The organism is Streptomyces sp. NPDC002574, assembly GCF_042889545.1.
Taxonomy (GTDB): domain Bacteria; phylum Actinomycetota; class Actinomycetes; order Streptomycetales; family Streptomycetaceae; genus Actinacidiphila.
Genome location: NZ_JBIARB010000023.1, coordinates 1 through 57,671, shown reverse-complemented (window position 1 = coordinate 57,671; position 57,671 = coordinate 1). Strand labels below are relative to the sequence as shown.

Annotated in this window: 42 protein-coding genes and 1 pseudogene; 25 read left to right on the top strand and 18 right to left on the bottom strand. The window is 66.3% G+C overall.

Features of this window, described 5'->3' with window-relative positions:
* Window positions 1-496 precede the first annotated feature (496 nt).
* The gene (locus tag ACFYXS_RS37580; protein ID WP_389256281.1) at window positions 497-1,210 is read left to right on the top strand and encodes an SDR family NAD(P)-dependent oxidoreductase; all 714 of its coding nucleotides are present in this window, start codon (window positions 497-499) and stop codon (window positions 1,208-1,210) included.
* Window positions 1,211-1,998: 788 nt separating this feature from the next.
* On the opposite strand, the gene ACFYXS_RS37575 is transcribed toward ACFYXS_RS37580, so the two are convergent.
* On the bottom strand, window positions 1,999-2,397 hold the full coding sequence (locus tag ACFYXS_RS37575; RefSeq protein WP_389256280.1) for a DUF3099 domain-containing protein: 399 nt from the start codon (window positions 2,395-2,397) through the stop codon (window positions 1,999-2,001).
* A gap of 148 nt (window positions 2,398-2,545) precedes the next feature.
* Between ACFYXS_RS37575 and ACFYXS_RS37570 the strand changes: the two genes are divergently transcribed.
* The 5 genes from ACFYXS_RS37570 (at window position 2,546) to ACFYXS_RS37550 (ending at window position 7,739) form a co-directional block, all read left to right on the top strand.
* Window positions 2,546-3,106 (top strand): Uma2 family endonuclease, encoded by a 561-nt coding sequence (locus ACFYXS_RS37570; protein ID WP_389256279.1) that lies wholly within the window; start codon window positions 2,546-2,548, stop codon window positions 3,104-3,106.
* A 69-nt stretch (window positions 3,107-3,175) separates the two neighbouring features.
* Window positions 3,176-3,742, top strand: a complete 567-nt coding sequence (locus tag ACFYXS_RS37565; protein ID WP_389256278.1) for a Uma2 family endonuclease — start codon at window positions 3,176-3,178, stop codon at window positions 3,740-3,742.
* Window positions 3,743-4,453: 711 nt separating this feature from the next.
* A complete protein-coding gene (locus ACFYXS_RS37560; protein WP_389256277.1) occupies window positions 4,454-5,314 on the top strand; it encodes an aminoglycoside phosphotransferase family protein in 861 nt (286 codons plus the stop codon).
* A 426-nt stretch (window positions 5,315-5,740) separates the two neighbouring features.
* On the top strand, window positions 5,741-6,844 hold the full coding sequence (locus tag ACFYXS_RS37555; RefSeq protein ID WP_389256327.1) for an integrase core domain-containing protein: 1,104 nt from the start codon (window positions 5,741-5,743) through the stop codon (window positions 6,842-6,844).
* 313 nt (window positions 6,845-7,157) lie between these two features.
* Window positions 7,158-7,739, top strand: a complete 582-nt coding sequence (locus ACFYXS_RS37550) for a hypothetical protein (protein ID WP_389256276.1) — start codon at window positions 7,158-7,160, stop codon at window positions 7,737-7,739.
* A 117-nt stretch (window positions 7,740-7,856) separates the two neighbouring features.
* Here ACFYXS_RS37550 and ACFYXS_RS37545 read toward each other — a convergent pair whose 3' ends face one another.
* A complete protein-coding gene (locus tag ACFYXS_RS37545) occupies window positions 7,857-10,160 on the bottom strand; it encodes a Helicase associated domain protein (RefSeq protein ID WP_389256275.1) in 2,304 nt (767 codons plus the stop codon).
* On the opposite strand from ACFYXS_RS37545, the gene ACFYXS_RS37540 reads away from it, so the two are divergent.
* Window positions 10,153-11,406, top strand: coding sequence for a polymorphic toxin-type HINT domain-containing protein (locus tag ACFYXS_RS37540; protein WP_389256274.1), 1,254 nt, complete (start codon window positions 10,153-10,155; stop codon window positions 11,404-11,406). The two genes, ACFYXS_RS37545 and ACFYXS_RS37540, sit on opposite strands and share 8 nt — an antisense overlap.
* Before the next feature lie 93 nt (window positions 11,407-11,499).
* On the top strand, window positions 11,500-11,907 hold the full coding sequence (locus ACFYXS_RS37535; RefSeq protein WP_389256273.1) for a hypothetical protein: 408 nt from the start codon (window positions 11,500-11,502) through the stop codon (window positions 11,905-11,907).
* Window positions 11,908-12,267: 360 nt separating this feature from the next.
* Here the strand turns inward: ACFYXS_RS37535 and ACFYXS_RS37530 are convergent, their stop codons facing one another.
* Window positions 12,268-13,236: a PIN domain-containing protein gene (locus ACFYXS_RS37530; protein WP_389256272.1), complete on the bottom strand. Its 969-nt coding sequence runs from the start codon at window positions 13,234-13,236 to the stop codon at window positions 12,268-12,270.
* A 220-nt stretch (window positions 13,237-13,456) separates the two neighbouring features.
* On the opposite strand from ACFYXS_RS37530, the gene ACFYXS_RS37525 reads away from it, so the two are divergent.
* The 4 genes from ACFYXS_RS37525 to ACFYXS_RS37510 all read left to right on the top strand — a co-directional run bounded on the left by ACFYXS_RS37525 (window position 13,457) and on the right by ACFYXS_RS37510 (window position 17,852).
* A complete protein-coding gene (locus tag ACFYXS_RS37525) occupies window positions 13,457-14,056 on the top strand; it encodes a hypothetical protein (protein WP_389256271.1) in 600 nt (199 codons plus the stop codon).
* A 103-nt stretch (window positions 14,057-14,159) separates the two neighbouring features.
* Window positions 14,160-14,405: a hypothetical protein gene (locus tag ACFYXS_RS37520; protein WP_389256270.1), complete on the top strand. Its 246-nt coding sequence runs from the start codon at window positions 14,160-14,162 to the stop codon at window positions 14,403-14,405.
* 776 nt (window positions 14,406-15,181) lie between these two features.
* Complete coding sequence (locus ACFYXS_RS37515; protein ID WP_389256269.1) at window positions 15,182-17,230, top strand: NACHT domain-containing protein; 2,049 nt, start codon at window positions 15,182-15,184, stop codon at window positions 17,228-17,230.
* Between the two features lie 106 nt (window positions 17,231-17,336).
* A complete protein-coding gene (locus ACFYXS_RS37510) occupies window positions 17,337-17,852 on the top strand; it encodes a hypothetical protein (RefSeq protein WP_389256268.1) in 516 nt (171 codons plus the stop codon).
* A 412-nt stretch (window positions 17,853-18,264) separates the two neighbouring features.
* Here the strand turns inward: ACFYXS_RS37510 and ACFYXS_RS37505 are convergent, their stop codons facing one another.
* The 8 genes from ACFYXS_RS37505 to ACFYXS_RS37470 form a co-directional block, all read right to left on the bottom strand.
* Window positions 18,265-18,981 (bottom strand): hypothetical protein, encoded by a 717-nt coding sequence (locus tag ACFYXS_RS37505; RefSeq protein ID WP_389256267.1) that lies wholly within the window; start codon window positions 18,979-18,981, stop codon window positions 18,265-18,267.
* 142 nt (window positions 18,982-19,123) lie between these two features.
* Entirely contained in the window at window positions 19,124-19,588 is a 465-nt protein-coding gene (locus ACFYXS_RS37500) for a hypothetical protein (protein ID WP_389256266.1), read from the bottom strand.
* Between the two features lie 197 nt (window positions 19,589-19,785).
* Window positions 19,786-20,169 (bottom strand): hypothetical protein, encoded by a 384-nt coding sequence (locus ACFYXS_RS37495; protein ID WP_389256265.1) that lies wholly within the window; start codon window positions 20,167-20,169, stop codon window positions 19,786-19,788.
* A 47-nt stretch (window positions 20,170-20,216) separates the two neighbouring features.
* Entirely contained in the window at window positions 20,217-21,242 is a 1,026-nt protein-coding gene (locus ACFYXS_RS37490) for a hypothetical protein (protein ID WP_389256264.1), read from the bottom strand.
* A 264-nt stretch (window positions 21,243-21,506) separates the two neighbouring features.
* Entirely contained in the window at window positions 21,507-22,544 is a 1,038-nt protein-coding gene (locus ACFYXS_RS37485) for an ImmA/IrrE family metallo-endopeptidase (protein WP_389256263.1), read from the bottom strand.
* Window positions 22,544-23,491 carry a hypothetical protein gene (locus ACFYXS_RS37480; protein ID WP_389256262.1) on the bottom strand — a complete coding sequence of 316 codons (948 nt, stop codon included), beginning with the start codon at window positions 23,489-23,491 and terminating at the stop codon, window positions 22,544-22,546. The genes ACFYXS_RS37485 and ACFYXS_RS37480 overlap by 1 nt, the downstream gene beginning before the upstream one ends.
* 81 nt (window positions 23,492-23,572) lie before the next feature.
* The gene (locus ACFYXS_RS37475) at window positions 23,573-24,475 is read right to left on the bottom strand and encodes a hypothetical protein (protein ID WP_389256261.1); all 903 of its coding nucleotides are present in this window, start codon (window positions 24,473-24,475) and stop codon (window positions 23,573-23,575) included.
* A 340-nt stretch (window positions 24,476-24,815) separates the two neighbouring features.
* Window positions 24,816-26,053 (bottom strand): IS3 family transposase gene (locus ACFYXS_RS37470; RefSeq protein ID WP_389256260.1). Its coding sequence is split into 2 segments (ribosomal slippage): window positions 24,816-25,759 and window positions 25,759-26,053, totalling 1,239 coding nucleotides; the frame shifts between segments, so codons are not numbered across the junction.
* Between the two features lie 266 nt (window positions 26,054-26,319).
* Between ACFYXS_RS37470 and ACFYXS_RS37465 the strand changes: the two genes are divergently transcribed.
* Genes ACFYXS_RS37465 through ACFYXS_RS37455 form a run of 3 tightly spaced genes read left to right on the top strand, consistent with a single transcriptional unit; the run spans window position 26,320 to window position 29,759 of the window.
* Window positions 26,320-26,925 (top strand): DNA-binding protein, encoded by a 606-nt coding sequence (locus ACFYXS_RS37465; RefSeq protein ID WP_389256259.1) that lies wholly within the window; start codon window positions 26,320-26,322, stop codon window positions 26,923-26,925.
* A 9-nt stretch (window positions 26,926-26,934) separates the two neighbouring features.
* The gene (locus ACFYXS_RS37460) at window positions 26,935-29,046 is read left to right on the top strand and encodes a hypothetical protein (RefSeq protein WP_389256258.1); all 2,112 of its coding nucleotides are present in this window, start codon (window positions 26,935-26,937) and stop codon (window positions 29,044-29,046) included.
* Complete coding sequence (locus ACFYXS_RS37455) at window positions 29,046-29,759, top strand: helix-turn-helix domain containing protein (RefSeq protein WP_389256257.1); 714 nt, start codon at window positions 29,046-29,048, stop codon at window positions 29,757-29,759. Before ACFYXS_RS37460 ends, ACFYXS_RS37455 begins: the two co-directional genes overlap by 1 nt.
* Window positions 29,760-29,902: 143 nt before the next feature.
* Here ACFYXS_RS37455 and ACFYXS_RS37450 read toward each other — a convergent pair whose 3' ends face one another.
* Window positions 29,903-30,508: a DUF6461 domain-containing protein gene (locus ACFYXS_RS37450; RefSeq protein WP_389256256.1), complete on the bottom strand. Its 606-nt coding sequence runs from the start codon at window positions 30,506-30,508 to the stop codon at window positions 29,903-29,905.
* A gap of 258 nt (window positions 30,509-30,766) precedes the next feature.
* Between ACFYXS_RS37450 and ACFYXS_RS37445 the strand changes: the two genes are divergently transcribed.
* A complete protein-coding gene (locus ACFYXS_RS37445) occupies window positions 30,767-32,272 on the top strand; it encodes an ISL3 family transposase (RefSeq protein ID WP_389256326.1) in 1,506 nt (501 codons plus the stop codon).
* Window positions 32,273-32,400: 128 nt separating this feature from the next.
* Here ACFYXS_RS37445 and ACFYXS_RS37440 read toward each other — a convergent pair whose 3' ends face one another.
* Complete coding sequence (locus ACFYXS_RS37440; protein WP_389256255.1) at window positions 32,401-34,158, bottom strand: glycosyl hydrolase family 28-related protein; 1,758 nt, start codon at window positions 34,156-34,158, stop codon at window positions 32,401-32,403.
* Between the two features lie 665 nt (window positions 34,159-34,823).
* On the opposite strand from ACFYXS_RS37440, the gene ACFYXS_RS37435 reads away from it, so the two are divergent.
* The 4 genes from ACFYXS_RS37435 to ACFYXS_RS37420 all read left to right on the top strand — a co-directional run bounded on the left by ACFYXS_RS37435 (window position 34,824) and on the right by ACFYXS_RS37420 (window position 48,039).
* Window positions 34,824-39,068: a LamG domain-containing protein gene (locus ACFYXS_RS37435; protein ID WP_389256254.1), complete on the top strand. Its 4,245-nt coding sequence runs from the start codon at window positions 34,824-34,826 to the stop codon at window positions 39,066-39,068.
* A gap of 202 nt (window positions 39,069-39,270) precedes the next feature.
* A complete protein-coding gene (locus tag ACFYXS_RS37430) occupies window positions 39,271-46,341 on the top strand; it encodes a polymorphic toxin-type HINT domain-containing protein (protein ID WP_389256325.1) in 7,071 nt (2,356 codons plus the stop codon).
* Window positions 46,272-46,910 carry a suppressor of fused domain protein gene (locus ACFYXS_RS37425; RefSeq protein WP_389256324.1) on the top strand — a complete coding sequence of 213 codons (639 nt, stop codon included), beginning with the start codon at window positions 46,272-46,274 and terminating at the stop codon, window positions 46,908-46,910. The genes ACFYXS_RS37430 and ACFYXS_RS37425 overlap by 70 nt, the downstream gene beginning before the upstream one ends.
* 841 nt (window positions 46,911-47,751) lie before the next feature.
* A complete protein-coding gene (locus ACFYXS_RS37420) occupies window positions 47,752-48,039 on the top strand; it encodes a helix-turn-helix transcriptional regulator (protein ID WP_389256253.1) in 288 nt (95 codons plus the stop codon).
* A 396-nt stretch (window positions 48,040-48,435) separates the two neighbouring features.
* Here the strand turns inward: ACFYXS_RS37420 and ACFYXS_RS37415 are convergent, their stop codons facing one another.
* The gene (locus ACFYXS_RS37415; protein ID WP_389256252.1) at window positions 48,436-48,600 is read right to left on the bottom strand and encodes a hypothetical protein; all 165 of its coding nucleotides are present in this window, start codon (window positions 48,598-48,600) and stop codon (window positions 48,436-48,438) included.
* A 963-nt stretch (window positions 48,601-49,563) separates the two neighbouring features.
* Window positions 49,564-49,971, bottom strand: a complete 408-nt coding sequence (locus tag ACFYXS_RS37410) for a hypothetical protein (RefSeq protein ID WP_389256251.1) — start codon at window positions 49,969-49,971, stop codon at window positions 49,564-49,566.
* 476 nt (window positions 49,972-50,447) lie between these two features.
* On the opposite strand from ACFYXS_RS37410, the gene ACFYXS_RS37405 reads away from it, so the two are divergent.
* Entirely contained in the window at window positions 50,448-50,747 is a 300-nt protein-coding gene (locus tag ACFYXS_RS37405) for a hypothetical protein (protein ID WP_389256250.1), read from the top strand.
* Window positions 50,748-50,786: 39 nt separating this feature from the next.
* Here ACFYXS_RS37405 and ACFYXS_RS37400 read toward each other — a convergent pair whose 3' ends face one another.
* On the bottom strand, window positions 50,787-51,464 hold the full coding sequence (locus tag ACFYXS_RS37400; RefSeq protein WP_389256249.1) for a hypothetical protein: 678 nt from the start codon (window positions 51,462-51,464) through the stop codon (window positions 50,787-50,789).
* 478 nt (window positions 51,465-51,942) lie between these two features.
* Here ACFYXS_RS37400 and ACFYXS_RS37395 point away from each other — a divergent pair, with 478 nt between their 5' ends.
* From ACFYXS_RS37395 to ACFYXS_RS37385, 3 genes are all read left to right on the top strand, one after another.
* Window positions 51,943-52,350, top strand: a complete 408-nt coding sequence (locus ACFYXS_RS37395) for a hypothetical protein (RefSeq protein ID WP_389256248.1) — start codon at window positions 51,943-51,945, stop codon at window positions 52,348-52,350.
* Window positions 52,351-52,849: 499 nt separating this feature from the next.
* Window positions 52,850-52,972 (top strand): hypothetical protein, encoded by a 123-nt coding sequence (locus ACFYXS_RS37390; RefSeq protein WP_389256247.1) that lies wholly within the window; start codon window positions 52,850-52,852, stop codon window positions 52,970-52,972.
* Between the two features lie 235 nt (window positions 52,973-53,207).
* Entirely contained in the window at window positions 53,208-53,441 is a 234-nt protein-coding gene (locus ACFYXS_RS37385) for a hypothetical protein (RefSeq protein ID WP_389256246.1), read from the top strand.
* Between the two features lie 247 nt (window positions 53,442-53,688).
* Here ACFYXS_RS37385 and ACFYXS_RS37380 read toward each other — a convergent pair whose 3' ends face one another.
* Window positions 53,689-56,142 carry a tetratricopeptide repeat protein gene (locus tag ACFYXS_RS37380; RefSeq protein ID WP_389256245.1) on the bottom strand — a complete coding sequence of 818 codons (2,454 nt, stop codon included), beginning with the start codon at window positions 56,140-56,142 and terminating at the stop codon, window positions 53,689-53,691.
* A gap of 170 nt (window positions 56,143-56,312) precedes the next feature.
* Window positions 56,313-56,684 (bottom strand): hypothetical protein, encoded by a 372-nt coding sequence (locus ACFYXS_RS37375; RefSeq protein ID WP_389256244.1) that lies wholly within the window; start codon window positions 56,682-56,684, stop codon window positions 56,313-56,315.
* Between the two features lie 391 nt (window positions 56,685-57,075).
* Here ACFYXS_RS37375 and ACFYXS_RS37370 point away from each other — a divergent pair.
* A pseudogene (locus ACFYXS_RS37370) lies at window positions 57,076-57,576 on the top strand (transposase); the annotation flags it as partial.
* Between the last annotated feature and the right edge of the window lie 95 nt (window positions 57,577-57,671).

Sequence of the window (57,671 nt, the reverse complement as noted above, 5' to 3'; positions counted from 1 at the left end):
AGGGGCGGAGGCCGGACACGGGCCTTTGGCACATGCCAGATGCATAGCACTCCGGCGGACACAAACCGTGACTTTATATGACACTCGGTGATAGCGCCTGCCGGGAACGGGGGCCGGTCGGGGCAGTGCGGCTGCCGTACCGGGGCGGCGGCGCCCAAGGCCTCGCGGCGCGTTCCGCACGTCTCGGCGACCGGCTGCCGCGGGCCCCGTCCCGGCGCCGGTCGGATCACGCCCGAACGGCGCGGGGAGGGCGGGCGAGGGCGTGCGCGGGCGGCATGCGTCTCCCGCCCGCCGGGGCCGCCGTCACCGCGAAGTCGCCGGCCGGGTGCGGTGCGCCGGTTCCGGCGTCCCGCACCCCCGGCCCGGGGTCGCCGATCGGGCGGGGTCCTTCCGGTGCAGGACTTTGACGTTACTCGACCGGTCGTCTACTTTGATAGTCGACCGACCGGCTATCGGTTGGTGGGGTAGTACATTTCCTCGGAAGAAGGTCAACAACATGGGCACTCAGGGTCAGAAGGTTGCGGTCATCACCGGCGCGTCTCAGGGCATGGGCGCCGGGCTGGTCGAGGGCTATCGCAAGCTCGGTTACGCGGTCGTCGCGACCTCGCGCACCATCCCCGCGTCGCACGACGAGGGGGTCCTCACCGTCCAGGGCGACATCTCCGACCCGGCCACCGCCGAGCGGGTCATCGCCGAGGGCGTGGAGCGCTTCGGCCGGATCGACACCCTGATCAACAACGCCGGCATCTTCATCGCCAACGCCTTCACCGACTACACGCAGGACGACTTCGCCGCGGCGATCGGCGTCAACGTGGCCGGCTTCTTCCGCATCACCCAGCTCGCCGTCCCGTACATGCTCGCCCAGGGCGGCGGCCACATCGTGAACATCACCACCAGCCTGGTCGAGGCCGCCAACTCCAACGTGCCCTCGGTGCTCGCCTCGCTGACCAAGGGCGGCCTGCAGTCCGCCACCAAGTCCCTGGCCATCGAGTACGCCACCCGCGGCATCCGCTCCAACGCCGTCGCCCCGGGCATCATCAAGACCCCCATGCACGCCGTGGAGTACCACGAGACCTACGCCGGCCTGCACCCGGTCGGCCGCATGGGCGAGATCAGCGACATCGTCGACGCGGTGCTCTACCTGGAGAACGCCTCGTTCGTCACCGGCGAGATCCTGTACGTCGACGGCGGTCAGAGCGCCGGCCACTGACGCGCGGACACACCTGCAGCCGCCGGCCGCCAGGAGAAACCGGCTCCTGCTCGGGCATCCCCGCTCGCGCAGGTCCGGGATGCGCCGGCGCCGCGGCTGGGGGCGGTAGTGCCGGACGGCGTGCTCGTGGGGTGCGGTCGAGGGCCGGGCCGGGGCGCCGGCCACGGCACCCGGCCCGCCTCCCGGCTGCGCCCCGGTCGAGGCCGACCGTGCCCGCCCCGGCACCGCCGAGCACATCGCGGCCCTGCCCGGAATCACCGTCGCCGGTCTCGACCTGTCGGCAGCCGTCGCCCGCGAGGCCGCCTGGGCCGGCGGCGCGCACACCCGCCACACCGTCCTGCCCGCCCCCGAACAGCGGCCCGGACCGGTGGGCCGGGCAGCCCGTCGGGTTCCCCGGCCTCGCCCGGGATCTCGCCGCCTGCGCGGAGTACGGGTCACCCGGCGGTGGGAGCCCGGCGGGGGCGCATACTGGGCAGCAATGAAGAACACTCCCGCGGCTCGGCGCCATCCGGCGCCGTCAGACCCGTCCAAGACTCCCGTCGTGCCCCTGTTCTCCGCGCCGGAACCGGTGATGCCCCACCCGACCGTGCAGCGCCTGCCGCGCCCCGCGACGACAGGTCTCTTCCAGGCCCCGGAGGGTGCCGAGCACCGTCCGGAGGAAGACGAACAGGACACGCACGAGCCCTCCGTCCAGGCACGGCGGCCCCGACGAGGCCGCATCTGACACAGCGTGCAACACGGTGCGCGCGAGACGTTCAGCAGGTGAGTCCGGGCAGTCCGCGCCGGGCTCAGCTGCGGCCGGAAGGCCGGCTTTCGTCCTGTTCCGGGTTCCGCTGCGACGGCAGTGGTGTCGTGCCGGGGCCGAGGGCCGGCGGTACCGGCGGTGCGATGTGGGTCGTGGGCAGCCCACGGGCGTTCTCCCGCCCGGCGTTGGCGACGACGACCTCGACATAGGGCAGTACCAGCCCCAGGACCAGCGTGATCCAGGCCAGGGGAGTGGAGACCTGCCACAGTACGACGGCGAGGACGAACGACACCGTCCGGACCGACATCGAGATGATGTAACGCCGCTGCCTGGCCCGGACGTCGTCCGAGAGCCCGGCCGCGGCCCCGGTGATCCGGAAGACCTGGTTGTCGCTGTGCTTCCGCGTCACGTTCCACCACTCGCTCCACACGCCGGAAGCCACCCGATTCCGGCACCGTCCACGGCACGCCGTGGATCTGCCACAACCAAGACCGGACAAGCCACCGCGGTGTGACAGCGCCCGCCGCACGGCCCGGGTGCCGTGCGGCGGCGGCCGGCGGGCCGGGATCCTTTGCGCAGGGGCCTGCCGGATGGCGTCGGGGCGCCGCCGCGGCACGGGCTGCCGGCGCGAAGGTGGAGGTGCTGGAGGCGAGGTCATCAATGTGGTCCTTCCCTCGGGGCTGGTCGTCCCGGACATCGTGGTCGCCGACGCCGCGGCGACGGCCACCGACGAGGCCGGCATCGACGCGGAGGCTGTCCTGCTGGTCGTTGAGCTCGTCCCGCCGGGAACCAGGACCATGGACCGCCGCCTGAAGCCTCTGCTCTACGCCGAGGCGGGCATCGCGTCGTACTGGCGGGTGGAGCCCGACCCGGCACCCCGGCTGGTGATCACCGAGCTCGGGGGCGGCCGGTACGACAGCGCTTCCTGGCGCCACCACCCGTACGCAGAGCCCGTTGCCCTTCGAGGTCGACCCCGCCGGGCTGGCCCGGCAGGCTGCCACCGAGGCGTGAGCCCCGCCCGTGGCACGGGCCGCCGCCGCGTGGACAGTTCCCACATCCCGGGTCGGTCTTGCCGTTTCCTGGCCCGGTGGCCGCGCTCATCGGGGTCTGTGCGCCAGAGGCCTCGGTGGTGGGAGCGTGGTGTCGGCTGACGGACAGGCACACGGCCTGTTCCCATGGACCGAGCCTGCAGGCGCTGCTTTTTCCAGGGGAGGTACGTCGTGACCGCCGACATGATCGTCCCGGAGTGGATGCACACGCCGATCACCACGGCACAGTACGACTCGTGGCCCGCGGAGCAGTGCAGGGGCGTCGAGATCGTCGACGGGATGGTCGTGGTGAGTCCGAGCGCGTCCAAACGCCACAGCCGGCTGGCGCGACTGCTGGCCAATGCTCTGGATGCTACCGCCTCACGTGGATGGAACGCCGATACGGACTTCGATGTCCGTCTCCAGGACGTTCCGCTGACGAATCGTCGCCCCGACGTCGTGGTCTACCGGGCGGACACGATCGACATCACGCCCACGAGGCCGGAGCACGTACTCCTGGTCGTGGAGGTGGTCTCGCCCGGCTCGGAGACCACCGACCGGATCGTGAAGACGGAGCAGTACGCCAAGGCGGGGATCGCCTTCTACTGGCGTGTGGAGCACACGGCCAACGGGGTCCCCCTGGTGTACACCTACCTGCTCGACCCGGCAGCCGGGGTCTACCGGGACGGGGAGGTGTTCACCGACGTCGTGAAAACCTCGGTGCCGTTCCCCCTCGAGATCAGCCTCAGCCCGATCTGACGCATAGTCACCCCTGCAGGCCGACTGGCCCCGCTCTACGGCAGGATCGGCGGTAGTGCAACGCAGGACGGCAGAGCCGATGCGGCTGCAGTATTCGTCGCTCGTCCTCCCCGTGCAAGGGGGCGGGCTGCACGACCGGCGACGGGAGCAAGGCGGCGTTCTCCCGGCGCCGGCGGGGATGGACCAGTCTCATTCCCGCTGTGCCGTCCTCGGGACCGCCGGTGGTGCCGGGAAGGGCCGGCTACCTCATCGACCTCGGCCGCGTCGAGGACGCCCTGGCCGTCCTCCGGCCGCGGCCCGTCCACTGAAGGACACCCAGGGCGTCCGTGGTGCCGGACGGCCGGGCACGGTGTAGCAGGTGCCGTCGCCGAGCGCCTTTGGCGGACCGGACACCTGAAGGCCCCCCCGGAACCACGGGGGAGGAGTTCCGGGGGCCCGGTTGTGCACCAACGGCCAAGTCCTGCGGCCGTCACGCCCACAGGCTCTGTTCGGCACGTGTGGTGCCTCGTGCCGGTCGCCGGGCGGGCATGTCGCCCAGTGATCCCTTTCCGACTTCCCGAGTGCGGCGCACGGACGGGTTCGGCTGTGAGTGTGGATCAGCAGGGCACGTGGCCATGGGGCGGCGATGCACCAGCATCGGGCACGAGGTGACGTGCCCTCCGCCATGGTTCGGTCGGCTGATCGGCAGGGCTGCCCCGGTAGGCTGCCGTGATGCTGGGTCAGGTGCCCGAGGAACTGCTCGCTGTCGCCGCGGCCGTGCTGCCCGGAGAGGATCTTCGCGGTGCGGCTTTCGCGAGTGGTGGCTCTCACCAGGTGGTGCTGCTTGCCGGCGTCGCCGTCGTGCGCATCGCCGAGAACTCCACCGCGGCCGCTGCGCTGCCCCGGCGTACCGAACTTCTGCGCCGTCTGACGGAGGCGGACCTGCCGTTCGCGGTGCCGGTCCCCTTGTCCGAGGTGGTCCAGGCAGAGGGGCACACCGCCGTCGCACTGTCGTGGCTGGAGGGCAGCGCTTGCCGGCGGGGCGAGGGCGGAGAGCCGAAGGAACTCGCCCGGCTGCTGGACGCGCTGCGGCAGGTGGACTGCCGTGACCTGGACGGTCTGCTGGGGGTACCGCACGAGTACGCGGGAGGTGAGCGGTGGGCCGAGATCATGGAGCAGGACGTGATGCCTCGGCTGCCGCGCGCGTGGCGGTCCGAAGCGCGTCGCCGCGTCCAGGCCGCATTGGATCTGCCCGCCGTCACGCCGTCGCTCGTCCACGGCGACCTGGCCGGCGACAACATGCGCTGGAGCGGGGACGGCCGCCTGCTGGGTGTGCTGGACTGGGATCTGGCTCAGCCCTTCGACCCTGCTGTCGACGCCGCCTGTCTGGCCTGGCACGGCTGGGACAAGGTCGCGGCCGCCGTCGACAGGCGCACCCTGCATCGCGCGTGGACCTGGTATCTCACCTTCGGCCTGGAGCAGATCCCCTTCGCCCTGCTCAATGGCGAGCCCGACGACGTCGTCGCCCAGCGCAGCGCCGCCGCCGCGGCATGGCTGGAGCGCACGGCACAACTGACCTCACCCCTGGCCTGACTGCGATCTCGGGCTTGTGCCCTCACGCCCACCGTGATCTGCACCCGCAGCACGTCGTGGACCACCGGACGGTCCGCCATCCGCCTCGGGGCGGTCTGCCTGCTGATCCTGCTCGCTCTGGTAGAGCACCACACCCGCCGGCGGGTCCGACCCCCGCGACGCCCCGGGAACCCGAGCCGTCACCCGGGCTCCGCCGCCCCGGTACCGCCCGCCGGCCAGTGGAGCCGCTGCGGCCTCAGTCCGTTGCGGACCGGGGAACCTTCGTCGGGCCGTGAGCGCTCCGATGCTGCCTCCGGCTCGGCCCAGGCCTGCGGGTGCCGATAAATCATCCGTCCAGGTCCGGCGCTTGATCGCCGATCTCCGGCCGCGCCTCCCTTCACCCTGTTGTCTCCGTCTGCGCAGGGCATCGACGGCATCATGATCTTCGTGCTGCTGCGCCTTGCGTATCTCGCCGTGACCCACGCCTTCGCGTTCCTGCGCCTGTTGTCGATGAGCGACAGAGAGAAGGACGTGGAGATCCTGGCGCTGCGGCACCAGCTGCTGGTCCTGCAGCGCCAGGTCGGCAAGCCCACGTTCACCGATTCCGACCGCGCTGTCCTCGCCGGCCTGCTCCATCACCTCCCCATGGACAAGCTGCGGCACCTTCTGCTGCTGGTCCGCCCGGACACGCTCCTGCGCTGGCATCGCGACCTGCTCAAGCGGCGCCACGCTGCGATCTGCGTGCCGAAGCGCCGCGGACGTCCGCCGACCATCCGGTCGATCCGGGCCCTGGTCGTGCGTCTGGCGCGGGAGAATGCCTCGTGGGGCTACCGGCGGATCCACGGAGAGCTCGCGGCGCTCGGCATCAAGGTCGCCGCCTCCACCGTCTGGGAGATCCTCAAGGAACACGGCATTCCACCCGCGCCCGAACGGCAGAGCACCACCTGGGCCGACTTCCTGCGCAGCCAGGCAGAAGCGCTGCTGGCCTGCGATCTGTTCGAGGTCCGCACCCTGACCGGGGCGCGCCTGTACGTCTTCGCGGCGATCGAGCACGCCACTCGGCGCGTGCGGATCCTGGGTGCCACCGCTCACCCGACGGCGCAGTGGATCGTGCAGCTCGGGCGCAATCTCCTCATGGACCTCGAGGACGCGGGCAGCAGGGCCACGTTCATGATCCGCGACCGCGACTCGAAGTTCACGGCCGCTTTCGACGACCTGCTGACCGACGCCGGGCTGACGGTCGTCATCACCGGCATCCGGATACCGCGGATGAACTCCCTCATGGAGCGCTGGATACAGACGTGCCGACGCGAGCTGCTGGACCGCACCTTGATCTGGAACCAGAGCCACCTGCTGCACGCGCTCCGCGAGTTCGAGGCTTTCTACAACTGCCATCGACCGCACCGAGCCCTGGGCCAAGCCGCGCCGCTGCGCCCCGTCCCCCAACCGATCAACGTGCCAGAGCCGATCCGGCACCTTGAGGTCCGCCGACGAGACCGGCTCGGCGGAACCCTGCACGAGTATCACACGCCGCCTGAGCAGGCCGGATGATTTATCGGCACCCGCACCCCTCGCGGGCGTGGAGCTGCCGGGCGGCGCGAAGGTTCACCGCCCACTTGCCGGCCTGCGTACGCGGCGCTGGCGGCCTCTCCAAGGGCTCCGCCGGGGTGAGGTGGAGCATGTTCTCCAACATCCAGGCCCCTGCGCGATGCTGTCCGCAAGCCGCCCGGTGGTCCGCTGATTCTTCCGGATCGCCGTGGCGGACTGTCCGCCATCGGTGCGCGGCGATGTCGGCGGGTCCTGCGAGCATCATCTACGGGACACGCTACATCCCAGGATCGGACTGCACGTTGAAAGGATTCGCATGATCAAATCTTTTGAGACCGTAAGTTCCGGCGATGAACGAAACCGCTTCATCCACGTCCCCAAATTTCCCGTGAACTACGCCCAATTCTACCTGGTGAGTAACAGCTCCCAGTCTTGGGATCCGGGATTTCACGCGTCAAAGCCCGGCATCCGCAGATCCCGAGAGCCCGGACCTCACTCGCCAGGGCCGGGCATCCTGCGAGTCGATCCCGGACAGGCATTTCTCGTGACAGGACTCGCCACAGGCGTTATTGATCTGACAGTTTCATTCCACCACGACGCACCAGCACCATTGCTGGCGCACTACGAGGATGTGGTCGAGGCCAGCCTCGAGATCGACGGCGACAGATTGCAAGTCGCCGCATGGGGAGGCGCGGCACACATCGACCTGGAATCCGTAGTACCTGTGCCGAACTGGCTGCGCCTGCGCTACCACGCGCGCGACATGGACCGCGCATACGACGCGACCTCTGACGTCCCCCTCGATTCCTTTCACCTGCAGATCTGGGTTGCTCCCCGGCAAGACTCGGAAGTCCTGGCAGCGACGTCGGCGACGGCCAAGCGGTGGTTGAGCAAGTAGCGCCCAGTTCCGTCCGTACGTGCACACCGCTGCCTCGGCAGCACCGACCTGGTATCGCGGCGGGCCGGGGTTCCCCGTGCGGAGCCCCGGCCCGGCCCTGCCCCCGTGCTGCGGCTGCTACCAGCGGATGCCGAGCGTGTTGAGTTCTGCTCGTCGTTCCTGGGTGAGCTTGTCGGCTCTGCGGCGGGTGTTGTCGAGGAACTGGCCCAGCTTGACGTCTGTGACCGACCCGTCGGGTTCGGTGAGCTGTTCGAGGTGCTTGCGGGGCACCTGGAGGCTTCCCTCGCGGGCGTGGAACTGGCGGGCGGCTCGAAGGTTGATCGCCCACTTGTCTGCCTGTGTACGCGGCGTCTGCGGCCTCTCCGAGGGCTCCGCCGGGGTGAGGTGGAGCATGTTCTGAAGCATCCAGGCCTGCGCGGGCAGCAGATGCTCCCACCCGAGGCGCTGCGCTTGGACCCACGCCCCGAGGTCCTCGCCCTGCACCGTGGTCTCGCCCGGCGCCATCGGCAGGGGCTGGCCGTCCTCGATGAGCCTGCGGCACAGCCGGTAGCTGCGCTGCCAGGCCACGGGCCAGGTGGGGCACCAGGACGGGTCGATGGCCTCCAGGGCGTCCCGGTGTTCCCCCGAGAGGGCGCCGGCGGTGGAGCCGACCGGCAGCCCGGCCTCGCGCCGCTGCTCGATGGTGTTCGCGAGCCGTCCGGCGGTCCGCTGGTTCTTCAGCCAGACGCCTACCGGGTAGTCGTTCCAGACCGCCGTGGCGGGCGGCAGCAGATGACCATGCTCCGCCGCCCACTGTGTCGCCGCTGACAATCCCTCGGCGAAGGCGACGTCCCAGTGCGACCACACCATGCCCAGATCATCCAATTCAGCGGCCCGCTTCGGCTTCATACCACCCGAATTGAAAAACCTCCGCTGATCCGCGATCCACGTTCCCAGAGGAAAACCAGCGGGGTCCCAGTCCTCCGGCGTGACGAAAACGTACGGAACTTTCAGATCCCCGTTCTCTTTCACGTAGCGGGTGGCGGCCTGGATTCCGGCACGCCAATAGGTGTTTTCCGGCCGGAGCACCCGCAGGCTCATGAACCGGGCCAGAATCGCTGGGTCACGCTGCCTCGAAAACGACAACAGGCCCTGCGCCGGAGCCGACAGACCTCCCTCACCGCCCGAGCCGCCTTCCCCGCCCGGGCCGCCACTTGAGGCGACCTCGGCGGCTGTCGACTTGCCGGCGCGACTGTGGGCTTGCTGCTCGGCCAACTGCTCGATGGTCTCGGTGTCGTGCGAGCGCAGCGCGGCCATGACCTTGGCCAAGCTGTTGTAGCCCTTGGAGGTGAGCATGGCGTCGGGGTCCTCACCGGGGGCGAGGAACACCGGTACGACCAGGCTGGCGACCTTGCCTTCCCCGGGCTGCATGCGCAGCGCCCGGCCGACGATCTGCAGGATGTCCACGGCGGAGCCGCGCACGTCGCCGAAGAACATGCTGTCGCAGCCTTTGGTGTCGACGCCTTCCCCGAGGACGCGAACGCTGCTCAGCAGCCGTAGCCGCATCGGCACCAGCTCCCCGGCATCGCCTTCCCCGACGGGGTCGGCGAACGTGGCCAGGGTTTCGCGGCGGTGGTTGGGGGAGTGCTCGCCGCACAGCCACGATGCCCACACCCGATCCGGCTCCGCGTAGGTCTCGGGGTCGTCCTCCCACAGCCGTCGGGCGACTGCCGGCACCCCGGCCGCCAGGGCTTCTGCCTCACTCGTGCGGTAGTGGAAGGTCAGCATCCTGCGCAGGCCATGAACGGCGGCGGTCTTCACCGCAGCGGTCTGCAGAGCTGCCAGCCGTGACCCGCGTACGGTGTCGGAACGGGATTCCATCCCCAGCAGCACCGCGGCCTGGAGTTCGGGGTCGGTGACGTCGACACACACGACCTGGTAGGCGGCGACCAGGCCCCGGTCCCGGGCCTGTGAGAGCGTCAACTTGTAAGCGACCGCGCCGAACAGCCCGTCCGGATCGTCCTCCATCGAGGCGACCAGCACCGGCCCCGACCCTCCGTCCTCGGGCGCCTCCCACACCCGCGGCGTGGCGGTCATGTACAACCGCCGATCCGCCGGGATCCGCTCGTTGTCATGGACCGCAGCCCACGGCTTCGACCCCCGACCACTCGTACGATGCGCCTCGTCAACCACCACCAGCGACCAGGGCGAAAGACCTGCCGCATGCGCCCGCTGGAGCGTGCCCATGCCCACCGACGCGTACGTGGCGAACACCGTGACCGTCTCCAACCCCCGCGTCCAGGCCACCAGCTCGTCCACGTCCGTCGTGCACGCAAATGGCGCCTCATCAGCCCGCAGCGAACAGATCCCGTAGAACGCCCCGCTACGCCCGCCGGCACGCCACGCGGCCGCCATCTGCGTCAGCAAATCCAGCGTGGGCACCAGCACCAAAACCCGGCCCGCCCGCAGCTTCCGCGCAGTCAGAACACCGAGGGACTGCACCGCCAACGGCGGCGATCGTGACGACCGCACCGGAAGATCGGACGGGAAGTCGACGGGAGGCACCGCCGACACCGACAACACAGGCGACACCAGGAACAGCGGCGGCAATGACGGCGGTAATGACGGAGGTGCTTCGGGCTGGTTCCGCGACATGGGTGGCGCCTTTCTCGGCGAGGTAAAGCAGGCTGGGACATCACTGGTCAACACCCCCGTGCAGGCGTTTACCTCCGGCTGGGAATGCGTGTTCGCTAACGAGCGCTGCGGAGAATCCCTCATGTATGGGATCGCAGCCAGCCCAAGCGGACAGTCGATGGCGATGGCGCAGGAATCGATCACCATCTATGGCGACTATCGCGATGGTAGAAGTGCCGAGGCGACCGGAAAGATAGTCTTCAACCTCGCAGCGCTTGCTACCACAAGGGGAGAAGGGGCAGGGCTGGCATCCGCTGGAAAGGAAGCAAGCCTTTGGGGTCGGCTCACCTCCGCAGTGAAGGAGGTTGGCGCAAAGTGCAGCTTTTCTGCGGAAACGCCAGTCCTCATGGACGGTGGCAAGACAAAGCCCATCGGAAAGATCAAAATAGGCGACAAGGTCGAAGCAGCTAACCAGAAAACGGGTAAGCACGTAGGCGCCCGCGCCGTCACTGCCACCCTCATCAACCACGACAAGGACCTTGTCGACCTCACGGTGCGCGCAGCCGACGGACAGAAATCCGTCCTCCACACCACCTCCAAGCACCCTTTCTGGGATGACACAACTAAGGCCTGGGTCCCCGCCGCCAGCCTCACCCCCGGCCACGCCCTCAACACCGCCCAGGATCAGCACGCCTTTGTCGCGGGCATCCGAACGGTGCCCGGCGAGGCCGACATGTACAACCTCACCGTCGCTGACCTTCACACGTACTTTGTGCTTGCGGGGACCACACCGGTACTCGTTCACAACGCATGCCCAACGGGTATCACCTTTGTTGCAGATGCGAGCGGGACTGTTGTGCCGACAAGTGCAGCACGATTGGAAGCGGGCCTGAGAGCGGCAGTTGACGTCGAAGGGTCAGGTTTCAGCTCCTATCCCACGCGCTCGGCGGGCGTGGGCTACCAGCTTCCCGATGGTAGTAAAATTCGCATCATGCAGCCGACGGCTAATGGGGCCAGACTCCGAGCCTCGTTCACGGCCCCGACGGGCCGATAAGTCCGTTCACGGGTAAGCCGGTGCAGCCACCGAGGGTATCGCCAATCCCAAGCTCTATGTCCGAGAGCGAACGCACGTCAACTTGGAGCCCTAATGTCGCTGATCGTGGAAGAGATCCAGGCTTTTCTGCCACTCAAAATTGCTATTGCTGAGACAGACGAAGACGGTATCTGTCTCAGTGGAGACGGGTGGCGTCTGCGCGTCAACACGAATTGGCGTATCTCCGTGAATGATGCGGCAACTATGTCGCCATCTTTTTCTGGAGATGACATGAAAGCCTATGGCCTCGATGGGTTGGCAGGCGATGAGCTGGTCGAGGTGCAAGTTCAGTCCCGCCTTGTTGGACTCGATCTATGCTTTCGGACCCGGGCGGGACGTATCTTTGAAATCTTCAGCGACTTTCCCTACGGGGAATGGATATTCTCGGTATGGTCTCCCCAGGATGAGCGCCAGCTGCCAATCTTCGATCTCGAAGGACCTATTGGGCCAGGCGTGGAGTGATTTGACGATCGCCCTTTGTCGGTGACGGGTTTTACGCGAGCTGACGCCAACGTCGGCAGATGACTAGTGCAGGGGCTGCGACTCCTCGGAGTTGCGGCCCTGGCCAAGTGCCCTCGGGAGCAGCCGGACGTCCAGGACGCTGAGCCGCACATCGTTCACGGCACGATTGTCCAGGGCGACGAACCGCGGCGGCCGGCTCCGGAGCTTCCTGGTATTCAACGGACTCTGGGTATATAGGATCGGTTCGGAATGTAGTGATTGGGGCGGGATTCGGTATTGCGCGCTCGTACAACGGGGCGTGACCGGGTAGCAGGCGTGTCGCCATCTCGTAGTCCAGCCCGTCGGCACGGTCCTGCCTGTTCACGTTCTGCTCGCCGTCTGCTGCGCCACAGGGCCGGGGGAGGATTCGGCGGAGTCCTTCGGCTCGGAGTGCTGCGGTACGCCCCCGCCCGGTACGAGCTCGGCCGCTGCCTGCTCCAGTGCCTGCCGGTGAAGTTCGCCGCCCTCGATCAGGTACCTGTCGGGCAGTGGCTCTGCCGGGAGCCCCCAGGTGGCGGCGCGGGTCCGTACGCCGATGTCGCGGCTGACGACGACCACCTCCACGGGAGCGACGGCCTGTCGCAGACGCAGTGCCGAGGCCACCAGCTCGTCGTCCGGCACGGGAAGGCGCGCGTGCCCAGGCTCATCGGCTGCGATGAGCAGGGGCGTTCCGTCGTCTGCGACCCCTCCCTCAGATCCTGCTTCCAGCACCGACTCCAGCAGCCGGAATACCCCCCGCGCCCGCCGGGAGATCTTCTTGTCTCCCGTCTGGTAGCTCTTGGTGTCGATCTCGTCGACCACGACGTGCGGCACCACGACCGCGGTGCCGTTCCCGAACACCTTCCGCCAGGGGACCTTGTCGAACCGCATGAAGTGCAGCGTGGTGTTCGTGTCCAGCACCGCGTACCGGACAGCACCGGCGCGCCCGTACCGCGCCTGCATGGCGCGCACACGGTTGGCCACGGTTCTGAAGTAGTCCCGCAGCTCGTCGAGTTCCGTGTACATCATCAGCCGGGCCTCGTCCAACGGCGCAGTCAGGATCGCCCGATAGCGGCCCGCACGGAGCTGGGCCGCGATCTCCCGGTCGATGAACCGCCGGTTGATCTCCTCGGAGGCATCCCAGGTCCACTCGTCGTACCGCTTGCGCACGACCCGCATCTGGGCCTCGGCGTCCGCGCCCGTCGCCATCATGTGAGGGATCCGGTTGGAGACGTCGTTGAGGGTCCCGGCCACGAGATCGTCATCCAGGAACCTGATCGCCTCGATGCAGGTCGTTCCGGCTCTTAGCATGCCCTTGTTCCTCCCTCTCGGGGCTCAGTGCGCCCCGCCTGGCACATCCTGCCAGTGCTGATGACGCCTGCTGCGAGTTCCGCTTCCTGCCCCCGGGCCGGGGCTACGCGTTCGGAGTCCCGGCCCGCGATTCCCTCTTGTGGGTGACACTGCGGGACGTTGCGGTGCGAAAGGCTGTTGGCAGCGTCTGAAGGCGGGAGTACCGGTGGTCACGGTTCAGATGAGCTCCGAGGTCCGGCGTGTGCTGGGTTCGGAGGGGATGTCACAGGCCCGCCAGGAGGCGCAACGCGCGGAGTGCGCGTCATGTACGGGGAAGATCACGGACCGGGCGAATGTGGTGGTGACCGGCGCCGCCGGCCTGCGAGTGCAGGTCTGGTTCGCCCACCCCGGTTGCATGCCGTCGGCCGTGACAGAACTGCTGCGCGAGACCCTACGTGAACCGGGCGAGGACATGCGGATGACGAGTCTGCCGCCGCTCCCCGGCGGGCACGGGCGCGCTGTGCTGGTCGCCGAACTCCAAGCCCCGCAGTTCTTCGCTGACACTCCCCAGACCGAGCTCACCGATGTCCTCGCGCCCTACCTCCTACGCCACGGCTTCGAGCCCGTCAGCGACACGGCGACCGCCCCACCACTGCTGGAGCGCTGGCTCGCGGTGCTCACCAAAGTGGCGGGCATCGAGACGGGCGGCAGCCTGCTGACGATCGTCGACGACCACGCGGAAGTGTTCTTCACCGGCCCCGTCTTCACGCCGACCCGATGGCGCCAAGCTGGTCTGGTGTGGATCAAGGGGGTGGTAGTTGGTGTGGTGGGTCGGGTGTGAGCTGGGGTTTCGATGATTGATTGAGAATGAGTTTTTGGTGGGGTGGAGTGGGGCTGGCCTGGGGTTTTCTGGGTTGTGCTGAGTTTTTTGGCTGGTGTTGTGTGTGGTTTCCGTAGCTAAGGAGGCGCTCACCAATCTGACAACCCGTCTCGCGACCGAGGAGGGCCCCGGGGGCACGATTCTGCAGGTCCATCGCTACTTCAGCCGGCATGACAAGCAGCCCTCCGACTCGCCGGACGACACGAACCTCTTCGGCTGGCGCCTGGACCGCGCGGTGGTGGACTTCCTCGCCGCAACCGGCGCAGATCTGGATGTCGGCGAATACGACATGACGCCCAGCGACGACTGACACCGCCCCCTTCAAAGCGGGGCTACTCCGGGCCGGAACACAAGGGCCCATCGCAGCAAGCCGGGGCCAGTTCAGACCGGAAAAGTGGGGCCATACCAATGCGTTAACGCCAACCCGTCGACTGGTGATGAAAGTAGCCGGGCAGAGGCTGTGAACGTTGAGCGTTGATTGAGTTTGCGACAGGGCACGATCCCGTGCACCATGCCGCGGGGTATTGCGTGCACGATTCCGTGCACCATGCCGCGCACCGGTCTGACGGGGTGTTGTTCGTTTTGGCTGGTCAAGTGGCCTTTCTCGTTGGCTGGTTGGTCTGACTTCTCCTGTGTGGGCCTGCTTGTTGGTGGGTGTGGGTGGTGGCCGGCCCGAGTTCAGGGTTGTGTCGGATCAGTCAGATTGCGGTACTGACGTAAATGATCAAATGCCTGACCTGTAGTGCTGCAGATTTTGAGAATTCGACATTTAGGGCAATATGTGTTTCGTGTGGCCTTGGCCTGAGGTGCTGCAAAGTTTGAGAAGGCTGCAATCCCATTGAAGCGACCCTGTGGGGGTCCTTCCTGTGAGGTATTAATGATCTTTGTCCGGCCCGCGAAGTAGGCCCGCCCGTAGGACGCAGGCCGTGCGACGCGGACTGCGCCCCGCGCGCCCGCCAGGGGCGCCCGCCCCGCGATGGGTGGTGAGAAACACCCCGGAACTCCCGGCGAACTGGCAGAGCACGCCCCAAATTGAGGTCGGGAAGGGGCTGCGCGGCGCTGCGGGGCCGGGCCATCATCGGGGGCATGGCGATCGGGGGCCGTCGGGATCGGCGGGTGTGGCAGGCAGTGGGCTGGGCGGGCGGGGCCGCGGTCGTGGTGCTCGTGGTTATTACCGTGCGGCAGCTGACTCGTGGGGATTTTCAACCGCAGGACGCTGCCAGCCTCTGGGGGCTCCCCATCGGTCTTGCCGGCCTCCTGGTCGCTGTCCTGGCTCTGCGCAAGCCACCGGAGGACAACACTGCGGTTCTCGTCCGCACATGGGCCGCCACCCTCGCCACCCTGGTTGCCGCGGGCGAAGGCCGCGTCTACGCCCAACTGCTTGGCGACGATACGGTGCCGATCGACCTCTCCTACACGCTTCAGCCGGCCCCCGGCCGCACGGCCACCGCACCTCCGCACGGCCGTCTCCTGTCCACCCCAGTCCCCCCGTTTCTGCTCCCGCGCTCACACCCGGTGGGTGGAGCGCCGGATGTGGCCGCCTACTGGCGTCAGGTCCGGCCTCAACGAATGGTGGTCACGGGACCTGCCGGGTCCGGCAAGACCGTCTTCGCCCTTGCCTTGATCCTCGCGCTGCTCAAGGACCGCGCCGACGTCGACCCGGTCCCGGTCCGGCTCCCCGTCTCGCTCTGGGACACCACCACCCCCCTGGATCTCATCGTGACCCAGCGCCTGATCGAGGCCTACGGCTGGCCGAAGGCAGAGGCGGCGACTCTGGTGGAGCACGGCATGGTCTTGCCGGTCCTGGACGGCCTGGACGAGATGGACCCGACCCTTCCCGACGGCACACCCGACCCAGACGCACCTCGCGCGCGGGCGGTACTGCAGCACCTCGACGCCCACCGAGTGCGGGGTGAGCCGGGGCCGGTGGTACTGACCTGCCGCACCGCCCACCTAGAGGCCCTAGCTGGGCTTGGGACCCTGCGCGACTCCGCCCGGATCGCACTGGCACCCGTCACGCCCACCCACGCCATCACCTATCTCACCACCCGGGCCCAGGATCGGACCCGCTGGCAACCCCTCATCGACCATCTGACCATGGACCCCAGCGGCCCGCTGGGGACGCTGCTCTCCACGCCCTGGCGGTTGTGCCTGACCGCCACCGTCTACCACCACGACGGCAACCCCCACGAACTCACCTCGCACGCCACCGCACAGGCCCTCGACGATCACCTGCTGGCCCGCTTCATCCCCGCGGCCACCCGCCTCTACCCCCACCCCCACAGCAGTTCCGGCCGTAACCGGGCCTACCGTTCAGACCAAGTCCACCGATGGCTGCACCACCTCACCCACGGCCTCACACCCGCCACCGGCGCGCCCACCCCAGCCGGTGCAGGAAGTGACCTGGTGCTGCACGAACTGTGGCCGCTGGCCGGTCGCACCCGCGTTCGCATTATCGACGCCATACTCACCACCACCAGCGTCGTTCTTCTCACTATTCCTTTGGCCTGGAGTATTCCCGACCGCTCGCTCGCAGTGTTTGCCATGGGTCTCTTCGCTGTTGTGTTTGCGTTGATGGGTGCGACAGCTCATCCCGCACCGCCAAGTCGGCTGGGGCTCTCCAGACCCGCCGTCCCAGGCCGCACTGTGATGGGCGCACTGGCATTCGGGTTCACGTTGAGTCTGGTGGCCCAACTGATGGGCTGGTTGGTGTCCGCACTGTTGGGCGTACTGGTGGTGGGACTATGGGCCGGGATGGAAGTGCCCCCCGCCAGGGAAGCGCGCCCCTGGGGGCTCCTCCGAGACGACCTTGCGCTGAAGCTGACGCTTGGACTGGTTGTCGCACTGGTGGGCGGGCTGGCCGTGACGCTGACGTTCCGACCGGTCACTGGGCTGGCGTTCGGGCTAGTAACCCTGCTGGCGTTCGCGCTGACGTCCGCCGTGGTGCGCCGCTACGCAGTTTTCCTGCTGTGTACCAGGGGCCGCATGCCGTTCCGGCTGGTGGTGTTCCTGGACTGGGCCTGCGGGGCCGGACTGCTGCGCTACGCCGGCCCCGCGTATCAGTTCCGGCACCGGGAGCTCCAGCAGTGGCTGGCCAACCATCGCGAACCCGCAACCCTGCGTCCGGGAACGTGACTTGGGTGCGGCTCGTTTCGAGTGAAGATCGTGATCAAGGGGTGGCGGGCGCCGATTCTCATGGGTCACCCGATGAATCCGCGTGACCTGCGGATACTGTGCTGCTGTGACTCTGACTGACGCTGAGATAGGCGACGTACTGGCACCTGCTGGGCTCCGACTCGTCGAACGGGTTCAGCAGGACGTCTTGCTGCCTCCGCTGCCGAAGTACGTGTCGCCTGCGAGCGCCGGGCCCGAGCACGGGCGCTTCGACTCACACCCGGACGAGGTTGCCGACCTGGATGCCTCGGACTTTGTCGACAAGGTCAACGCGGGCTGGCACTGCATGGCCACGGAGTACGGGCTCCTCGACGGCAATCGTGAGTTTCTCCTCGCAGTCGGCCGGGCACGCCTCGGGGAAGATCCAGACGATGAGCCCTACGAGGTGTGGCTCCGGGTCCAACTGCTCGATGACTGGGACTTGGCGGGGAGCGAGGTCGACCTGCTGCGGAGCGGCTTCGCGACCCTCTTCACTCAACGTTTCGTTCCGGAGTTCACGATGGCTTCCCTGGACAGCCGGATGATGCTGCAGACCACGGTCTGGGGTGACGGCACGCTCAGCACCATCGTCATCCGCCCGTAGGCGCCGCCCAATGACACACTCACTCCCACCCTGCGGTGTTGGTCTCTACCGTGGTAGCGGGAGAGGAGCGGTGGATGGGCTCACTGTTTGAGGAGCTGGAGGCCCGCGAGGCGGTCGCCCGAGTTCGGGTTGAAGAACTGGAAGCCGCGATCGCCGAGCTTCTGGGAAGCTGGCGCTGGCCAGGGACGGGCTTGAGCGTCTGCGGATCACGCGGGAGACGGTCGCTGAAGTGCTCGCGGAGATCACGCCGGAGACGGTAGGTACATGCCTCGGCCGTGGGAGACGTGTACCTAATTCACCGTGTCCGGACCGGCCAATGGCATGGAGGAGAGGGGGTCACAGGCCGCGGATAGGGTTGCGGCGTGAACAGCGGAGTTCAGCGCACTTGGCTGTGGGACGGCCTTCGCGTCGATCACTCCTGCAAGTCGGCGATTGTACGCAGGAGAAGGTTGGTTTGCTGCTCCATCAAACCGGCTCGCTCCCGGCTGAGCGTGTCGAACTCTCCGTGCGCCGCCTGATTGCGGAGACCGGCCACCTGGTCGAAGTCCTTGGCTTCCTGCTTGCTGATGAGCTCGTGCTTGCGCAATAGACGCGTGTAGGCGCTCAGTGAGGGTTTCTCGGTCAAATCGAGTTGCCTGGCCGATATCACCGCCCGCATAGCTGTCTCGAGCGCTGCCCCGCACAGGACCATGGGCGCCGCGGGTGTGGTGTCCCTGTCCTCCAGTAGTCGACGCACCTGGCCCATGATGTCAGTGGCGGCTACCTCGACCTCGGCCCACGCCTGGGCCCCGGCGATCTGCGTAACGCCGGCCTCAACCTGATCGGCCCAGGCAGCGAGCATGTCGCCTACTGCGACTACTCCAGACTCGAGCGACTCGTGGTTGCCGTTGCTGTCGTAGACAGCGATGGCTCGCAGTGTCCAAAAGCTGTCCGCTCCTGCGTACTGGCGCAGGAACTCCAGCGCTGCAGTTGCTCGTGCCAGGATCCGCGGCAGCAGGGAGCGGTTGGATGCTTCCCACCACCCGCGGCCGCGCTCACCGGGATTCCACCGGAGGTCCTGCCGCAAGTCTTCTGAGAGAGACCGGGCATACGTCAGGATTTCAGTCTGCTTGGGCACTTTACTGTCCATTCGCCGATACGTACGATCTGATCATCCGGCATGCGGGGGTGGCGTGGCGGTGCTTTGGCTGATCGGCCTGTTGAGAAGGCCAGTGCGGCGTGCACCACCTGAAGCTCGAGAGAAGCGGCATTGACAGGTCCGAGAACGCCACCTACCTGTTCCACCATGGCGTGAGGGAGCGAAGGTGCCTGCGGACGGCATCGATGTATGCCGTCTCCAGAGGCTGCAGTGTGCTCAGGTCGATTATGGTCGGCGGGATGTTCATGGCCGCGTCACTGTTGATGGGCCCTGTCTCCCATGCCTCACGCATCGCAATGCCTGCCGTCATGCGAACTTCATGGACGAGGTCGGCATACGCCGTGCCTACAGTTTCTGACTCGATCTTCGTCCAGGCCAGGTGGTAGGCGAGTTTGGATTGAATGTCGCGCAAAACTTCTGAAAGCCGGACCCGCTCTTCTGCGGGTGTGTCGGCACGACGGCGCCGGACGGCGTACGGCATCTCTTTGTACGCACTGTAGGCAGCAAAGGCTTCCGCGAACGCCCCCCGCAACCTGTTGACTTCTTCCTCACGGCCCTTGCGTCGCGCCAGCCAGATATTGATCACCGCCGTGAGCATGGCGGCAAGGAACGCTCCGGACAGGACCGCCGGTACCAAAACACCAATGTCAACCGAAGAAGCCGGCACAGCCGATGGGGGCTGCGACGGAGGACGAGACGCCACCGCGGTCGCCGAATGCGAGGGTGCGGCAGGCGTCGGTATTGACGTTGGCGCGGGCGTCATGCGGCCTCCAGATCGGTGTCGTGCCGTTGCCGCTAAGCGCCGTGCGGCGCCTCCTCACCGGGCCACTCGCCCGTACGACGCCACCATTCTTCGCGCAGCAGGTGAGCGACGATGTGCCCGAGGAGCACCACTGGCCCATCACTGCGAGTCCAGCGCTGTTCAGCAGGATCGTACGGATACCACATGCACAAAGATCCGTCGGGATACCGGTGCGGGGACTCAGACGGCCCGTCGGTGTACACGCGTGGCACCTCCGGCAGGGACAGGCCGAACACGATCGAGACGTTCTGCTCAGGAAGGTCGGGCACGCGCAATCGGACGGCCAGGGCGAAGCCGCCACGGTGCCGGCGCGGCGGGCGGATTACCCGCACGGTCTGGCCGCACGCCGCGAGCAGGTGCTGGAAGGCGATGCGCATCGCCGGCCTGGCGTACCAGGCCGGCGACCGCCACACCGTGCGGCGAGTCACGCGATGGTTCCCGAAGCGCCATAGGCGCGCGTGGGCCGCACCATCGCAGCCGCGCCACCCAGCCCCAGAGCCGCTGTCGTCACGGGAGAGGACCTGCGCATCGCCGCGACTGTTGCGGCCAGGCCCCCGGATCCCGGAGCGTCGATGTACCGGTAGTACACACTGGACAGGGCTGCCAGAACGGCCTTGAGATCGCCGTCGTGCTCCAGCGCCTGGGCGAGGCCATTAGCGGCGGTACGCAGTCGGCGCGCCGCGGTGGTGCGGTCCACCAACAGCTTCACGTTCGGGGATACTCCGGCCGGGTCCCGGGTGGCTCCGCCTGCTTCCACGCGGCGGGCGGCCTCGGACAGCACCGTGTGCAGCGCTACCGCCATGCCCATCCCGGGCTTGATGAACTCCCATGCCCACACGGTGAGGTTGTGGGAAGAGAACCCGGGCTGGTTGTACTGCTTGTTCCACGCCTTGAGAAGGCGGACGACACGGCGTCGCGTGCGCTTCAGGGACTCGCCTCCGCTGGTGAACAGCACCACGTGGCCTTCCGGATCGGATGCCTCCCACCGGTTGGTCTCCAGATTCGGGATCCACAGGCCCGAGCCTTCCTTCCGCGTCAGCGCGACAACCAGGTCCACCGTCGGGTCCTGGTTGTCCACCGGCTGCCCGAAAGTGATCTTCGGGCCGCGCTTGGAGGTACCGCAGCGCGCGTTCGCGTAGATCTTGCGCACCGCCGGACCGAGCAGCGCGCACAACTCCTTGGCCACGCCAGCCGGGGTCTCGCCGCCTCCGTCCGGTCCGAGCCGCGGGTAGAACCGGCGGTCCAGGACGAGCCCCCCGTCGCCATCGCCGACCGGGTGGATGAAGGTGTGCTGGGGCAGCGAACCACTGGCATAGGTCCGGTTCGCACCGGGGAAAGCCATGGCACTGGAGCGGACCAAGTCCAGCCGGGCCCGGGCTGCCGCCAGCGGGGCGGGGCGAGCGTCGATCTGGCTGCGGATGTCATTGAGGGTGTCTTCGGTGTGTCCCACGTACGTTCTCGTTCAGGTGATGGGCGCCAAGCGCCCGGCCGTCGCCCGGAGACCGGGCGGAGCCGTTATCTGGCGGCTCACCCCCCTCTGACGTCACATCGAGGAGACCGTCCGGGGGACTCTCCGGTTCCTGATGTGAGGGCCGATCAGGGCCCGCAAGGCGCCCGGGGAGTTCCCGCCCTCAAGGCTGGCCCCGAGCACTTGGAGGTCGTGGAGACCATGCCAGAGACCATGATCAGCCTGATAAGGATCGGTGGCGAACGATCAAGAACAGTCCCGGCACGTGGCACTTGCTCCCTCGAACCGGGACGGCGCCAGAACGAGGAAGCAACTGTCACAGGGGCGGTCCTTTCGGGCCGCGGAGGCGGTGCAGCCACAATGCCCGTCCCCGCAGCGGGGCTCGCCGCACTGTGCGCAAGGCGTTTCAGTGACCTTGAAGGAGTCCCCGCAGGTCTCGCACTCCCACCAGGAACCGAAGCGGGAACTGCCTGAATCGGGCCGTGGCGCGGTGAAAGCCCGCCACGCCACGTTGTCCACGGCGAGCACCGCGACCAGATAATCCGTATCGCACCAGGATGCCTGCCCGTACGCCAGGTCGCTGCGCCCGCCAGAGCGGTACACCACGTACGTTTGATCTCGCTCGACGGTCGAGGCTGTTCGCATTGCTGCCGCGATGAGCGGCGTGCCCGATTGATCCGAGCCTCGGGCAGGCGGGATCACTCCGCGCGGTGCAGCAAAGAGAACCTCGCCAGCACGGTTCAGCAGGACGACGACACCCCCGCCGGCCAGGTACTGCGCCGCCCGTACGCAGCACGCTTCGCGGGATGCGTGCGACGTGCGGAACATCTCGACAACGTCGCTTGCGGTCGGTCCGCGGTAGCGGACTTCTTCCGGGATCTGGTCATCGGGTAGGAGGATGCGGGCAGCAAACGCGTCACAGGCCGCCTCCTCGAAGGCTTCCGAGTCCTGCCACGCGAACAGGTTCTGCCCCAGCGCCGGTTCAGTCTGCTGAAGATGATGGCCAAGTTCGTGCAGACCGGTGAAGCCACGGCGGCGATATGAGCGGGATTCCCCGATGACCAGCGTCGGTGGATTGCTGTCATGCCGGTAGCTGCCGGCGATGGAACATCGTCCGCCGCCGTTTGCTTCAGCAACTAGGGATACCTGAATGTCCCTCCAGCGGCTCAGTTCCGCCAGAGGGTCCTCTCGCAAGGCGCCCAGCGTTCCGGGATGCAGTCGGTCCAGAGCACTGATCATGGCCATGGCCTGTCGGGGAGCCTCGTCGAAGAACCGGCCGCGCATCAGATGTCTCCCTCGTTGCGGAGAAACTCTTGCAGCCGTGCGTCCCAGCCAGCTTGTCCACCGCCGGTCTGCCGGGCAGCGAGCCCGAAAGCACCATAGCTGCCGGAAAGCCGCGCCTCAGCTTCACTGACCTGCAGTCGCCGTGCTCGCCGCACCCATGAGGACCTCCAGCGCGGATGCTCCATCGCACATACGAGGTCGATAGGCAACGGCCGAACGGTGCCGGCGATCTGTTCTGCTGGCAGTCCTACAGCAGAGGCGACCACCTGGATCTGGTGGGAGGACAGTGGCGATTTGCCCCGCAGAATTCTCATGACCTCAGGCTGCGGTAGTTCCAGTGCGGCACAGAGCCTCGCCAAGTTCAGCCGATCCCCAAGCAGTCCAGCCAGATCGCCTGCTTGTGCTCCCGACTCCTGAACGGGCATGGCGGGTGCCCGACCCAGATGGTGCAGGTCATCCGTGAGCTCGGCCCGCAGCTCCGCGGCCGGCTCCAAGTACGACCGGATCGCACGCCCCTCACGGGCTCCTGGCGGAGAGGGTTCCTGCCGTTTGCGAGCCCGCCCTTCCGCCCACCGCACGAACTCATCACCCCAGGCATCCACGACGCGTTCGAGCACACGCAGCGGGACTGAGCAGGTAAGGCCAGCCCACACGGTGGCATCGACGCCGAAAGCCGTGTGAGCTCCGTTTACCACCACGCAGTTTTCGTCCTCGCCGGACGGATCGATCGTCACTGGAGCCGCTGTGACCTCGCGCGTATCCACTGTCAGAACCAGCACAAGGACACTCACGTCATCCCAACGCGCCCGCCACACCTGGCCGGGGTTGATGCTTACCTGAGCAGGATCTCCGAACCGCTCCCGCAGACCAGCATCCGTCAGACCATGCGGCTTCCGCGCCTTCCTGGTCAGCTCCAGATACCGCTGCACCACACCGGCGTCACCCATGGCGTCCTCCCGCATCCCTCGACTGGGCAGGCCACCACAGACTGACGTCATCGCAGCCGTAATGTCCGGCCCGCACTCCGCTCACCCCGCCTCCACTGGCCCGCCGCACAGTCGGATCACCTCCAACCCCACGGAACGTACATCGTCGGCGTCCCCGACGAGCTGGTCGAGCTTCGCCCCGAGCCGCGCCACATGGTGGTAGGCCTGGGTCCGACCACAACCGATCAGATCTCGGACAGCCGCAAGGTTGTCCAGGTGAGGAACCAACTGGCGTTCCTGGGGGCTAAGCATGTCCACTATTTTTCCGGCGGCCGATAGAGCGTCGACCTCACTCTCAGCCGCTACGACGACATCCTCCGCAGACGGGCTGACATAGCTCGGGTTCTCGGAGTGACCGTCTGGCGCCAGCGAGAGAACAACGGGGTCCAAGACGATCGGGAAGCGAGCCGCGAAGACCTCAACCAGTTGCGCCACTTCCAAAGAGCCCTTGGCGGCGGACAGCACCGCGTATGTCACCGCCACGATCGATTCCCGGGCCGCGACTGGCGCTCGGCGTGTCTCACTCGACCACTTGGGGACCGTTACGTTCTCTACGGCACGTGCTGCTTCGACAAGGTCCTCCACGGATCCAGACCACTGAGTTGTGGGTACCCCCGCCAGCCGCCACCTGCCGGCGCCGTCCTCACTCGGTGGGACGGCCTCGAAGGCATCGTCGGACGTCAGCACCTTCTCAAGTTGACGCCTCAAGGACCCGAGCGCAGTCTGGCGGGCCTTGTCGATCAACCAGTGCCGGATGGACTTGCGGAGAAGCTTTGCTACGGAGTCGTCACTCGAAGCCAACGCCAAGAGATTGGCAGTCACCTTCTCGAGCCGATCCGTAAGGAAGTCACCCAGAAGATCGTCCAAGGTGTCTGACTGCCAGCCCCCCGGGGGCGTCAGCACCGGGAACCGCCGTACCTCTTCACGGATCAGCTTGTTGATCAACTGCAGACAACCAGGGCCAAGGTGCCCCAAGTCGTGCAGCTCGTCGTATACGGAAATGGCCCGTCCCTCCCACCGATGGACAAACCGTATGCCTAGGATGAGCCGACAGTCAGCCGGATCGCATCAAAGCATCAATCCAAGTCGATGAGCAGCGGGTCCTGGTCTGCCTGCCTGGGACGAGTGCGAGGCCGTTATCACCGGTGTCCCGATCCTTCCTGATTTCTGGAGACAGACAGCCGCGCAGCTTGTCAGGCCGTGTAGTCGGTGTTGTCGCGGCCGATGTTGATGTCGTCCAGGAGCTGCTGGGTGAACCGTTCCGGGTTTGGTGTCGAGCGGGATGTCACGCGCTGACGGGTTCGTCGGCGTGGGTGTGTTGGTGATGGTAGGCGTCTTCGTACTCGTCTGGGGTGGTGTGGCCGAGGGCTCCGTGCAGGCGCTGGTGGTTGTACCAGTCGATCCATTCGGCGGTGGCGAACTCGACGTCGGTGAAGGTCTTCCAGGGTTTGTTTCGGTTGATCAGTTCGGTCTTGAACAAGCCGATCGCGGACTCGGCCAGGGCATTGTCGTAGGCGTCGGCGACGGTTCCTATCGAGGGTGCGATGCCGGCTTCGGCCAAGCGCTCGGTGAAGGCGATCGAGGTGTATTGACTGCCTGCGTCGGAGTGGTGGATCAAGCCGTTGACCTGCTCGTTCGGCCGGTAGCCCCGCTGCCACAGGGCCTGCTCGACCACGTCCAGGACCAGGGACGTCTGCTTGCTCCGCGATGCTTTCCAGCCCAGGATCCGGCGTGAGAAGGCATCCACGCAGAAGGCGACATAGACGGTCCCGGCCCAGGTGGGCACGTAGGTGAAGTCCGCGACCCACAACCGGTTCGGCCGCTCGGCGTCGAAGTCACGGTTGACCAGGTCACCCGCCCGGCGGCCATCCTTGCCCGGGGTGGTGGTCCGTATCCGTCGTCCGCGGACGGCACCGGTCAGGCCTGCCTGGCGCATCAGACGTTCAACGGTGCACCGCGCGACCTCGGTGCCCTCTCTCCGTAATTGATGCCAGACCTTCCGCGCCCCGTAGACGCCATAGTTGACCTGGTGGATCCGCCGGATCTCCTGGGTCAACTCGGCGTCGCGCACCGACCGCGCGGAGGGAGGCCGGCGCTTGGCCGCGTAGTAGGTGGAGGCCGAGGCGGGGGTGCCGGCCCAGGTCAGGGTGCGGCAGATCGCCTCGACGCCGAAGCGTTCGCGGTGGGCATCGATGAAACGGATCAGCGCGGCGGCTTCGGGTCGAGTTCGGAGGCGAAAAAAACGGCCGCGGCCTTGAGGATCTCATTCGCCCGCCGCAGCTCGGTGACCTCTTTCTCCAGTTCCCTGATCCGCTCACGCTCCTGCTGGGCGGAAACCGCCTGCGGGTCGGCCTGGGCTTCGGCCTTCTTCACCCAGTGCCGCAGGGCCTCGGGATGTATCCCGAGAAGATCCCCAACCTCCCGGATGATCCCCGAGCGCCCCGGGGACTGCCTCTGCTTCTCGGCGACCATCCGCACGGCCCGCTCGATCAGTTCCGCTGGGTACTTCCTCTGCGCCGGCATGAGCGCATCCTTCCAAGGTTCAGCGCTCTGCACCGAACCCGGAGCGATTCACTCATGGAATCCAGTCTGACGGCGTGAGCCCGTGGCTGACAGGGCGCACTCAGCCCTGTCCTGGCGCTATCCGTGCAGGCCACGACGGTTCGTGCACGGCGTGTGGGGCGTGGCGGAGCTCAAGAGCCGCGTGAGGCCGCCGGGTTGGTTTGACGGGGTGTGGGGTTCGTCACTAGCGTGTATCCGTCATCAGATATCGGAGTTGGGTTGTAAGGGTGTTGTTGACGACGGGGCAGGCGGCGGCGGAGCTGGGTTGTGCGGTGACGACGTTCCGCCGGCTGGTGCGCGCCGAGCTGCTGCCCGGGTTGTCGCGGCGGGGGGTGCGGGTGATGCTGCCGCTGGCGACCGTTCAGGCTCTGCGTGACCGCGCCGAAGCCCCCCTGGGACAGCTGGACGTGGCGGAGATAGCGGTGTTGCGGGTGGATGTCGCCCGACATGCTTCGGAGGACGACCGTGAGTGGATCGGGTTTTCGGCATCTTTGCCGCCGCAGGTCCTGCTGAAAGCTTTGCGCGGCTGGTGGCGGTGCGATGCGGCGAGTGTTGCGGCCGGGGGCGTGCTGCCGGTGACCTTGTCCGGCTATGTGGTGGCGGTCCTGACCGGCCTCGGGGCATCCGAGAGGGACAGCCGTGGGCTGCGCAGCTTCCCCGAGGCGGTGCTGGCCGGGTACCTGACCGACCTGGCTACTCCGGTCAAACAGCTCACCGCCGCCTGCCCGCAGGACCGTGAGGTCGCGGACCTGCTGCTCGGTACCCGATTGGTCTCCGATTCAGGCGGGGCGATCGCCTACGTCCGCACCCGGCCAACTGATCTGTCTGCGTGAGGGAATGTGATGGACTCCAAGACCTATACCGCTGCTCTGGGTGAGCTGCGGGCTCTGCGTGACGAGATCAAGAAAGCGCAGGCTGCCCTGGCCAGGCTCACCGCGGCACGGGACAAGCAGATCACGGCCCTGGCCGGCCACGACAAGGCCAAGGCGGAGCGGATCGCCCCTGCGGCCGGGCTGAGCGTCGCTGACGTCGTGGCCATCGCCCCCACTCTCGCCCCGGACGGCCTCGCCACCCCGGACGCCGCACCCGGGCCCACCGCCCCGGCACCCGCCCCCGGGCCGCAGACGGACACCGGTGCCGGTGCCGGGACCGGGCCCAGCGTCTCCGGGGCTGTCGCCCTGCCCCGCCCCGCCACCCCCGTGGAGCCGGATCCGCAGCCCGCAGCCGCGGCGCCGGCCGCCCCCGGGATGGTTCCGGCCGGGCCGCGGGTGCTGCCGTCGATCCCCGCCGGCCCGGACGGGGACCGCTGGTTCACCCACACCGCGAACCTGGCCTCCACGCACCCGAACTTCACGCAGCAGACGCGTTCCACGGTCTTTCTCGACGCGGCCACCGGCGTCCTGGTCCACCGCGACCAGACGGTGCGCCTGGAGCTGAAGACGGCTACGGCGGCAGAGATCCTCCACCAGGTCTTCCACGTGGTGCCGGAGGGCGTGGAGCGGATCTACATCACCGGCGGCGACCCGTGGCACCGCGACGCGGAGCGCTACCCCTACCTGAAGGACGCTGTCGCCGCCTGGCTGAACGCTCCCGCCGAGGGATGGCGGACTGACACCGGCCGCGGCCGTGACCGGATGGCCGGGCACTTCGTGCACGCCCGCAACCCCGTCGGCCGCTACCAGCGCGAGAACAGCGAACAGCACGTCGAGATCCGCTCGGTGGGGGAGTGGTTCGACGCCGACAGCGCTGATCCGGCCGTCATCCGCGACGCGTTCGTCCTGCTGTGGAAGGCGCTTCGCTCGCACTGGCCCGACGCCGTCGTCATGGGCTCCCCGTCGCAGACCGGCCGGGACCTGTGGACCCGCACCATCCCCACCCGTGGCCAGTTCGCCGACGGCTTCCCCGTACTGTCCGAGGAACTGCGCGGCCTGCTCCACGCCACCGCAGGCCAGGGCCGCACCGAACTCCTGACCCCGCCCGCGGTCCCCGAACAACTGCCAGGCCTGGTGGAGTACGACCGCACCTTCGCCTACGCCAAGCACACCTGGAAGTCCCCGGTCGGCATTCCCCGCCGCATCACCGCCGCGACCTTCGCCTCCTGGTCGGAAAAGGAGCAGAGCAAGGCCCTGTTCGGCTGCGGCCACTGGCGGATCCGGGCCACCGTCCCCGACGGTTGGAACCACGTCGGCCTGCTGTCCGCCCCCGCACCCGGCGAACGCGCCTGGCACTACCCGCGCACCCCCGGCCAGACTTTTACCACCTGGGCCGGCGGCCCCGAGGTCTACGCCGCCCTCACCAATCCCGTCGCGCCGTGGAGGATCGAAATCCTCGACGGCCTGCTGTGGGACGACGGCAAACCGCTCGACGACTGGTCGAAGAAACTCAAGGACTGCTGGTCCCGCCTGGCCGCCACCGCCGACCTCCACGCCGACCCCCAGCAACGCCAAGCCGCCGCCCTCGCCTCCCGCGCCGTGCGCGCGATCCTCCTGTACGGCATCGGCTCCTTCGCCCAACGCCCCCGCATCGTCACCGGCACCACCCCCCGCACCGCCGAACGCGACGTCCCCACAGACGCCGAAATCATCGGCTTCGACGACCACACCATCACCTGGCAACGCCCCACCGACTTCGCCCGCGACCCCTACGCCCACCCCGAATGGGCCGCAGCGATCTGGTCCGGCGCCCGCGCCTCCCTGCTCACCATGCGCATGCGCGAAGACGACACCTACGTCGGCGCCCTCCACACACCCCCCGGCACCGTCGTCGCCTTCCGCACCGACGCCATCTACCTCACCCAGCCCCAGAACTGGCCCTACCACGGCCAGCCCGGCGACTACCTCCTCAAAGGCCACCTCACCGGCCTCCTCGCCGCCCCCACCACCGAAGAACAACTCCTCACCCTGCGCGACGCCGGCCGCGCCGCCCTCACCCGCGCCACCGCCGGGGGTGCCTGATGCCGCCCAGCCGACGCCGCCCCCCGGCCCCGCAGCTCAACGACGCCGCCCGCCTAGCCGACCAACTCCAGGCTGCAGGGTTCACCAAACGTGACATCGCCCGCGTCATCGCCCGCGACCCCTCCCTGGTCTCCCAGTTCTACACACGCGGCAAAGGCGCCGCCTTCGTCCCCGCCCTCACCCGCGCCCTCCAAGCCGTCCAGACCGGCGGCATCACCGACATCGACGAACTCACCCGCATCGCAGCCCCCCTCATCACCCGCCGCACCACCCACACCGGCGCCCGCGCCCGTGTCCGCAGCAAAGCCGTCCTGATCACCCCCACCGGCACCGGAACCGGCCGCGTCGCCGCCCAAGCCATCGCCTCCGGCTCCGCCCGCCTGCGCCCCCTGATCGCCGAAGCCGCCCGCCAAGGCCTGCGCTTGGCCTTCACCGTCCGCATGGCCAAGACCGGCTACCTGCTCCCCTCGGGTAGCCGCACCGACTCTGCCGGCATCCGCCGCGACGTTATCCAGCGCACCGACCACACCGAAGAACGCTCCTACGGCTCCGCATCCACCGGCGGCTTCGACGCCGCAGACTTCGCCCGCCGCGTTGACGCCGCCGCAGGCGACGTCACCGCCGCCGTCCACCAATGGCTCGTCGAAACCAGCCGCATCCAGGCCGACGCGCACATCACCCACCTGGAAATCCGCACCTGGCGTCCGCGCTGAGCGCGAGCACAGCATCCCTGAATTGTCTTGACTGTGGTTCCGTCGAGACCCGCTGCCGGAACTCGTAGTCGTGACTGGTGCTCGTTACCGCCCACCATCCACGTGGCTATCCGGGGTCGACCCGGTGCTGCGAGAGAGGGGCGTCACCGAACTTGGACCGTGGAGCAGTTGAACGTGGTCTCTTGGAGTAGCGTCGGGGTGATAGCGACGCCAGTCACGTACTCTGCCAAAGCAAATGCTGCCGGTGTGGAAAGATCCGTCTCAGCTGCTTCCTCGTCGAAGTGGAAGCCAATCCGCCCCATGACTTCGACGAGTTCGTCGGGTGCGTTGCCCCACCGGTCCTCCGGGAATATGAGGTCGAAGCACAGCTGCAGCTCCTGGTCCTCAGCCCAGAAAAACGTACCGACGCCGTTGACGTTGACGAAGTGAGAAACCCATGTCGCGCCTGCGGAGGCCGGTAGCGCCCGGTTTTCTGTGACCCCCAGATAGCCGTTGTGCTCGATCAGCAGCGTCCAGGCACCCAAAGTTGTCATGGCCACCAGCTGGCGGTGCGTCTCCACCAGGTCGGAACGGGTAATGGCTGCGTCGATGAATGCTGGTATACCGCGTGCGGGCGCCTCTGGGTGTCCTTCGAGCCGAGACATCACCTCAGCTGGCGACAGCCCATGTACCAGGGTGAAGCAGTAGGCTTCAGCGATGTCTGGGAAGTCCTTCTCGAACCACGCATAGTCTTGTGCAGTCTTCATCATGCCTCTCATTCTCGCTCCCGTGCCTAACGATGGGGACACGTGGCTACCTGTGAGATGAGAACGATCTCCGTCAGTGGGAAGCGATCTTCATCCGCCTAGGGAGTCCTCTGGCCAGAGATGCGGGTGAATGGCTCAAGACCGAGATCAGCGTGATGAGGGTCTGTACGGTCTTCGGCTCTGGCCCGTAGTCGGTGGTGACGCCGAGTAGCCGACCTTGATCATGATCTTGTGATGGGTATCGACTCCCTTATAGGGACGGTGTTTTCAGGGCTTTCGGCGCTGGTCATCGAGGACGTGGCGGACGCCGGTGACGCGGTGATGATCACGGCCCGCACTCCAGATGTGGCGGTGCCGTGTCCGGTGTGCGGGACGCCGACGGCGAAGGTGCACGGGTACCACCGCCGAACGGTGAGGGACGTGCCGGTCGACGGTCGCCAGGTCGTCGTCCACCTTCGCGTACGACGGCTGGTCTGTCCGGCCCTGGGCTGCCGACGGCAGACCTTCCGCGAGCAGATTCCCGGTCTGCTGGAGCGCCATCAACGCCGCACGGTACGGCTTGCCGGCCAGATATCCCAGGTGGCGCGGGAGTTATGCGGCCGGGCGGCCGCCCGCCTGGCCGGCCTGCTGGCGGTGCCCGTTTCCCGGAATACCGCGCTGCGCCATCTGCGGCGTCTGCCGCTGCCGCAGCAGGCGGTCCCGCGGGTGATCGGCGTGGACGATTTCGCTCTGCGTCGCCGCCACCGCTACGCCACCATCATCACGGATGCCGAGACCGGCCGACGCGTCGCGGTCCTGCCCGACCGCGAGATGGTCACCCTGGAGTCCTGGCTGCGCGAACATCCTGGCGTCGAGGTCGTGTGCCGGGACGGCTCGGCCACCTACGCCGAAGCCGTCCGCCGAGCCCTGCCAGACACGGTGCAGGTCAGCGACCGATGGCACCTCTGGCGAAATCTCTGCGACAAAGTCCAGCTCGAGGTCCGCGCCCACGCCGGATGCTGGGCCACCATCAACCCGCCACGCCCCGGCGGAGTACGCGAGCAGACCACCCGCGAACGCTGGAACAAGATCCACGATCTCCTCGGCCAGGGAGTCGGCCTGCTCGACTGCTCCCGCCGCCTGGGTCTGGCCCTGAACACCGTCAAACGCTACGCCCGGATGCCCGAACCCCAGGCCCTGCGCATCGCCCCCGCCTACCGGCCCACCCTCGTCGACCCCTACCGCGAGCACCTGCGCCGACGCCGGGCCCAGGAACCTGCCGTCCCGGTCACCCACCTTCTCGAAGAGATCAGGGAGTTGGGCTACACCGGCAGCGCCAACCTGCTGGTCCGCTACCTCAACCAGGGCCGGGCCGAAGGCGAGCGCCCCGTCACCACTCCGCGTCACGCCAGCCGCCTCCTGCTCACCGACCCTGAAAACCTGCGCCCGAAGGAAACGACCCTGCTGGAGAAGATCGCTGCGGCCTGCCCGGAGATGACCGCACTCGCCGATCTCGTCCGCGGCTTCGCCATCCTGCTGAAACCGGCCGAGGACAACGACGTGAAACTCACCGAGTGGATCACGACCGCCCGGGCCATCGACCTACCGCACCTGCGCAGCTTCACCAACGGTCTCGAAATCGACCGGTCCGCCGTGAACGCCGGCCTCACCTTGCCGTACCACAACGGCCGCACCGAAGGCGTCAACACCCGCACCAAGAGGATCATGCGACAGATGCACGGACGCGCCGGATTCGACCTCCTCCGCCACCGCATTCTTCTGCCCTGACCGCTACCCCGTGTCACCACCGACTACGGGCCAGAGCCGTTCAATGGACAGACCCTGCCGTGCTCCCGTGACCAGAGTTCAGCGAGGGTTCTTTTTTCGCCGATGAGTAACTGATGACTTCGGGATCGTCAGCCCATGACGTGGTATGCGAATGACAGTGAGGCGCCGGCGCTGGGGGCAGTTGCGGTGGCCACGGAGAAGCCGGTGGTGCTTTCTGAGGTGACGTAGAGACCGGTTTTGGAAGAGGCGGCGTTGCGTGGTGTGAGGATGACTTTCGGGATGTTGGCGTAGGGAGTGGTGTAGGTTATTTTGGCGATGGTGCCGGCTGCCGGCGAGGCGGCTGCGATGGTGTTGACGACGCCGGAGTTGTCCTTGGCTCCGTTGCTTCCGGCTGCTGCCGACGCCGATTGTGCCCCTGCGGTGATGGTTACCGGGTTGCTGCCATCGATGATGTGGGCGTTCGTCTGCAGTGTTTCGTTGAAGATGTGCGGGCTTTGCCAGGTGCGGGTCGGACCGGTTTCCAGCAGGTCGCTCGCCTGCCGGGTGCCGATCACGGTGTTGAGGTAGGCATTGATTCCCGGTGTGTTCTGGGGGACCAGGCCTTGGTTGGTGTACGGGGTGGTCCTGCTGTCGACCACGGAGTTCAGGGAGACGATGACTTCGGTCGACGTGGACGGGTTCTCCATGAGAATGCCGATGTTCTGTGCGGTGTCGGCGCTTGCCACGGCAGTGATGCCGTCCGCGAGGAACTGGGTTCCGACGTCGCTGATCTGGTTCCCGGTGATTTGGACGTACTTGACGCCATTGAGGTAGATTCCTGTGCGGGCGGTCCGGCGGATGTGATTACCTGTCACCGTGATGCCCTCGGCCCAGTCGCTGGGATTTGCCCGGTCGGTGATCGGGAAACCGCCGATGTAGATTCCTGCACCGTTCACGTTACTGGGGGCGTCGGAGGGGCCACGGAACAGCCCGCCGTCGATCTCGTTTCCCACGATCACGCCGTACTTGGAGGCGTAATCGATGTAAATTCCATTGTGGCCGACGTTGCGGATGATGTTTCCGGTGACGGTGAAGTTGACCGGTCCCTTGTGGATGGAGAATCCTGCGACCCAGATGCCATTGTAGGCGCAGTTTTCGATGACGTTGCCGATGCAGGTGATTTTACTGCTGCCGCGAGAGAGGGACACGCCGTTGTCGGCGGACTGGTAGATGTGATTGTTGTTGAAGAGTACTTCTTCGCAGAACAGGAAGCCGGCGTCCTGGTTGTTCGTGAACTCGCAGCCAGTCACGGATACTTTGCCCCGGACGCCGCCGATGCGGATGGGCAAGGCGGACATGTTCCGTACTGCGCAATTGCGCATGGTGAAATTGGTGAGCTTTGCTTGGTCACTGCCCGTGGGGTCCAGATCGCCGGAGAGGAATACGGCGGTCTGTGCACCGGTACCCGAGGTGGTGCGAGCGTGCTTGGGTGTGATCGGGTATTCGTTGACAGGACCGACGAAGGTGATGCCTTCGATTGCGAAGTCGGTGAAGGCGATGCCTGAGCCGTAGATAACGCTGTTGTTGGCAGTGTGATGGATCGTCGTCCCAGGGTCCCCGCTGAGCGTCACGTTTGACTGGGGAGTCAGAGAGTTCGAGCATGCGTAATCGCCTGGCGGCAGGTAGACCGTGCCGCCTCCACTGCTGCTGGCGGTGTTGATGGCGGTTTGGATTGCGGCGGAGTCGTCAGTGCTGCCGTCGCCGTGGGCTCCGTAGGCGCGGACATTGTGCGAGGCCACGCCCGTCGTGGCCGCGTTTGCACTGCCATGGTTCGCTGCCGCTGCAACGAGTGTGAAGCCCCCAACCCCGGCGGCGGACCGGAGGACAGAGCGTCGTGTGGTGGTCATGCGGCGAATTCTCCTGACGAGCAACATGGTTGCTAGCGATGTGAAGGGTTCGGATGCGAACCCTAGTGTCTGCGCGAAATCCGGTGATGTGCAGGCTGGTTGCTGCAGGCCGACAGGACGTGCGGATGGGGCGTGGTCGGCTTGGTGTGCTGTCTGGCTTGGGTCGGTACTGCGCGCTTGATTCTGTCGGTGTGTGCACGGTGGAACGTACTCCGGACCTGGCTCGTTCTGCTCTGCGCGCCGGCGCACCTGTGTCGTCAGGCAGGGGCGGGCAACCTCGCCCGTCCATCCGTGGAACCGCAAGGGGCTTTCGCGGCCGCATCCTCGCGATCACAACCACTGTCCCGACTCGGCGGGACGGCGGGTCGTCCCGTTGGCCTCCTTCGAGCCGGTATCTGGCCTCTGAAGACGTTGATCTTTCCCTGGAAGAAGGGTGTTCGGACGCGCCTCGTTCATTCAGCAGATGTCTCAGGTTTCCCTATCGGTGCGATCCGGGTCGTCCGGATCAGGCCTCGGCCTGAATAGGACGGCGACTGAAGGGCGTTGGGGTCTTGAGGTGGTTGGCGTGGCCATGTTTCCCTCGTGCGCGGTAAAGATCACGTAAGGCTTGGGTGGGGGACATGGGGTGGAGTCGTGTGCGTCGTCGTGCCGAAGGTGGGCCGACGGTGAGAGCGCTGAGTGGCGTGATCGCTGCAGTCTTGCTGGTCGGGGGGTCGCCGCTTCTGGTCGTGAACGCGCATGCCGCGGGGGCTCCGGCTCAGGGGGTGCGTTCAGCGAAGGCGTCGGGCGACGAGTCGTCCGGTGACGTGGTGACGGAGGCGGAGGCCCTTGCACAGGCGGCGGCGTCGGGTAAATCCGTTGAGGTGACGTCGCGTCGGGGCGAGGCGAACGAGGTGTTCGCTGAGCCGGACGGGTCGTTCACCGCGGTGGAGCACGTGAAGCCGGTGCGGACGCTGCGAGGTGGCAAGTGGGTCCCGATCGACACGACGTTGCGCAAGGTCGACGGGGTGGTGGCTCCAGCTGCGACGGCGCTCGATGTGGCGTTTTCCGGTGGTGGCAGTGACCCGTTGATACGGGTGCGTCAGTCGGGGCGTGAGCTGCGTCTGTCCTGGCCGACATCGTTGCCGGAGCCGGAACTGGACGGTGCCACTGCCACGTACAAGTCCGTCCTTCCAGGCGTGGACTTGAAGGTCACCGCGCAGGACTCCGCGGTCTCGGAGTCGATTGTGGTGCGAACGCCGGAGGCGGCGCAGAATCCTGAGCTGCAGCAGCTTAAACTCCTCATCGGCACCGACGGCCTGGAGGTGCGCGAGGACGCATCGGGCGGATATCAGGCGGTCGACGAGGACACAGGCAGCGTGCTGCTGGCCACGCCCACCCCCATGATGTGGGACTCAGCGCAGACGACCGCGGCCTCGCCGTCATCTTCGGCACGGACCTCAAAGTCCGCTGTCGCGCAGGGCTCCGAGGATGACGCCCCGCACATGGCACCGGTGGACCTGGCGGTGGACACCGACGCGAGCGCCCTGGTGCTGACGCCGGACCAGGAGCTTCTGCACGGGCCGGACACACACTTTCCTCTGGTGATTGATCCGCTTACGACTACGCCGAAGGCGCCGGACTGGGCGGGTGTGTCACGGCACTGGAGCGACACATCGTTCTGGCACTTCTCCGGGGACCCCGACTTCGGCATGGGGTACTGCGGCGACACGCAGTACTGCGCGCCGCAGGACTTGAAGCGAGTGTTCTTCCAGTTCCCGGCGTCGAAGTTTGCCGGCCAGCACATCCTCGAAGCGACGTTTATCGCGCACGAGACGCACTCCTACAGCTGCTCCGCGAAGTCGGTTGAGCTGTGGCAGACCAAGCCGATCAAGTCGAGTACGGACTGGAACGCACAGAACGCCTCGGGTTTTTGGACGAACTTCCTGGAGAAGTCGACGTTCGCCCACGGCTGGAGCAGTGACTGTCCTGCCGCGAACGTGGAGTTCGCTGCTTCACCGGTCAAGTCGATCGTGCAAACGGCGGCGAACGCCGCATGGCCGACGATCACGTTCGGTCTGAAGGCGTTCGACGAGGACGACCTGCTGGGCTGGAAGCGCTGGGCGGACGACGCCAGCTTGCGGGTGAAGTACAACCTTCCGCCGAAGCAGCCGGTCGCATCGGACTTGACGATGTCGCCTGGCTCGGTGTGCCAGTCGACGGCGGTCCGTATCAACCGCCGTCCGCAGATCACGGCCAAGAAGCTCACTGATCCGAACCCTGAAAAGATCGGCGCGCAGTTCGCCACCGCCTGGGATGCCGGGGACGGCAAGGGGATGATCAGGCGCTGGTGGTCGACTGGCGCCGAGGGCACCGCACCGTCGAGTGGGTCGTTCAAGGACTCGGGGTCGCAGTTCTCGATCACGCCGCCGACGTCGGCAGTGCCTTCGGGTAAGACGGTGCGATGGTATGTGCGGGCCTGGGATGGCGGGGAGTGGGGTAAATGGAACGCCGACCCCGGTTGCGTGTTCGTATACGACGCCACAGCGCCTGACGGACCGAAGATCACCTCGACGGACTACCCGGGTTCGGACGAGCTGACCGACGAGCTGCCGCTCACGGTGGGAATCGGCCGGTACGGGGCCTTCACCTTCGACTCCGTCGCCACCGATGTGGTGAGCTATCGGTGGGGTCTTGACGCTGAGGCAACCTCGGCGCATCAGCTGCCGACGAGCGGCGGCGCCGCTCAAAAGATCACTCTCCTGCCCGCAGAGGAAGGAATTCACTTCCTGTCAGTGGTCGCGCTGGACGCCAACAACAATGCGAGCCAGCCGGAGACGTACTACTTCAAGGTGCGCCGTGGGCAGCCGGAACGCGCCGGATGGGCCTTGGACGAAGCGGCCGGAGCAACCACAGCGTCGGGCCGCGGAGGCTCCTACCAGTTGGACCTCGGCGCCGGTGCCGTTCTCGGCGAGGCGGGACACGAAGGCTCGGGTCTGACCCTGCGGGGCAGCGACGCGTATGCGGAGTCGCCTGGTGCGCTCGTCGACATCCCGGGGAACTTCACCGTCTCGGCCTGGGCGAAGATCGATGACCTGAACACTTCTCGCACCGTGGTGTCGCAGGCCGGCAACGAGAACAGCGGTTTCACCCTCGGCTACGTCGGCGGCACCGTGAACAAGTGGGCGATGCGGTTCCCGACCACAGATGACTCGACCGCGGCAATCAACTCGCAAATGGCGGTCTCCGACGCGGCAGTGACACCGGGGGAGTGGACCCACCTGGTCGGTGTCTACAGCGCCTCCGGCCACACGGCGACGGTGTACGTGAACGGGGTGCCGGGACCGACAGCGACGGTCACCGCAATCAATGCCCGAGGGAACTTCCAGGTCGGCCGTTTGCAGTGGAAGAAGGCCTGGTCGGATCCATGGGCAGGGCAGATTGATGACCTGCGGGTGTGGGATCGCACCTCGACGGATGCCATGGTGCTGCAGCTCTACACCGACGGCGTGATGACCTCCGGTCGGCCGACGATGGCGATCTGGTCCATGGAGGATACCGTCGGACCGCTGCGTGGCGCCGGCGAGGTGCAGGATTTCACCCTTGATGGTGGTGTTGAGGCGGGTAAGTCGGGCGCCGCGGGCACCGCGATCCACTTCGACGGCGCCACGGCGTACGGGGCCATGGGCCGGGAGACGGTGGACACCAACCGCAGTTTCTCCGTCGCCGCGTGGGTCAAGCTGGAGGACGACTCCCACAATCAGGCCGCAGTCAGCCAGAGCGGCACTTCCTACGGCTCTTACATGCTCGGATACGAGGTGACGCGCAACAAGTGGGGGTTCCGTCTGCCCGATAAGGACGGGACGGGAGCCGCCTTCCAGGGCGTCTATTCTTCCGTCCCGGTGGACCTGGGCGAGTGGACCCATCTGCTCGGTGTCTACGACGCCCAGACCGGCCAGATCACCTTGTACGTCAACGGCGTGCCCAGCGCACCGGTAGCGGCACCCTCCGTATGGGAGGCGCACGCTGGCGTGCAACTGGGCCGGTACCGGTACCAGGACGGCTACACCGACTACTGGAAGGGCTCCATCGACGACGTCAAGATCTTCGGCCGTGTGGTCACCGCTGCCGAGGCAGCCGACACGGTCAAGCAGCGCCCGCAGGTGACCGGCCGGTGGATGCTCAACTCCGCCTCCGGAACTCCGCTCGTCACACCCGATGATGTCGATAACCGGTACCCGGCGACCTTGAATGCGGGCGCCGCGATCGACTCAGACAGCGCTCTGGTCGGCCCTGGGGATTTGAAGCTGAATGGCGGGGCGTATGCGAGCACGGCTGCCTCGCCCGTGCACACGAACCAGAGCTTCACGGTGGCCGGCTGGGCCGACATGGGCGGGCTTGGGCCGGTGTGCCAGGCACCGAAGGCTCTCGGCGACTGTGATCTCACCGTGCTGAGCATGCAAGGCAAAACGAGCAGCCCCTTCCACAGCGCATTCACTGTGCGCTGGCATGTGACCGGGTACTCCGAGGATTCCGGCAGCCCAGCGCCGGGAGTGTGGCAGGTCGCCGTCCCGGACGCGGACACCTCGTCGGCGCAGTGGAAGACCGCCGAGCACTCGTACAGTTCCGACGGCACCTTCGGCAGTTGGAATCACCTAGCGGTCGTCTATGACGCCTTTGCCAACGAACTGCGGTTGTACGTCAACGGTGACCTGCAGCAGTCCGAGGTGGCGACGTCGATCACGCCGGACGTCAAGCCCTTCGACGGCGCCGGCGGCCTGCAGTTCGGGCGGACCTGGTCGGCCGGAGCGGCGAAGGAGTACTACACGGGTCTCATCGATGATGTCTGGGCTTACCAGGGCATCCTGAGCGACGCGCAGATCGAGATGCTTGCCAACTCCGCAGAGTTGCCGTCCGAGCCCGAATCGTAGGGACACCTCAGGGGTGGCGGCCAGGCCAGCGGCCGCCGCCACCCCTGAAGCCACAGACACTTCGCGCCGTCGCACACACCCACCGCGATGTGGCCGCGCAGCATCACGCATCCGTAATTCACCTGCAGGGGACGGGATACACGGTATGGGCAGGACTGAACGTAGACGTGCGCGGATAGCCGCCATTGTCTCAGGCGTGGTGATGGCAGGCCTCTTGCAGGGCTTTCCATCACCGGCGTCCGCGGCCGACACCTGGCAGGGGTTTCCCGACCTGCCAGCCTCGGAAAGGCCGGTCTCCGGCACCGTTGGCAAGGTCAAGCCGCGGCCCGCATCGCACACGGCGAAGGTACACGCTCCACGGGTGGCATGGCCCACGCCGGGCACGGCGACCGTGGACGTGCCGGCCGGGACCGAGCCTTCCGGTCGGGCCAGCGCCGCGCCGTCCCTCAGCACTACAGAAGCGAAGGCCGCCGGCCTGCCTGTCTCCGTGAGCCCGGCCCGCGCCGGAAAGCAGGCACTGCGGGCGGAAACGGCGAAGATTCCCGCGGCGCAGACTGTCGGCAAGGCCAAGATCTCGATGCTGGGCCAGGACACGGCCCGCGCCGCCGGTATCCGAGGCGTGGTCCTGACCGCCGGCCGCGCCGACGGTGCCACTACGCAGGGACAAGTCGGCCTCTCGCTGGACTACAGCGGCTTCGCCGACGCCTACGGCGGCGGGTACGGCGCTCGCCTGCAGTTGGTGCGGCTTCCGCAGTGTGCCCTGACCACCCCGGACAAGGCGGCGTGCCGCACCGGCGTTCCCGTGCCGTCACGCAACGACACCGAACGCCAGGTCCTGACGGCGGACTCGGTCACCGTGCCCGGGACGGCAGCCAAGACGAACGCGTCCGCTGTGACGGTCCTGGCCGCCACTGCTGGTACGGCATCGGACAAGGGTGACTACAAGGCCACCTCGCTGTCGGCGTCGTCGACGTGGAGCACGAACCTCAATACCGGTGACTTCTCCTGGTCGTACGACATGCCGGTGCCCAGCGTGCCTGGCGGACTCGCACCTGACCTGGGCCTTTCGTATTCCTCCGGCTCGATCGACGGCCGGTCGAGCAATAGCAACAACCAGGCTTCCTGGATCGGCGACGGCTTTGACATGTGGCCGGGCTACATCGAGCGGCGCTACAAACCCTGCGGCGACGATGGCATCAAGACCGACGGCGTGGAGCCCGGCGACCAGTGCTGGGCCTATGACAACGCCACCATCAGCTTCAACGGCAAGGGCGGGGAGCTCATCCCCACCTCTACCGCCGGACTGTGGAAGCTGAAGAATGACGACGGCACCCGCATTGAGCGCATCGACGGCGATTCCACCCGGGCCAACGGTGACGACAACAATGAGTACTGGAAGGTCACTCTGCCCTCGGGTATCCAGTACTTCTTCGGGTACAACCGGCTGCCTAACTGGACGACCAGCAAGCCGGAGACCAAGTCGGTTTGGACGGCCCCGGTCTTCGGTGACGACACCGGCGACCCGTGCCATGCCTCCACGTTCGCCGCGTCTTGGTGCCAGCAGGCCTGGCGGTGGAACCTAGACTACGTCCTGGACCCGCACGGCAACGACATCACCTACTGGTACACCCAGGAGACCAACTCCTACGGCCGTAACCTGAAGGCCACCGACGACACCCCGTACGTCCGCGGCGGCTACCTCAACCGCATCGACTACGGCCAGCGGCAGCAGGACATCTACTCCACCACGAAGCTCCCGGCCGCCCAGGTCGTGTTCGGCAACAGCGAGCGCTGCCTGGAAGCCGGGAGCATCTGCAGTGACATCAAGACGAACAAGTTTTACTGGTACGACACTCCGTGGGACCTGAACTGTGATGCGGGCACCGACTGCACCGACGGTCGCCTGTCCCCGGTGTTCTTCACCCGGAAGCGTCTGACCTCGGTCACCGCCCAGACCTTGCAGTCCGACAACACTTACCTCCCCGTGGACTCCTGGTCCTTCAGTCACCACTGGGGTATGGCCGACATCGATTACCAGCTGCTGCTCGACTCCATCCAGCACACCGGTAAGGCGGGCGGCACCCTCGACCTGCCCAAGGTGACCTTCGACTACGATCAGCTGCCCAACCGCGCCGACAAGCCCGAGGACGGCCGCGCACCGTTCATCAAGGAACGCCTGGGCACCGTCGATGACGAGTACGGCGGGCAGATCGACGTCAACTACAAGCCCGGCACTTGCAGCGTGGACAGCCCCCCGGTGCCCGAGACCAACACCACCCGCTGCATGCCGCAGTACTACCAGCCCAGCAACGACGTCGCCAAAACGTTGGAATGGTTCAACAAGTACGTCGTCGACACGGTCATCCAGACCGACCGCACCGGTGGCGCCCCCGACATGGTCACGGCCTACACCTACCTCGGTGACGCCGCCTGGCACTACGACGATGACGACGGCATCACCAAGGAGAAGCTGAAGACCTGGTCGCAGTGGCGCGGATACGCCCACGTCCGGGTGCAGACCGGCTCCGACGCCATCAAGCACACCCAGTCCGACCACTACTTCCTGCGCGGCATGGACGGCGACCGCAAGGACACCTCCGGCGGCAGCAAGGCCGTCACCGTCGACGACGGCGAAGGCGGCTCGATCACCGACCACGAGTCCGCGGCCGGCTTCGAGTACCGCACCGAGACCTACAGCAAGCCCGGCGGTGTCGTTCTCAGCAAGACCGTCCGCGCCCCGTGGCACCACGAGACCGCCAAACGTGTACGCACCTGGGGCACGGCGACCGCCAACCTGATCGGTGCCGACCTCAGCCGCGACTACACGTCCCTGGACGACGGTCAGGGCCAGAAGTGGCGCGTCACCACCACCGATCCGACCTACGAAAACCTCGCCGGCCGCATCACTCAGGCCCAGGTGACCCACGACGACGGCACCGCCACCTGCACCCGCACCACCTACCCCCCCAACACCACCGGCATCATCAACATGCCCTCCGAGGTCGAAGCCGTCTCGGTCGGCTGCGGCACCACCCCGGTCCGCACCACCAAGGCCGACGGCACGGGCTCCCAGGTGCTCTCGGACATCCGCACGCTCTACGACGGCCAAGCTTGGAACACCGCACCGACCAAGAACCAATCCGTCATCACCGAGACCCTGACCGGTCACGACGGCCGCTACGCCACCTACCAGGACAGCAAGGCCACCTTCGACTCCTACGGCCGCCCACTGACGGTGTCCGACATCGAGTCCACCACGAAGTACGACACCACAGGCCAAACCAGCCCGGTCACCACCCAGGCCACCGACACGCGGACCACCACCACCAGCTACACCCCCATCAACACCAACAATCCGCGTCCCGCCAGCATGACGGTGACCTCCCCGCCGGCGACGGCCGGTGTCAGTGCCTCGGCGGAGACCACTACCAGCTACTTCGATGCACTGCGCGGACTGACCACGGGGCAGAACGACACCAACAGCAAGCGCACCGACATGGTGTACGACCCGCTCGGCCGCCTCAGCAAGGTGTGGCTGCCCAATCGGTCGAAGACCAACAAGGACACCCCGAACAGCGAGTACGTCTACCACGTCACCGCCAACACCATCGTGTCGGTCGAGTCCAAAGCTCTGCGCAAGGACGGCACCCAGGAAAGCTCGTGGACCCTCTACGACGGCTTCCTGCGCCCCCGCCAAACCCAGGCCCCCGGCCCCGATAGCGGCTACCTGCTGACTGACACCTTCTACGACGACCGCGGCCAGAGCGTCCTGGGCTTCGCCCCCTACTACGCTGCAGGAACCACCGTCACCGCCGGGAAACTGCTGTCCCTGGACGACACCGAGAACGTCGAAACCCAGACGATCACCGCCTACGACGGACTGGGCCGGCCCACCACCGTCAAGACCGCGGCAGGTAGCAGCGACCAGCCGAAACTGCTGTCCACCACCACCACGATCTACGGCGGCGATCGCACCACCGTCATCCCCCCGTTGGGCGCGACCCCCACCACCGCCATCACCGACGCACAGGGCCGCACCTCCGAGCTGCGCCAGTACCACAACGCCGACGCCACCGGCGCCTACGACCGGACCACGTACAAGTACGACCCCGCCGGTCACATGACCACCCTCACCGGCCCCGACAACGCCCAGTGGACCTGGACCTACGACCTGCAGGGACGTCAGATCCAGGCCGTCGACCCCGACAAGGGCACCAGCGACAGCCACTACGACAACCGTGACCAGCTGATCTGGACCAAGGACTCCGAGAGCCGGCAGCTGTACTACGACTACGACCAGCTGGGCCGCAAGCTAGCCGTGCACACCGGCAGCGCCACCGGCCTGCTGACCGCTTCGTGGAAGTACGACCCCTCCAATTACGAAGGTCAGCTGGCCTCCTCCAGCAGCTACCGCACCGTCGGTGGCACCCAGTACGAGTACAAGACCGCCGTCAACTTCTACGACAACCTGTACCGGCCCACCCGCACCACCACGACCATCCCGAACGTCCCCGGCGAAGAGGCGTTCCCCGACAGCCTCCAGGTCAACACCACCTACAATCCCGACGGCACCCTCGCCTCCACGAGTTACCCCGGCGCCGGCAACCTCCCCAACGAGGTCATCGCCCCCACCTACGACGCCCTGCACCGCGTCACCGCCATCACAGGCTTCCTCACGGACGTCAAGTACAGCCTGACGGGCAAGCCCCTCCAGTACACCCTCAGCACCGGCGGCCCGACGGTCCAGATCCAGAACGAATACGAGTGGGGCACCCAGCGTCTGGCCGCCACCCGCACCGACCGCCAGAACGTCTCCGCAGCCGCCCGCGCCGTCGCCTACACCTACGACCAGGCCGGCAACGTCCAGGCCATGTCCGACCGGGCCGGCGCCGTCCACGACACGCAGTGCTTCACCTACGACTACCTCCAGCGCCTGAGCAAGGCATGGACCCAGTCGACCGACACCTGCGCCGACTCACCCAGTACCAGCCTCATCGGCGGCCCCGCCCCGTACTGGACCGACTACACCTACAACAGCGACGGCAGCCGCCAGAGCGAGACCCAGCACGACCCCGCCGGCAACACCGCCAAGGACGTCACCCGCAGCTACGCCTACGACGCCCCCCACACCGCGCACGGTCTGAGTCAGGTCACCACAGCCGGCACGGCCCCCAGCACCGAAGGCTTCACCTACGACAACACCGGCAACACCCTCACCCACACCTCCACAGCCGGCACCGACAGCAGCTACGCGTGGGACGCCGCAGGTCACCTGTCGATGGTCACACAGGGAACCCTGACCACCGACTACGCCTACGACGCCGACGGCAACCGCCTCGTCCAGCACGTCAAGGACACCGCACAGCCGGCATCCGAAAAGACCGTCCTCTACCTCGGCAACACCGAACTCAGCCTCACCAAGGGCGCAACCGCACCGACCTGCACCCGCTACTACGACCTTGACGGCGCCACCGCCGTCAAGACAGACGACGGCAAGATCTCCTTCCTCGCCAGCGACCACCACGACACCTCCGACGTCTCCATCGACGCAGCCACCGGCGCCACGAGCATCCGCCGAAGCACCCCCTTCGGCGCTCCCCGCGGCACCCAGCCCACCACATGGCCCGGCAGCAAGGGCTTCGTCGGCGGTACCGACGACCCCAGCGGTCTCACCCACCTCGGGGCCCGCGAATACGACCCCGACAACGGCCGCTTCATCAGCGTCGACCCGGTCCTCGACGTCACCAACCCCCAGTCCCTCAACGGGTACGCCTACAGCAACAACAGTCCCGCCACGTCGGCCGATCCCACGGGACTCGACTACGGCTGCGGACCAAGTGCCGGAGCCTGCCTGCCCCCAGACCCCGACGCGAACGCCAGCCACTGTCCCCCCTTCTGCAGCGCCGATGGCAAGCCCCACGGCCCCAGCACCGGTGGTCCGCACAACGGCGGCAACGTCAACCCCAATGGCACCCCTGGCGGCGGCGGTATCGACGCCGGTGGCGGTGGTGGCGGCGGTGGCGGTGGCCACCGTGAGGAACCACAAAAGTGCTCCTGGTACGACGTCGGCTGCGGCGCGAAACAGATTTGGCATGAGCACCCCGTCCTGACCGCTGTCGTAGCCACGGCTGTTGTCGTCGGAACGGTCGCCTGCATCGCCACCGTCGCCTGTGGGGCGATCGCGTTGAGTGCCGCTGTCGCGGTAGCTGAGGCATCCACTATGGGAGCCACAGCAGCTGTCGTTGCCGGGGCCACCACGGTTATAGCTGAAGGAGGCCTGGCCCTCGGCGCATCCGTAACCCTTGCAAGCGGCACAGCAGCCGTCGTCGTCGGCGCAAGCAAGGAAGCCAGTCCTGCCACCACACGCACCGCGGCTACAGCCGAATCCGTGGGCGCGAAGGCTGTAAAGGCTATTGGGAGCTCCCCAGGGTGCAAAAGCTTCACGCCCGATACCCCTGTCCTCATGGCCGACGGCACTTCCAAGACCATCGGGAAAATGGAGCCCGGCGATCACGTCGCGACAGCCGACCCGGGTAGTGGAAAACGAAAGGGCAGCCGACCAGTCGCGGCGGTCTGGAAGAACCACGACTACGACCTCGTCGACCTTGATGTGCGCCAGCCCAGCGGTGCTGTCACCACCATCCACACCACCGCTAAGCACCTCGTCTGGGACGACACCGACCACAAATGGGTACCGACCAGCAAGCTCATCGCTGGCCACGCCCTCAACACCAACACTGGTAACCACGCCATCGTCGCCCGCGTCACGGCCCGCCCCGGCGACCGCGACATGTACAACCTGACCGTCGATGACCTGCACACCTACTATGTAGTCGCAGGCGATACCCCGGTTCTCGTTCACAACTGTGACAGCACCGTAGCGCGGTTTGTAGCAGGATCCGATGGGGTTGTCGATGATCTGAAATATCCGGTCACGGCAACTGAACGTTACGACAGAGTTTCGCAGTATGGTGGTGCGCAGACAAGGACGCCGGCGGGACGTGCTGCGCGGGCGGCTGCTGAAGGCCAGGCGTGCCCCGTGTGTGGTAACACGATGATATCCGGGACTGCTACTCGCCCGGTTCCCGAGCACGACCCTCCGCTGCTTCTCCACTACTATCGCTTTGGGGGATCGGAGATGACAGACGCCGAGCGCAGAGCGTACGCCCGGACTGAGGGTATAAGCGGTGCTGCGTGCTGGCAATGCCAGAAAGAGCAGGGGTTGGAAATGATGAAGGTCTCCATCGCGATTGCAAGGAATCTGGGGCTTTGACCAGCGAAAGCGAGCGCTTGTCCGCCCTTGAGCGACATGTTCGAGGGTTCTGGGGCGGGTATATCGTGGAATCTGCTCCTTGGGAGCAGGGGCCGGTCCGGGAGCGGCTTCCATGGTTCTCTTGTTATCGAGTCATCCCTCAGCGAGCTGGGAAAGCCTGGGTCTATGTAACAGTGGGATCCTCGATCAGTGGGGCCGTGGGCGGTGGCATGGAATTCTTTATCATGTCACCTGTGGCTTCTGAGGTTCATTCGGAAACGTTGGCGATGGTGAGTCACTTTCACTCGTTCGAAGCTCATCGGTTGAGTGTCGGCTCCGTCGTCAACCTTGGCCGCCCGTGGATGCCAGGCTCGCTCATGGATCGCCTTTTGGTGAGTCTGCCGTATCCTTATGGTCCTGAACTCGAATGGGCTCCGGCGGAAGCTGGGGGTGCGCAATTCGTGTGGCTACTCCCAATCCATCAGAGTGAGGCTGAATTCATCAAACGTGGGTCACTCGATGAATTCGAGTCGAGGATGGACGCTGAGGGAGTAAACATCCTCGACCCCACGCGCAAGTCGATTTTCTGAGCTGAGCACGTCAGTTCGAACTGTTGACGATAATGCGGCTGGAGCCCCCTAGGGGAACGCCCGTGGGGGCTCCAGGTCCGTTGATAGTTGCACTTGTCGCTGATAGTCACTGCTGCCCCTATGGTGCGAGCCTGCGGTTAGAACGGTGCGGCATCAGCGGGTCGCTCTCGATGCTTATCCGTACATTGCTCCGTCCTGCCAGTAGAGCCCGTCTTCCACGAGGTCGTCGGTTTTGGCTGGGAAGAGCTCCACCAGGCTGCTGGTCATTTCCTCGGCGGCCTCGGCGACGCCGCTACGGGGTTCGGGAACCGTGGCGGTGTGTTCGGTGACAGAGGCACAGGCCCGGCACGCATCCGTCAAGCGCCAGATGCGGCCGCATGCGCTTCGCGCGAGTAGCAAGTTGATCGGTCCGTCGCAGCCTCGGTGGCGAGGGTGCCAGTGGCAGCCGTGCTCGCCGCAGCGGCAGGTTCGCAAGTGGCCAGGGAGTGGTTCGGAACGGGCGTGCTGGGCCAGGTGGTTGACAACGACTGCCTGTGCGGGTTCGCACCCGGGGTTGACGGGGAAGCGGCCGCACTGGGGGCAATTCAGGATGATCCCGTTGGGGCCGGGTCGGACCTGGAGTGTCCAGGTGCGGTTCGCCGGGTGGGGGAGTGCGCCGTGCCCCATGGAGAACTGTCCTCCTTGCTGTATGGCGAGTGGTTCGGCCGGCGTCCGAGGTGGGGAGTGCCGGTGTCCGGACACCGTAGTGCAGACCCCTGCCCTGCTGCTCAGGGTCCGACGAGGGCAAATAGGGCAGAGGTCTGCACTGACAGGGCAGGGCTCTGCACCATCCGATAGAGCGGTGACGATCACTCCGCCGCCCGACCCGAACCTTGCCGCACTCCGTCAGGAGCTGTCCCGGCTGCGGGCCGAACGTGGCTGGACCTACGACGAACTCGCCGCCCGAACCGGCCTGTCACGCCGCACCTTGATCGAGATCGAACAAGGCCGCACCATCGGCACCCTTGCCACCTGGCACGCCCTCGCCCACGCCCTCGGGGCCCCACTGGACCAGCTTTTCGGCACCCTTTGCACCGGCCACCAGCCCCCGGCGCCCCAGCCCTTTGACGGGGGAAGCAGCGTCGCCTGAGCCGTCCAGGAGGGCGGCGAACGTCACCCGAAACAGTAACTACTCAAGAACGCTCACCCGAAATGTGAACACGCGTTCTCAAAAAGCTCCGCGCCGGCAGGACGCTGACGAGGTCCACCGCCGCCACCGTGGTGCCCGACTGATCCTCAGGTGCAGCCGCAGGAGCTCCTGACTCGACGGGTGGCCAACTTCAGCTCCACGAGCTCCGTGCGTCCCCTGGACGCCGATGGTCGTGCGCCGCGTGAGCTTCAGCGCCCGTCTTCCTTCAGCGGCCCTGTGGTGGTGGCCGGCCACAGTCCGGTGGAACGGCATCGCCGCCCTATTGGGGGTCCCCCTGTCGCCCCCGCCCTGGCGCAGACCCGGGGCCGCCGGTCTGCTGGCGGCCCCGGAGGGTTCTCACTTCTTGCTCGGGATCGCCAGTCGGCCGGCGAGCGTGAAGCCCGCAGTTGCGATGCCTGCTGCGATTCCTGAGGCTTGAGCGCTGGCAGGGAGGATCACCAAAACGGTGACCGCCGCACCCAGCACCAATATGAGCACGGCAATGGCCGCTACCGCATTCACCGCGGGAAGCTTAGGGACCTGCTCTGACCTACGCCTCGTCTCCGAGGACGGCGAAACGCTCATCCGACTCTCCTGTTGGCCCAGGCACACGATGACAACAGCAGGAGCCCTGGAACAAGCTCAGCGCCGGTTGCAGCCAACGCTGCCGGAGCTCCCTCAAGACGGGAGTACCCATATCTCGTTCAGTTGCCTCGGTTTCGCACAACATCGTTTCGCGAGCGCGCCTTTCGACGTTTGTCGATGGCGTCACCTGGAAACTCACGGGGCCAATGAGTCAAGACGCACGTTGAGTTGGTGTAGTGCAAGATGATGCGAAGGGGGGGAGGAGATGCACGGTGCGCTCAGAAGACACCGGGTGTTTGAACGTTGTCTCCTTTTCTGAACAGCACTGACCCAGCTCAGCAGCGAAGTTGACTGCAGAGAGTTTACAGATCTGCAGGTAGCGGGAACAACCTGGACATGAGTATCTCCCCGCCTCCAGGGGGGACTCTGCCTGTGGCCCAGGCATCCTCCGATGGAGCTTCGTTGCAGCGAAGCGCCCGGACTGAAGCGGTCTCCCTAGCAATAGCCGGGAGGCCGCTTTGTTATGCCTGCGAAACGCCGTCTCATGCGAAGAGTCGCGGACGCGCACGCGGCGGTCACCGCGCGGCTCTGCTTGAGCACGTCGGAAAGCCCATGCCCAGACGTGCAAGCTCCGTCAGCTCCACCGGACAGCGAAAATGCCTGCGCCAAGATTGTCGAGGGCGGCCAAGAACCGGGCGGGGGGCGTAGGCCGCACGGACTCCATGGCGAGCGGCACCAGGGCCGGCCGTGATCTGCACCTCCGCGTTCCTCCCCGGATCTGTCCCGGCACCCCGTCAGTGCCCGTTCTGAGCGGACAGCGCCGTCTGCCAGCCCGCCCGGTGCAGGGAGCCAGCCATGAGAGCTCCGAGGCAAGGCCGGCGGTTCTGGCTGCCGTCGCTCTCAGTTTTCCGGGTGCGGAACGGGCGGCCCGGGCCAGCTTGCCTTTGCCGCGTTCCACTGCATCAGCAACCGCGGTTCCAGCTCACGGCGCTTGACGATCTGAACGACGTTGAGGTCGACCGATACCGCGTTGAGGTCGTTCGAGTCCATGCGCCGCAGGTAGCCACGCGCGGCGAGCCGGTCAACAGCCTCATGCACCTCCTGGGCGGACAGGTAGTGGATCGGTATGAGCATCAGCCCGAGGACGAAATTGCTGAGCGAGGGCCCGTCAGTCCGGAGCATGCCGGCCTGGGCCAGTGTGAGCCACAACAGGGTGGCGATCTCATCCGGAGAGTCACACAGGTCCCGCACCACTTCCGGATGCCAGGACACGACCGGGGTGTCCGCAGCGTCAACGTCCCACTCCATGAAGGTTCGGTCTTCTTCTGGCGGCAGGATGCGGTGCGGTGGAAGAGGCTGCAGAGACAGGCGGGCGGCATGGATCCGGTCGCTGTGCAGCTGAGAGCGACCAGCCCGGTCAGGCGCACACTTCTGCCCAGGTGCGGCGTGACACCGCGGGCAGGTTCGCTCTCGCGCTCGTTCACGCACGGCGGGCGGCACAGCTCGGCCCATCTTGTCCCTTTCAGCGGTTCACGCGGCCCTCCGGGTCAACGAGGGAACCGTTGCGGAGGACACACTCAGGACGAAGGGAAAGTGGACGATCGGGCTGGCCCAGTCAAGGGCGAACTCGACCTTGAAGAACTCGATTTCACCGTGCCGGACCGTGACCCGGCGAGTCAAAGGTCCATCCCCCCGTAGTTGCGGTGAGACCGGTCTGCGGTGACGCCCGCACGGAACCGTCGTTGAACATTCCGCCCCCAGCCATCGGTCGAACGGAGACCTGGATGCCCAGGAAGCCCCGTCTCACCCTCGATGAGCACACCGAGATGGGCCGCATTCTTGCCGGCATCCGCGATGAACTCGCCCACCGGGCCGTCCAACTCGACAAGGCCTACCCGAGCAGCGCACCCGACGGCGTACCCCACAAGAAAGTGGGCGCCGCACTGCGGGCCCTGGACGAGGCGCGCAGCGCCCTGGAGATCCTGCTGTCTCGCGAGCACCCGGACGCCGCCGAGACCACCGTCTACTACCCCTCCCCCGAGGACCGTAGCGTGGTCATCGCACCCGACAGACCCGCACCGTGAACGCCGACTGAATTGTAGGGTGTGCCCACGGCGCCTTTATTACCAAGAAGTAGATGGCGTTCCGTCGAGTTCCAGGCCGTAGGGGAATATGTCTCGCCATTCCGTCTGCATCCATGATTCAAAAGCGGGTATCGGCAAGAGGTCCACCTCACCCGTGACTGCTGCTTGTTGGTACAGGGACAGAGCGCCGGTCAAGTCGTTCTCTTGTTGCCGCAGGTTCGCCAGGTACATCAAGTGCTGGGTGTGCCCGCGATCGGCCAGGTTTCGATGCCAGCGTTCGGCCCCGGCCATGTCGCCAGCACTCTCAAGGCGCCAGGCCAACGTCTGGTTCGCTTCGACGTGCCCGGCCTCGGCCGCCTGTTGAAAAAGATCCGTCGCGCCTCTGTTGTCTTCAGACTGCTCTTTCAGCAGAGCCAACTGGTAGAGCGCCTCTGGGTGGCCACTGGCCGCCCCGGCTTCGTAGGCGCGTTTTCTGGCTTCCTCGTCGTTGGCGAATGACCATAGGTGCGACAGGACGCCGTGGGCGCCCTCGTAACCGCGGTTGCGGAACTCGCGCTCGAGGCGTTCGGCTCCTGCCTGGGTCCATGACTCTTTGGTCAGCGCGGTCAGATAGTGCGCCACGCTGGCACAGCCTGCGCCGGCTGCCTCCGCTTCCAGGTCGGCTGCAAACTTTTCTGTGTGTGCGATGTGTTCGGTCTCCGAGACCGCGGACACCATCAAACGCAGCCTCGCGGCGATATCGCCAGCTTCTGCGGCTTGCTGGTCGATCTACAACCTCACCGTCGCTGAGCTTCACACGTACTATGTCGTCGCAGGCGATGCCACGGTTCTCGTCCACAATGGTTGCCCGAATAGCTCTGCTACGTTCGTTGCAGATGCGAACGGGACTGTTGTCCCGACGAGTGCAGCCCGACTGGGAGCAGGTCTAATGGCGGCAGTTGACGCTGGCGAGGCGGGTTTTAGCACCTTTCCCACGAAGTCAGCGGGGGTTGGGTTCCAGCTGCCGGGGGGTAGTAGAATTCGGATCATGTCAGCCCAATGTGAACGCTGACCTTCGGGCCTCGTTCACCAATGGATCGGACGCGCCGATTAGCCCCTTCACGGGAAAACCGGTGCAGCCGCCGAAGGGCGTAGACCTTGGTATGACTCCCAAGGAATATGTTCGACGCCGAACTCACATCACTCTGGGGCCTTGATGTCGCTAATCGTTGACGAGATCCAAACGTTTCTTCCACTCGAGATCTCTACTGCTGAGGCAGATGAGGGTGGTATCTGTCTCAGCGGAGATCGATGGCGTCTGCGCGTCAATACGAGTTGGCGCGTTTCCCTGAACGGCGTCGTGATGATCTCGCCATCACTCTCTGATGATGGCGGGAAATCTCATGGTATCGAAGAGTTGGCTGGAGACGGGCTCGTCGAAGTGGGATTTCAGTCTCGCTCCGTGGGTCTCGATCTAAGTTTTCAGACCCGGGCGGGACGCGTTTTTGAAATCTTCAGCGACTTTCCATACGGTGAGTGGATGTTTTCGCTATGGTCGGCCGAGGATGAGCATCAGATCCCAATATTCGACCTTGAAGGCCCGGTTGTTCCCGACATGGACTGATTCTTAAATACCCACTTTATTTACCAGGGACCCAGGCGGTGGTAGGTAAGGTGCGACCTGGGGAAGCCCGTCGCTGGCCACTGTGGCCGCGGCAGCGACGGGCCTCCGCCCAGGCCTCGGTGACCCGGCTCTCGGCCGCCCGAGCATTGACCGGCACCGGCCGCCCAAAACCGAGCGGGTGGCCGCGGACAGGAGGCGGTTTGTTGGGGCTGCCGTGCGCATGTGGCATGCGCACGGCAGCCGCCCTCGGACACATACACAGCTCAGCTCGCCCCCCAACCCCAGGCACATCACGCTGCACAACAGCAGGGATGATCAGCAAGCGATGTTATGCCCTGTTGTTCCTGTTCGGGTGCCCTGTTCAGAACTTGTCGTCACGGGTATCAGTGAGCAGCGAACTTCGGCTTTTGGCAATCACCGCAGCACACAGCCCGGCAGCAAGGGCTTCGTCAGCGGCTCCAACGACTCCAGCGGTCTCACCCACCTCGGCGCCCAGCGAATGAGACCCACCAACGGCCGCTTCATCGGCGTCGACCCCAGCGGCGTCAACTGGATCAACGATCACCCCACCGGCAACCCCCAGCGCTCATCCGGCCTGGCACCTGTCGTGCTGCCCGGCTGAGACGTTGTCACCGGAAATCTGCGGACGCGGGTCCTGGACTGTCCGCTACGGAAAGGGGCGGGTAGCGGCTTCGCCAGGTCAGCCAAGTCACATGACAACGGTGAGGGCAGTCTGCGGAACCGCTCGCCCGTATCCCGTCGTTGAGCATTCCGCCCAGTCAACGGCCGAACGGAGACCCGCATGCCCAGGAAGCCCCGTCTCACCCTGGATGAACACCTCGAGATGGGACGAATTCTTGCCGGCATCCGCGACGAACTCGCTCACCGTCGACAAGGCATACCCGAGCAGCGGACCCGAGGGCATCCCCCACAAGAAGGTGGGTGCTGCCCTGCGGACACTGGACGAGGCTCGCAGCGCCCTGGAGATCCTGCTGTCCCGAGAGCACCCGGACGCCGCCGAGACCACCGTTTACTATCCCTACCCTGAGGACCGCAGTGTCGTCATCGCGCCCGACAGACCCGCATCGTGAACGCCCGCTGGATCGATGCAACCGGCCCATTTCCGGTACCAGATGGGCGCGCTGGCAGCCGACTGGCTTGCGGTCGGGTCTGTCGGCTGTCGGCGTTCGCTGCTTGTTTCGGTACGAGACAGCGGGATGCCTGAGCCTCAGGCTGTCGTCGACCAGGTGCACGGCGGTGTCGGCAGCGTGTGGCTTCGACCAACTGTGTAGCCTGGAGTTGCCTGTCGGGGTCGGCATACACCCGTAGCTCATCCTGTCAATGTTCTGTTTGGAGTTGTGCCAGGTACTGGGCGGCGGCGGGTGCTTCGGCAGCGCCGATGCGCTGGTAGAGGTCCACTGCACGGCCGAGGGCGGCAAGGCCAGCGTGGTGGTCGCCGGCGCTGACGTGGCAGCGGGCAGCGCCTTCGAGGGCGTGCGCTTCGTCCAATGGGCTTTGTACCTGGCGTGCCAGTTGCAAAGCCCGCTGGTAGGCGGGAAGTGCCTCCCGTGGGTGCCTGGTCTCCGTCAGCAGAGCGCCGATGGTGTTGAGTGTCTCGGCCTCTCCTTGAGGATCGCCCACCTCCTGGAACATCATGACTGCTTGCTGTAGTAGGTCGGCCGCCGGGGCGTACTCGCCGATCAGGTACTGCACACGACCCAGATCCGACAGGGCGTTGGCTTCGATATGGCGGTTGCCAACTGCGCGGGCCAGGGCTAGTGCTTGGTGGGCGAGGTCGGCTGCGCTTGCGTGCTCCCCGGTACGGCACTGCAGCCGAACCAGATCCGAGAGGGCGTTGGCTTCGCCCAGGCGGTGGCCGAGGGTGCGGTACAGGTCCACAGCCCGCTGCAAATGATCGGCTGCAGCGGCATATCTGCCGATGGTATACTCTGTTCTTCCTAGATGTGACATTGCATTTGCCTCACCTAGTCGATTACCCAGGGTGTGGTAGAGATCCAGTGCCTGCCGGGAGAAGTCGGCCGCAGCTGCATAATCGCTGGTGATATCCCACACTCTCCCTAAATCCGACAATGCGTTGGCCTTGGTGAGATGCTCACCAAAAGAGTGAGAGAGAACGAGCGCTTGTTGGGCAAGGTTGCCTGCAGCCGCGTAATCCCCAACCATGTATCGCGCTCTACCCAGACTCACTAGGGCGTCGGCCTCGCCGTAGTTGTTGCTGAGGGAGCGGTAGAGGTCAAGCGCCTGTTGAGCGAGATTGGCTGCCGTCTCGTATTCCCCACTGATATACCGCACCTGGCCTAGCTGAGACAGCGCCGACGCCTCGCCAAGTCGGTTGCCAAGGCAGCGGTAGAGCTCAAGCGCTTGTTGGGCGAGGTCGGCTGTTGCCGTCTGGTTTCCCACCAGATGGTGTACCCGACTCAGTTCGGACAGGGCGTTCGCTTCGCCGAGGCGCTCGCCAGTGCGGTGTGCCGTGACCGCAGCGCTCTGGTGAAGGGCGATGGCCTCATCCCAGGGTCCTTGGTGGCGCAGGTGTGCGGCCAGGCTGGCAGTAAGGCGGATGGCGCGAACGTGCTGTGCAGTGGCGGTGGCGTGATGAATACACGCGGTGAGGTTGGCGCGTTCAGCGCGCATCCAGGCCAAGGCCGGCTGGTAGGCGGCCACGGCGGGTACGGAGGTTGGGGCCGGTCCTTCTGTTCGTAGCGTGGGGCGGGGGACGGGCGTGAAGTGGTCGTCGGCGGTTTCGGCGGTGTATTGGTAGTAGTCCAGAACTCGGCCCTGAGCGGCGTCTCGGTCCTCAGGTGGGTCATTTCTGACAGTGAGCGTCCGTGCGTATGCGCGGATGAGGTCGTGGAGTCGGTAGCGACCGGTTGAGGGTGAGTCGATGAGGTGGTCATCGTAGAGGGCTTCCAGCTCGTGACGGGCCTGGGGCAGAGAGATCTGGCCCAGGGCGGCGGTGGCGTAGGCGTCGGTGTCCAGTCCGGGGTGGAGGCCCAGATACCTGAAGAGGCGCCGTCGTCTGGGTGGAAGGGCGCGGTAGGACATGTCGAAAGCAGCAGCTACCGCCCTGTCACCGGCGGCGAGTTCACCTAACCGGTCGTGTGTTGCGCTGAACTCTTGTGCGTACTCCGGCAGATTCCAGTGGGGATGGTGGGCGAAGCGTCCGGCAAGCAGCGCGATGGCCAGGGGAAGGAAGCCACACAGTTCCACGATCTGGGCTACGGCTTCCGTATCGGCAGCTTGCGTCGCGGTGCGGCGGGACAGGCGAGTGAACAACAGCGCCGCGTCAGTGCGCGAGAGGGAGCCCAGGGGCAGAGGGGCGGCGCCGTCCAGCGCGGCGATGCGGCGGCGGCTTGTGACCAGTACCATGCATCCCCCGGCCCCAGGAAGCAGCGGTTCAATCTGTTCGTGGCCGATGGCGTCGTCCATGATCAGCATCATTTGCTTCCCCGTGAGTCGGTCCCTCCACATGCCAGCCCGGGCGTCCAGGCCGTCGGGGATGCTGCGCGGGTCGACGCCGATGCTGATCAACATGGCGGCCAACGCATCGGCGGGATCAGCCGCTGTCTGGCCAGGGGTATGAGCATGCAGTCGGACGAACAACTGCCCGTCGGGGAACCGGTCGGTGAGACGGTGGGCAACATGCACCGCCAGTGCACTCTTGCCTGCTCCAGGCATACCGTCGATGGTACGGATGACCAACTCGTTGCTCGGATGCTGCGCCGCCGTCACGAGCTCTTCAACCTCGGCCTGCCGGCCCGTGAAGCCGGGCACGTCCCGCGGCAGAGTCCGCAATGCCGTGACCACTACCGAAGCTGGAGCGGCCTCTTGGACGATGAACTGGTCTCGCCCGGCGGCATAAAGCCGCGCACTATCCGCCGCCCGACCCTCAATCCGCACCTCACGGGCGGGTCCCTGTGAGGGATCGTGGTCTGTCGGGGTAGTCACGTTTCGGTGATGTGCTGGTCGCGGCCGGCCATGTACATTCGTGCGCTGTCTTTCGCCTCAGCTCGCATGATCACTTGTGCGGTCGCGTGGGGCTCCACGCCCGAAGAGGGACCCTGGAACTGTTCCTCCAAGAACTCCCGTAGCGCCTCGATCCCAGCGGGGTCGCTGACCAGGAGATCGTGTAGCCGCAGATGCCAGGCATCTGTCACAGCCTGCTCCACGTCCTGGTTGCCCTGTCGTCGTGCCGTCAGGATCCGGGCTCGGTCCGCTTCCAAATCTACTTCTGCCTGGTCCGCCTGAGCGGGGCGCACGCGTCGCCACCACTCCAGCGCTGCGGCCCTTGTTTGTTGCCAGGCATCGGTGGTCATGGCACTCACTAGCGCCGTCCCTGCCGCAAGAACCACTGGATCCATTCTGCCTCCCTCACTCTACGTATGCACCTATATCAAAAGTACGAGCTGTGAGGGTGAGTGAAGTTCTTTTCGCCACGATTGCAGCGCAGGTGATCCGCGGACTTCGAACGAATCGCGCTTACATTTCGCACAAGACTTCGGATGGGGCGGCCTGAGGGCGATTGAGTGGGTACGAGGAGCCGCAGGTGTATCGGTGGCAGAGTCCAGGGCTGGTGTTGGACGATCCCCGTAGCGGAACTCGGTTCCCACTTGGGGCCGTTGCCATTGCGGATGCCAGGCCACCACCCTCGCCAGGCATGGGACTGTAAAAAGAACGGTGTAACTCCCGATCAAGGAAGAACACCTGATGAGCGACGTGACTGCCTCTGCCGAGGCGGTTGAAGAGGTCCGGCCGGTCGAGCTGTCGGCGGATCTGCTGAACGACCAGTTGATCGGGCAGCTGGTCGAGCGGGCCCGCGCGAGCGGCCTGCAGTTGACCGGTGAGGGCGGCCTGCTGCAGCAGCTGACCAAGCGCGTGCTGGAGTCCGCCCTCGAGGGCGAGATCACCAACCACCTCGGCTACGACAAGCACGATCCGGCGGGCGCCGGCAGCGGGAACTCCCGCAACGGTGTGCGCGCCAAGACTGTACTGACCGACGTCGGCCCGGTCGAGATCGCGGTGCCGCGGGACCGCGACGGCAGCTTCGAGCCGCAGATCGTCAAGAAACGCCAGCGGCGTCTGACCGGGGTCGACGAGATGGTGCTGTCGCTCTCTGCGCGGGGACTGACCCACGGCGACATCTCCGCGCACCTGGCCGAGGTCTACGGCGCGAGTGTGTCCAAGCAGACGATCTCGACGATCACCGACGGTCACGTCCGCTGGAGTGGTGTATCGACGGCCACTCGGTGATCTCTTCTTTGAGGCTATGCGGTGAGTTCGGCGGGCACGACGGTGTCGTCGTT

Excerpts from the sequence above, each read along its gene's own strand:
- ACFYXS_RS37580 (WP_389256281.1), top strand. The coding sequence starts at position 497 with ATGGGCACTCAGGGTCAGAAGGTTGCGGTCATCACCGGCGCGTCTCAG.
- ACFYXS_RS37570 (WP_389256279.1), top strand. The coding sequence starts at position 2,546 with ATGGCGTCGGGGCGCCGCCGCGGCACGGGCTGCCGGCGCGAAGGTGGA.
- ACFYXS_RS37560 (WP_389256277.1), top strand. The coding sequence starts at position 4,454 with ATGCTGGGTCAGGTGCCCGAGGAACTGCTCGCTGTCGCCGCGGCCGTG.
- ACFYXS_RS37550 (WP_389256276.1), top strand. The coding sequence starts at position 7,158 with ATGATCAAATCTTTTGAGACCGTAAGTTCCGGCGATGAACGAAACCGC.
- ACFYXS_RS37535 (WP_389256273.1), top strand. The coding sequence starts at position 11,500 with ATGTCGCTGATCGTGGAAGAGATCCAGGCTTTTCTGCCACTCAAAATT.
- ACFYXS_RS37530 (WP_389256272.1), bottom strand. The coding sequence starts at position 13,236 with ATGCTAAGAGCCGGAACGACCTGCATCGAGGCGATCAGGTTCCTGGAT.
- ACFYXS_RS37525 (WP_389256271.1), top strand. The coding sequence starts at position 13,457 with ATGAGCTCCGAGGTCCGGCGTGTGCTGGGTTCGGAGGGGATGTCACAG.
- ACFYXS_RS37515 (WP_389256269.1), top strand. The coding sequence starts at position 15,182 with ATGGCGATCGGGGGCCGTCGGGATCGGCGGGTGTGGCAGGCAGTGGGC.
- ACFYXS_RS37505 (WP_389256267.1), bottom strand. The coding sequence starts at position 18,981 with ATGGACAGTAAAGTGCCCAAGCAGACTGAAATCCTGACGTATGCCCGG.
- ACFYXS_RS37500 (WP_389256266.1), bottom strand. The coding sequence starts at position 19,588 with ATGCTCACGGCGGTGATCAATATCTGGCTGGCGCGACGCAAGGGCCGT.
- ACFYXS_RS37495 (WP_389256265.1), bottom strand. The coding sequence starts at position 20,169 with ATGCGCATCGCCTTCCAGCACCTGCTCGCGGCGTGCGGCCAGACCGTG.
- ACFYXS_RS37485 (WP_389256263.1), bottom strand. The coding sequence starts at position 22,544 with ATGCGCGGCCGGTTCTTCGACGAGGCTCCCCGACAGGCCATGGCCATG.
- ACFYXS_RS37480 (WP_389256262.1), bottom strand. The coding sequence starts at position 23,491 with ATGGGTGACGCCGGTGTGGTGCAGCGGTATCTGGAGCTGACCAGGAAG.
- ACFYXS_RS37460 (WP_389256258.1), top strand. The coding sequence starts at position 26,935 with ATGGACTCCAAGACCTATACCGCTGCTCTGGGTGAGCTGCGGGCTCTG.
- ACFYXS_RS37455 (WP_389256257.1), top strand. The coding sequence starts at position 29,046 with ATGCCGCCCAGCCGACGCCGCCCCCCGGCCCCGCAGCTCAACGACGCC.
- ACFYXS_RS37450 (WP_389256256.1), bottom strand. The coding sequence starts at position 30,508 with ATGATGAAGACTGCACAAGACTATGCGTGGTTCGAGAAGGACTTCCCA.
- ACFYXS_RS37440 (WP_389256255.1), bottom strand. The coding sequence starts at position 34,158 with ATGACCACCACACGACGCTCTGTCCTCCGGTCCGCCGCCGGGGTTGGG.
- ACFYXS_RS37430 (WP_389256325.1), top strand. The coding sequence starts at position 39,271 with ATGGCAGGCCTCTTGCAGGGCTTTCCATCACCGGCGTCCGCGGCCGAC.
- ACFYXS_RS37425 (WP_389256324.1), top strand. The coding sequence starts at position 46,272 with ATGCCAGAAAGAGCAGGGGTTGGAAATGATGAAGGTCTCCATCGCGAT.
- ACFYXS_RS37410 (WP_389256251.1), bottom strand. The coding sequence starts at position 49,971 with ATGGAGTGGGACGTTGACGCTGCGGACACCCCGGTCGTGTCCTGGCAT.
- ACFYXS_RS37405 (WP_389256250.1), top strand. The coding sequence starts at position 50,448 with ATGCCCAGGAAGCCCCGTCTCACCCTCGATGAGCACACCGAGATGGGC.
- ACFYXS_RS37400 (WP_389256249.1), bottom strand. The coding sequence starts at position 51,464 with ATGGTGTCCGCGGTCTCGGAGACCGAACACATCGCACACACAGAAAAG.
- ACFYXS_RS37395 (WP_389256248.1), top strand. The coding sequence starts at position 51,943 with ATGTCGCTAATCGTTGACGAGATCCAAACGTTTCTTCCACTCGAGATC.
- ACFYXS_RS37390 (WP_389256247.1), top strand. The coding sequence starts at position 52,850 with ATGAGACCCACCAACGGCCGCTTCATCGGCGTCGACCCCAGCGGCGTC.
- ACFYXS_RS37375 (WP_389256244.1), bottom strand. The coding sequence starts at position 56,684 with ATGACCACCGATGCCTGGCAACAAACAAGGGCCGCAGCGCTGGAGTGG.